This window comes from Pelagibacterium mangrovi (assembly GCF_036662815.1).
Classification (GTDB): domain Bacteria; phylum Pseudomonadota; class Alphaproteobacteria; order Rhizobiales; family Devosiaceae; genus Pelagibacterium; species Pelagibacterium mangrovi.
The window spans coordinates 57125-114795 of the sequence record NZ_JBAFXA010000010.1; the positions used below are offsets into that span (position 1 = coordinate 57125).

A 57671-nucleotide genomic window follows, 5' to 3' on the forward strand; every position below is an offset into this window, starting at 1 on the left:
CCCAAGCCGTGGAAACCTGCCAGCTCGTCGTCGGCATGACGACGCTCGCACCGGGTTCGAACTGGAACACCATGCCCGCGCACATCCATTCGCGCCGCATGGAAGCCTATCTCTATTTCGGCCTCGATCCGGCTCAGCGTATCATTCACCTGATGGGCGAGCCCACCGAAACCCGCCATCTCGTCGTCGCCAACGAGCAGGCCGTACTTTCGCCTCCCTGGTCGATCCATTCGGGCGTCGGTACCGCCAATTACACTTTCATCTGGGCCATGGCCGGCGACAATGTCGATTACACCGATGTCGAACCCGTCCAGCCCGGAGACATCCTGTGACCGACCTCTCGGCCTTTTCCCTATCAGGGAAAACCATCATGGTGACCGGTGCCAATACAGGCATCGGTCAGGGCATCGCCCTGGCGATCGTCAAGGCCGGAGGCCGTGTTCTGGCCGTCGGGCGCTCTTCCATGGACGAGACTTCGCACAAGGCTGCCAGTCTATCGCGTATAGAGGCGCCGATTACGCCCATATTTGCCGATCTCGACCCGTATATGCCGCCACATGCCATGCTCGATGCGGCGTGGGACACCCATGGTCCCATCGACGGCCTCGTCAACAATGCGGGCATAATCCGCCGTGCCGATGCGCTCGATTTCACCGAAGAGGACTGGGATTCGGTCGTCGATCTCAACCTCAAAACTGCGTTCTTCCTCGCTCAAGCGTTGGCTCGTCACGTTCTTCAAATCCCTGATATGAAAGCGAAAATCGTCAATATCGCCTCGATGCTCAGCTATCAGGGCGGCATCCGCGTCGCTTCTTATACGGCGTCGAAATCGGGTATCATGGGTTTGACCCGGCTATTGGCCTGCGAATGGGCGCAAAAAGGCATCAACGTCAATGCCATCGCTCCGGGCTATATCGAAACCAACAACACGGAGGCCCTGCGCGCCGATCCCGAGCGGAACGCCCAGATTCTGGGCAGAATCCCTGCCGGACGCTGGGGCGAACCCTCCGATATCGGCGATGCGGCGGTGTTCCTTCTGGCCCCCGCCTCCAACTACATGCACGGCGCGACCATCCCCGTCGATGGCGGCTGGCTGGCGCGGTAGGCAAAACTTATCGCCGGGGCGCAAAACGGAATTAGCGTGCCCGCTCGAAACCGAAAAGTGTCTCGGGGTTATCGACAAGGGCCAATGTCCGGCCCTTGTCATCGGGAAACCACCCGAGCACGGTATCGAGCAGCGCCGCATCGTCGGGATAGTCCTCGGCCCGTTTGGCGGCATTGTGCGGCCAGTTGGTGCCCCAGATAATCCGCTCCGGCGCATAGGCCGCGATGTCGCGGGCCACGGCTGCGATATCGGCGTAATCTGGCCCACCCACCCGGCTCGATTCATAGCAACCGGCGAATTTGAACCAGGTTTTTCCCTTATCGATCAACCGCTTGAGCGCAGCGATCTGCGAGCTATCGGGCGTCACCCCGGCAAAGAACTTGCCGTGATGATCGAGCACCCAGCGCGATTTCAGTGCCGCCAGCCTGTCGAAATGATCGACGATGTTGCTGCCGTCGAACTGGACGGCCATCATCCACCCGAACGCCGCCGCCCGATCATCGACTTCTTCAAGCCGATCCAGCCCCATCGCACCGCTCGATATATCCATGATCCGCGCGCCCACCACGCCCACGGCGGCAAGCGATTCCATTTCGGCGTCCGAGGTTTCTCCGGTCACCACCGCCACCCCTTTCGCCTTGTTTCCAAAGGCTTTCAGGCACGCGAGAAGACAGGAATTGTCGAATTGATGCGCATTGCCCTGGGTCGCGACAACCCGATCAATGCCCAGCCATTTCATGGTTTCGAGGTAATCATCGGGCGTCGGCAACGGCTCGGGCGGCAGGCCGGGACCGCCGGGAAGCGCCGGAAAACTGGGCAGATAGGCGTGCATCTGCGTATCGATGGCGCCCTTGGGCAACTTGGTTTGCGGTGCCTTGCCGCTGTAAATTCTATCCACGATTACCGGACCTTGGGCGCAAATTCAGTCAGCGCGTTACGGTCGATCTCGATGCCCAACCCAGGCCCATCGGGAATGGCCACAAGGCCCCCGACATGCTCGATCGGCGACGTCACGACAGCCTGACGGAAGGGGTTGTCCGTCCTGTCGAATTCCAGGATCGGATCGAGTGGATTGGTCCGCATCGGGTCGGGCACCATCGCTGCCATGAACTGCAGCGCCGCCGCGATCTGTATCGCCGTTCCCCAGACGTGAGGCACCACCCGCACCCCATGCAGGGACGCAAGATCGGCGATGCGTTTCATCTCGGAAAACCCGCCACATCCGCAGATATCGGGCTGGATAATATCGACGCAGCGCGTCTCAAGCGGCTCACGCATGCCCCAGCGGGTATGCCATGTCTCCCCGCCCGCCACCGGGATCGGCTGACGCGCCCTCACCTCGCGATAGGTGGCAAGTTGTTCAGGAACAACGGGTTCTTCGAACCAGTCGATGCCATATTCGGCGGCCTTTTGCCCGACCCTGATAGCCTCATAGGCTTCATAGCCATGATTGCCATCGATCATCACCCGCATATCCGGCCCCGCCGCCTCGCGAACGGCGGCAATCACGCGCAAATCCTCGTCCGGGTTGAACCCGATCTTGATCTTGGTGGCATGGAACCCCTCGCTGCGGTAGCGCGCAACATCGGCGGCATTGTCCTCGACCCGATCGACCCCATCGCGCTTGAACCCGCCGGTGGCATAGGCCCTGACGCTCTCGCAGAACCGCCCGCCCAGCAGGGTCGAGATAGGAACGCCGAAATGCTTGCCCTTGATGTCCCAGAGCGCAATGTCGATCCCCGACAACGCAGTGATCGACAATCCCCGCTGCCCCTGATCGCGCAGGGCGTTGTAAAGCACCGCCCAGTGCTTTTCGGTTTCCAGTGGGTCCTTACCGATGAGCCATTGCGCATAGGCCTTGACCACGGCCGCATTGGGCAACGCCGGGCCGAGGCATTCGCCCCACCCGGTCGTCCCATCGTCGCAGACGATCTCCACCAGAACATGCACCCGCTTGTCAAAGCGCATCGAGGCGCTTTCGAACGCGGTATCGAGCTGATGTTCAAGAAGGTGGGTGTTGACCGCCGCTATCTTCATCTTTTATGCGCGCCGATCAACGCTTCGAGCATGGCTTCTTCTTCCTTCGTGAGGTCGACAAGCGGCGCGCGCACCGGGCCTGCATCGAACCCCTGCAACCGCACTCCGGCCTTGACGGCGGCGACCGCATAGCCCTTGCGCCTGCTGCGAATTTTCATGAAGGGGTAGAAGAAATCCTTGAGGATCGCTTCGCAGCGCGCCCGATTACCACCACGCAGCGCCTTGTAGAACTCCACCGCCAGTTCCGGCACGAAGTTGAACACAGCGGACGAATAGGTCGTAAACCCCGCCGCGAGATAGGCTTCGGCGAAAAGCTCGGCCGTGGGCATGCCCCCAAGATAGGTCAGCCGGTCACCCAGCGTCGCTGTGATCTGGCGCACCAGCCCAATATCCCCCGAGCCGTCCTTGAAACCGATAAGGTTCGGGCATGCCTCGCACAGCCGCGCAAGGGTATCGGCCTCGATGATGGAATTGTCGCGGTTATAGACCATGACCCCGATGCCAACCGACTGGCAAACCCTCTTTACATGCTCGTAAAGCCCGTCCTGGGGCGCATCGATCAGATAGTGCGGCAAAAGCAGGATCCCGTCAGCGCCGGCCTTTTCGACGGATCTGGCGATGGAAACCGCCATTTCGGTGCCGTAACCGCAACCCGAAACGATAGCAGCCTTGCCGCCGGCCGCTTCCTTGGCAGCGGCCACGACAGAGGGAATTTCCTCCGGAGTGAGCGAAAAGAATTCCCCGGTGCCGCCTGCCGCGAATAATGTGGTGGCCTCGAAGCCGGCGAGCCACGCCACATGATCCTGATAGGATTTGGCATTGAACCGACCCTCGGCATCGAAATGGGTCACGGGGAAGGAAAGCAGACCCGCGCCGAGCGCGCGTTTGACGTCCTGGGGGTTCATGTAGCTGGTCCTCGGTAAAAATACATCGATGCCTTACCGCTATCCACTTGCATGACCTATGTCAACAACTTGTATGATATCTAAGTTCGCAACAGCGCGCGATAGCGCCGCTGGCTGCCCTGCAGATGGGCACGCATTGCCTCGCGCGCGGCTTCCTGGTCACCATTGGAAATGGCGCTGACGATTCGTCCGTGCTCTTCGTGCAATTGGCTCAAATAGGCTTCCGATACCTCGCCACCGGGTTCGGCCAGGGCGGCGCGGGGAATGGCGTTCTGGCCCATAAGATCCATGAACTCGACAAAGCGGGGATTGTTGGTAGCCTCGGCAATAGCCTGGTGCAAAGCAAAATCGGCGGCGCTCGTGGGCTTGCCCTGCGCGATACAGTCCCCCACGGCCCGGTGCCGCTCGATAATGGCCTCCTCTTGCGCCGGCGAGCGGCGGGTAGCGGCGAGCGCAGCGGCTTCGACCTCCACCGATCCGCGCAATTCGAGCAGTTCGATGATCGAAGAAATCCGATCGTGGTCGATATTCTGGAAGGGAAGCCCCGCCGGGGCAATCGGTTCGAGCACGAAAACCCCGGCCCCCCGGCGCGGTTCGACGAGGCCGTCCGAGCGCAGGGCGGCGATCGCCTCGCGCACCACGGTTCGGCTCACGCCGTGTACCTCGGTCAGCCGTGCCTCGCTGGGCAGTTTGTCCCCAACCTTGTACTGGCCGGATAAAATCGCATTGCGCAGCGCGCTCGCTACCTGAACGACAAGTGTTCCTCCCGCCTGCCCCACAATTTCGCTTTGCGTTTTCATGCGCGACAAACCTCAAACTTTCCGGAATCGTAGCTTTTCCAGCTAGAAAGACACTGCCCGTTCGCCCCTGTCAAGCAAGTGCACGCCTCTCTCATCAGACAGATTGACGCCGCCTGTCTTATCTTTAATGGTGGCGCGTCAAGAAACGGGAGCAAACGGGATATGAGGCGATTGCTGATCACTGGGGCAGCGGGAAGCCTGGGCAGGGTAGCGCGCCACAAGCTCAAACACCTCGCAACCACGATCCGGGTGTCCGACCTTGCGGACCTGGGGCAGGCCGGACCCGATGAGGAACTGGTCCAATGCGACCTTGCCGACGCCGCGGCGGTTTCCGCGCTAGTCGAAGGATGTGACGGGATCGTCCATCTGGGCGGCGTTGCAACCGAGCAGAGTTTTTCCACGATTTTGGCGGCCAATATCGTGGGCCTGCGCAATCTCTACGAAGCCGCGCGCGCCCATGGGCACCCGCGCATCTTCTTTGCAGGCTCCAATCACGTCATGGGCTTTTACGATCAGCACGAGCCGGTCGATCACGCCTCACCCCATCGCCCCGATGGCATGTATGGAGTCTCCAAGAGCTTCGGCGAGGCGCTCGCCCGCTTCTATTTCGACAAGTTCGGCCAGGAAACGGCGATCGTGAGGCTTGGCTCATGCTTTGAAAAACCCACCGATTATCGCATGCTGGCCACCTGGCTCAGCTATGATGATTTTGCCGGCCTCGTGGAAAGGGTATTCGAGGTCCCGCGCCTGGGTTGCCCGACCATATGGGGCGTTTCCAACAACAGCCGCGCCTGGTGGTCCAACGCGCATGTGGGCTATCTGGGCTGGACCCCCAAGGACAGCGCCGACCCTTTCGCTCCCCAAATCGATCCGCCCGCGCCCGATAGCCCACTGGCAATTTTCCAGGGCGGGAATAACACGCAGGACCCGCTGCTCTAGCAATCGGGCCTGGCCGATCGCCCCGCCCACTGCACTTTCGCAAATTGTCATCCCAGCGTTACCGAGCAGGTCTAAAGGCCCCGGATCGGCGCCGCGCGATTTTGCTCGTGCGCGCCCATTGTTGGAGACAGACATGCGCGTCATCATCACCGCCGGCTTGCTGCTGGCCACCATTTCCCCCAGCCTCGCCCAGGAAGGCCGCCTGGTTCTCTATACCAGCCAGCCGCAGACCGATGCGCAGCAGACCGCTGACGCCTTCATGGCCGAATATCCCGACATCACTGTCGATTGGGTGCGCGACGGCACCCCGCAGATCATGGCGCGGTTCCGCTCCGAACTGGAAGCGGGCGCACCGCAGGCCGACATTCTGCTGATCGCCGACGTCGTGACCATGGAAGGCCTCAAGGCCGAAGGCCTGCTGCTCAACTATTCCGATGCCGACGTCAGCGCCTACCCCGAAGGGCTGCACGACGAAGACGGCGCCTATTTCTCGACCAAGCTGATCACGACCGGCATCGTTTATAACACCGCCGCGACCATGATCCCCACGAGCTGGCAAGATCTGATCGGCCCCGACGCCCAGAACCAGGTGGCGATGCCGAGCCCGCTCACCTCCGGCGCGGCGCTGATCCACACCGTGACACTGACCGAGAACCTGCCGGAAGGCTGGGATTTCTACTCCGCTCTGGCCGAAAACGGCGCGCAGGCATCGGGCGGCAATGGCGGCATTCTCACGGCGGTTTCCGGCGGCGAAAAGCTCTATGGCATGATTGTCGACTACATGCCGATCCGCGAAGCCGCCAATGGCGCACCCGTACAATTCGTGTTCCCCACCGAGGGCGTTTCGGCCGTGACCGAGCCCGCCGCGATCCTTCAATCGTCGCAGAACCAGGAAAACGCCAAGCTGTTCATCGACTTCCTGCTGTCCGAAGAGGGCCAGGAACTCGCCGTCAGCCAGGGTTATATTCCGGCGCGCGACGGCATCGCGCTTCCCGAGGGCTATCCGGATCGTTCGGAAATCAACGTGCTGGGCTATGATGCCGCTGACGCCCTGGCCAATGAACAGGCCAATCGCGATCGCTTCGGCGAGATTTTCGGTCAGTAAACAAGCTTGAATTTCCAGAGCGCAAATCTTATCGCCCGGCCCGTCGCGGCCGGGCGCTTTCCAAGCGCAGCGGGCCGGTTCGTGCCCGCTGCCCTCGCCATTTTTGCCATCGGCCTTCTGGCGGCGCTGCCTTTGACGCGACTGACGCTGACCGCGCTCGTGGGAGATGGGGGACTTGACCTCCAGCCTCTCATCGAAAGACTGATGCGCGGCGCCACGCAACGCGCCATGTTCAATACCCTCGATACCGCCGTCATGGGCGCCGTTCTTGCGCTGGTGATCGGTGCGCCGTTTGCGTTTCTCGTGGCGCTCACCGACATGCCGCTGCGGCGGCTGCAAGGCTTCATGCTGCTTTTGCCGGTGATGATTGCACCGCAGGTCACCGCGCTGGCCTATATCCAGCTTCTGGGACCGTCGAGCGCACTCTTGGGCACGCTTGGGCTGGCGCCCGCAACCGGAACGCCGAACCCGCTTATGGGACGCGACGGTATCATAGTGCTCTATGGCATCCAGCACGCCCCCATCGTTTTCATTACCTTGCGCGCCGGGCTGACGGGTTTGCCGCGCGACTATTTCGAGGCGGCGCGGGCCGCCGGCGCCAGGCCGTGGCGGGTGCTGTTCACGGTGATCCTGCCGCTGATGCGCCCCTATTTCGTCGCCGCGCTGGCGCTTGCCTTCGTTTCGGGCGTGGGTAATTTCGGCATCCCGGCACTGCTTGGCCTTCCAGTCAACTATCTGACCCTTGCGACGCTGATCTATCAGCAATTGGCGAGCAGCGGGCCTACCGTGCTGACGCAGGTCGCCATGCTGTCGCTGTTGATCGCCGCCATCGCCATTGCGGGCATCGCCATTCAGGGGCTGGCGCAAAGGCGCGAGAGCTTTGCGGTGGCGCGGGGCCTTCGGGCGCGGATCACTTTAGGCCCTTGGCGCTGGCCGGTCGCCGCACTCGGCATTGTCCTGATCGGAGCAATGCTGGTGCTGCCCATGCTGGCGCTGGTCACCACCTCGCTCGTCCCCTCCTATGGGGTACGGCTGAGCCTCGACACCGTAACGCTGGACAATTATGTCGAGGTGCTGGTGCGGCAGGCATCGACGGTGAGGGCCTTTTTCAATTCCTTCTATCTCGCCGGCCTGGCGGCGCTGATCCTGGCGCTTCTGGCCGTTCCGGTCGCGTTCGGGCTGAGGACCATGCCGACACGCGCGCGGCAGGCCCTGCATGGCCTGCTCGATTTGCCCTATGCGCTGCCGGGGATCGTTCTGGCCATTGCCTGCATCTTGCTGTTCCTGCGGCCATTGCCGCTTATCGGCAGCCTCTACAACACGCCCTGGATCATTCTTGTGGCCTATCTCATGCGATTTGCGACCCTGGCCGTGCGCCCGGTGGATGCGGCGCTGGGGCAAATTCCGCCGCAATTGACCGAGGCCGCGGCGGCAGCCGGTGCGGGACCTCTGAGAAGGCTTTCGACCATCATCCTGCCCCTGGCAGCGCCCGCCGCCACGGCGGGGGCCCTGCTGGTGTTCATGAGCGCCTTCAACGAATTGACGGTATCGGCGCTGCTCTGGTCGAGCCGGAACGAGACGCTGGGGGTCATCCTCTTTTCGCTCGACGAGGCGGGGCTGTCGGCGCAGGCCTCGGCGATAGCCGTTGTCACCATTGGCGTGGTTGTAGCGCTGCTGCTGGTGATGGACCGGCTCGCACCCCGTCTGCCGGCGGGTGTCCTGCCTTGGCGTTAGGCCGGGACGATCCAGGCGTCGCCGATGGCGGCATGGACCACTGCTCCGGTATCGAGACGCTCGGGAAGGTCGGCGACGACGGCATCGCCTGACGCAAGGACGAGCGTGGTCTCGTAATTGGCGCCGGTAAACCGGGCGCGGCGCACGGTCGCGGCAAGACCTGTATCGGCCAGTTGCACCGCTTGCGGGCGCACCAGAAGCTTGACCGGCCCTTCGCCTTTTCCACGAGCGGCGATCGCCCAATCCCCGATCCGCGCCACGCCACCGTGAACCATCGCATCAAGAAGTTCGCCACGCCCAACGAAACCCGCGACCATCGCATTGGCGGGACGGGCGTAGATATCCTGCGGCGAGCCGATCTGCTGCACCCGACCGTTGTCGAGAACCACGATCCTGTCGGCCAATGCCAGCGCTTCGGACTGGTCGTGCGTGACGAAAACCACGGTGGCGCCGGTGCGCTGGTGAATATCGGCAAAGACATCGAGCATGGCGGCGCGCAAATGGACGTCGAGATTGGCCAGAGGCTCATCGAGCAGGATAATGCGCGTGCCGGTGACGAGGCACCGGGCCAGTGCAACCCGTTGGCGCTGGCCGCCCGAGAGCGCATCCACGCTGCGGTCGGCGTAGCCGGCGAGCGAAACGACCGACAGGGCTTCTGCGACGCGCCGCGCGATTTCGTCGCGCGCCACGCCCCGCCCCTTGAGCGGATAGGCCACATTGGCGGCCACATCCATATGCGGCCAGAGCGCATAGGATTGAAAGACGATGCCCAGATTGCGCTTTTCGGGCGGCACGAGGGTTTTGGCATCGGCCATGAGCGTTCCGTCGAACCCGACGCTGCCTGCGGTCGGCTGTTCGAGACCGGCGATCAGGCGCAGCAGGGTGGTTTTGCCGCAGCCCGAAGGGCCAAGCAGCGCGGTGAACGAGCCGGCGGGCAAATCGAAGCTGACGTTCTGAACGGCTGCGGCGTCACCGAATGACTTGCCGAGGCCTTGAAGGGAGATGGTGGTCATAGCCCCCAATAGAAGCCGGATATGACAATCGCGAGACAGCCGTTTTCCCCGGGATGGCGCGGCCGAGACAGCGGAAACCTGGCGCATCACACCTTGCCGAACCCTTTCCTGACGAGGCTTGACTCGTCGACGGTTAACCGTTTACCGTCACCCAAAATGGAGGAGCAGGGCGTGAGCTTGAGCCCCACAGTCATCGTTCGAGAATCTCTCGGGCCGCGCGTTGCCGCAGGTCTGCGACAAGCCATCGTCATCGGAGATCTTCCGGCGGGCGAGCGGTTGATCGAAGCCGATCTGGCCGAGCGCTACGGCGTCAGCCGTGGGCCGGTTCGCGATGCCTTCCGGATTCTCCAGGCCGAAGGACTGGTCGAAAGCCGGCGTCAGGGCGTTGTCGTCACCGGAATCGGGTCGGACGATATCAACGAGCTCTATTCGCTGCGCGGCACCCTCGAAGCCCTTGCCGTCCGCCTGGTCATGAAGGGCGGGGAAACCATTTCCCTCAGCCGTCTCGAAAGCACCGTGCGCGACATGGAACGGGCGGCGGACGCCAAGGACCCCGAGGAATTCGGGCTCGCCGACATCGACTTCCACAACGAGATCTGCGCCCTTTCCGGTCATCGCAGGCTGACTGATGTGTGGCAGCAATACAAAGAGATCATGATGACGCTGCTGCGTCTCACCGTTTTCCTTCATCAGAACCTGGAGGCCAACGCGGTCAAGCACCGCGAGCTCTTCGACCTGATCAAGGCTGGCGACCCCATCGCGGCGGAGGCCGAACTGGCCAATCACCTCGAGGGGTCTCGCCTGCGTATGGTCACGGTCTGGGAGCAGGCTCTGGAAAGACGAAGGATCAAGAGCTGAAAATCAACTTTCAGAAACAAGACCAAAACCTAAATTCCTCATGGGAGAGAGAATTATGAAGACCCTTGGCTTTTTGGGCACGTTTTCCGGCGCTGCCCTGATTTCGATGGCCCTGTCGGCCACCGCTTTCGCGCAGGATACCTTCCCGGCCGGCGACATCACCTTTGTCGTGCAGGCCGCTGCGGGTGGCGCTTCCGACCGTTCCTCGCGTGCACTGGTTGCCGAGATGGAAAAGGAACTGGGCGTCAGCTTCATCGTTGAAAACCGTCCCGGCGCTACCGGCACCGTGGCCTTCGCCCACGTCGCCGAGCAGGAACCCGATGGATACACTATCGGCTTTGCGCCGGTGGAATTCGCGATCCTCGAAAACATCGGCTATGATTTCGATCGCGCCGACTACACCTATCTTGGCCAGATCATGAACAGCCCGGTCGTTCTGGCCGTGGCCGCCGACAGCCCCTACAACACGCTCGAAGAATTCATCGCAGGTGCTCAGGAGCAGGGTCTTTCGGTCTCCAACTCCGGTTCGGCCTCCTCGTTCGCCGCAGCGACCGTGACGCTCGCCAACATGACCGGCGCCCAGCTCAACCCCGTGCCGTTCGATGGCGGTGCCCCTGCCGTGGCCGCCGCGCTGGGCGGACACGTCGATGCCGTCGCCGCCGGCGCCGGTGAAACCGCTGCCGCCTACAATGACGGAACGCTCAAGATTCTCGCCATTTTCGACACCGAGCGTCACCCGGCCATGGAAGACGTGCCCACTGCCGCCGAAGAAGGCTTCGATCTGACCTTCGGTGCCTGGGGCGGCGTCTATGGCCCGGCCGGTATCCCTGAAGACGTGGTTGCCGTTCTCCAGGCCGCCGTCGAAAAGGCCGCCCAGTCGGATGCTTTCCGCGACACCGTGAGCCCGGCCGGCATCCTGCCCGTCTTCCGCACTGGCGCAGAGTTCGAAGAATTTATCGCCAGCGAAGCTGCGCGTTACGCAGAGGTTCTGAACTAACAAAATGACCGATCGGAGCAAGCTCCGGGATACGTCCGGCGGTGCGAAAGCGCCGCCGGACAATGCCATCCTGGATTACGACGAATACGGCGCGATCCCCTCCCGGCGCATGGAAATCACCATCTCGCTAGTGGCGCTCGCCCTGTCCATCCTGGCCATAGTGCTTTCGCGCAGTATCGATTTGCGCATGGGCGGCGGCGGCATCGACGCCAAATGGTGGCCGACCGTGCTCGCTTCGGGAGCTGCCGTGCTCTCGGGCTTCATGCTGATCAGCGCGCTGGCCCTGCCGCTTGCCGATCGCGAAGATCTCGAGGGAGCTCAGAAGGACGGCTGGGGACGGATGTTCATCGCTCTGGCCCTGAGCGCGCTCTATGTCTTTGCCTGGTGGCGGTTCGGCTACATCGTGCCGACGCTCGTCTATCTCGTCGCCCTGCTCTTTACGTTCGGCGTTCGGAGCTGGCTGGCGCTCATCCTCTATCCAGTGCTGACGACTGCCTTCATCTACGGGCTGTTCCACTTTCTGCTGCGGGTGCCGCTATGACCCCCTTTATCGACGGCCTGATGGCCGTAATGGAGCCCACCGTGCTCATGTGCATGGCCGCGGGCATGCTGGTGGGCATGCTCGTGGGCATGTTTCCCGGCGTCACGGCCACCATGGCGGTGGCGCTGGCGAGCACGTTCACAATGACGCTCGAACCGGTGGCCGGACTTGCCGTGCTGCTGACGATCTACGTTGCCGCCAATTTCGGTGACCGGATTCCCTCCATTCTCATCAATACGCCCGGAACGCCGGCCTCGATCGCCACGACGTTCGACGGCTATCCGATGGCCAAGGATGGCCGCGCGGGCCTCGCGCTGATCATCTCGGCGCTCGTCTCCGCCGTCGGCATCCTGGCCAGCATGGTGCTTTTCTCGTTCGCGGCAGTGCCGCTGGCCCAGCTCGCCCTGCGCTTCGGTCCGAGCGAAATGTTCGCCGTCGTGATCCTGGCCATGACCATAATGATTTCGATCTCGTCGAAATCGCTAACCAAGGGCCTGATCGCCGGCGCGCTGGGCCTGTTCATCGCCACGATCGGTCGCGATCCGATCACCGGCGACGCGCGCTTTACGTTCGGCGTCCGCGACCTCAATGGCGGGCTCGACTTTATCGCCGTCATCATCGGTCTGTTCGGTATCGCCGAATTGCTCGATCAGTTGCTCACCCATCGCAAGAACAGCGTCAAACCGATTTCCGCGCTTGGCCGCTGGTGGCCGACGCGGGAAGAATACAAGCAGATCGCCAAGCCCACGGGCGTCGGCGGTCTGGTGGGCCTCATCGTGGGCATCATTCCGGGTGCGGGCGGCGATATCGCCGGCCTTCTGGGCTGGGACCGCGCCCGCTCGGTCTCCAAGAACCGTGCCGAGTTCGGCAAGGGTTCGGTCGAAGGGATCGCGGCCTCTGATGTCGCTTCGAGCGCCACGCTGGGCGGTTCGCTCACCACCACCATGGCATTGGGCATCCCCGGCGACTCGGTAATGGCGGTGATGATTGGTTCAATGATCGTCTGGGGTATCCAGCCCGGTCCGAGCCTTTTCGTCAACGAGCCGAGCCTTGTGGTCACCATTGCCACGATCATGGTGTTCGCGACGCTTCTGACGCTCGCGATCAACCTCGTGCGCATGCCGGCCATGGTGAAACTCCTCGACCTGCCGCTGCCCTATATCTGGACCACGGTGCTGGTGTTCTGTCTCATCGGCACCTATGCCACGACCAACAACATTTTCACGGTCGTCGTGATGCTGATCTTCGGCGTCATCGGTCTGGTCCTCAAGCGGTGCAGCATTCCAGCCGGCCCCATCGTTCTGGGCCTGATTCTGGGCCCGCTCGCCGAATCCAACCTGCGGCGATCGCTGCTGATCGACGGCCCGACCGGGCTGATCGACAAGCCGATTTCGGCGACCCTGCTCATCCTCGCGGCCATCGCCGTGGTGGGTGGTCTTGCCGCTCCTATCCTCAAGCGCCGCCGCGAGCGTCGCCTTTTCACCAGCATTTCCGAGTAAGGACCATCCTTTAAATGACTTCTCCCAAACCCATCATCCTGACGGCGATCCCGGTTGCCTTTGCTGACGATGGCTCTCTTTCGATCGAAGGCAACACGGCGATTTTGCAAAAATGCGCCGCCTCGGGCGTCGATGGCGCGTTCGTTCTGGGAACGACGGGCGAATTTCCCTCGCTCAGCGACGAGGAACGCCGGACGCTGACCCGGCTCAGCCTCGATATCCTGGCAGACAAGCGCGTCGTCGTGCATGTGGGCGCACCGAGCCTGCATCAGGTGAAAAAGCTGATCGCCCAAACCCGCGAGGAAGGGGCAAGGGAAGTGGCGGTCATCACGCCCTATTTTCTTCCCGCCACCGATGCGGCGCTTCTCGATTTCTATAGGGAAGTCTCAGCCATCTCCGACGGGCTCGGTGTCTTCGTCTATATCTTCAAGGACCGCACCGGCATCACAGTCTCGCCGGAATTGATGGCCGAGATCGCCAAACTCCCCAACATCATCGGCGTCAAGATCAGCGGCGAGAGCCTCGAGACGGTCGGCAAGTTCCGGGACGTGCTGCCCGACGACTTCCTGGTCTTTACCGGCTCGGACCGCGAGATCGGCCGGCTTGTCGATGTCGGCGCCCAGGGCGTCATTTCCGGGATCGCCTCGGTCTACCCCGAGCCGTTCGTGGCCATGGCCGAGGCGGTTGCCGCCGGCGACATGGCGGAGCGCGAGCGTCTGCAGCATGACGTCAACGCCGTCGTCGATGGCCTGCTCGGCGATATCGAGCGGCTTAAAGCCGGCCTGCGCCGGCAGGGCATCGCCGCCGGGCGGGCTCGCATGTCCGTGGGCGCGCCCGACGCGGCCGCGGACGCACACCTCGATCACCTTCACCAGAAATACGGGACGACACTCTAATGACCCTCAAGCAACGTTTGGCCGACGGCAATGTTCTTCACGGAAGCTGGTGCGGCCTCGATCATCCTTCGGTCGTCCAGATTCTGGGCCAGGCTGGCTTCGACTTCATCTCGCTCGACATGCAGCACAGCTTCAACACGTTCGGCTCGCTGACCACCATGATCGACGCGCTCGACAAGACCGGGGTGGCGAGCATGGTCCGCGTGCCGTGGAACACGCCCGACTATGTGATGCGCGCCCTCGATCTGGGCGCCGAAGCGGTCATCGTGCCGATGGTCAACAACGCCGAGGAAGCCAGGCGCGCGGCCGATGCCTGCCGCTATGCTCCCGCCGGCACGCGGAGCTGGGGCCCGATCTGGAGCGTCTCGCGCGGACGCCTGGTCGAGCATGACGAAGGTGACGCGCGCTCGATCTGCGTCGTGATGATCGAAACCGCCACCGGTCTCGAAAACCTCGACGAAATCCTCGCCGTCGAGGGTGTCGGCGCCGTCTATATCGGCCCCAACGATCTGTCCCTCAGCCTCGGCCTGGGCCGCAAGCACTATACCGAGTCCGACAAGCTGCGCGAAACGATCATCTCCATCGTCAAGCGCTGCAATGCGGCCGGTGTGATCGTGGGCATCGACTGCTCGGGCGCCGAGCAGGCCCATTACTGGCGCGACCAAGGCTGCAATTTCACCATCTCGGCGAGCGATGCGGGGCTGCTTTATAAAGCCGCTTCCGATGCGGCGCGCGCCTTGCGGGGGGAAACGGCCACCGACGGCGCGCAGGAAGCCGACATCGCCGCGATCTGACGCCCAGATGTCCAAACCCGTTCATATCGTTTTTGCCGGGGCCGCAACCGTCGACATGATCTTCAAGGTCGACGCGTTGTCTCCCGGCCCCGGCAAGATTTTGCCCAAGGCGCTGGTGCAAGTGGCTCACGGCATGGCCACCAGCGCCGCGACGGCGGCTGCCCGCCTGGGCGGCCGATGCGCTCTGATCACGCGCATCGGGGACGATATGACGGGGACCCGCTTTCTCGAGGACGTCCAGGCCGAGGGCGTCGATTGCACCATGGTGCGCCGTTTCGCAGGCGTCGCCACGCCGCTCAGCGCGGTGATCGTCGATGACGACGGTGAGCGGCTGATCGTGCCCTATTACGATCCGGCCCTGGGCAGCGATCCCGATTGGATCGATGCGCAGACCATTGCCGGTGCAGATGCAGTGCAGGTCGATATCCGCTGGCCGCAAGGGGCGGCACGGGTTCTCGATCTTGCCCGCGAGGCCGGAAAGATCGCATTGCTCGACGCCGATGTGGGGCCGACCGAGATCATAGTGGATTTGGCGCAGCGGGCGACCCATACCGTTTTTTCCGAGCCCGCCGCGCTCGCGGTTTCCCGAGGCACTTCGATCCCTGAGGCGGTTGAGGTTCTGGCGCGGCGGTTCGAGGGCTTCGTTGCAGTGACCGCCGGGGCGCAGGGATGCTTCTGGCACGAGGACGGCAAGATGTTTCACCGGCCTGCTCCGAAGGTCGAGGCGGTCGATACGCTGGCGGCAGGCGATGTTTTCCACGGCGCCTTCACGCTCGCGTTGGCGGAAGGACAGCCGATCGCGGAGGCCGTGGCCTTTGCCAACACCGCCGCCGCCATAAGCTGCACGGTGTTCGGCGGACGGCTGGGCGCTCCCGACCGGGCAGCGGTCGAAGCGCTGATGGCGGTGACCGACGCGCCGGTCGGCATTGCACAGTACTGAAATTTCTTGCGCCATCAGGGCGCCAGCATGGAGTGGATCTTGGATTATTTCATTGGCATTGACGTTGGGACGGGCAGCGCGCGGGCCGGTGTTTTCAATCGGCAGGGAGAGCTTCTGGGATCGTCGGCCTGCGCCATAGAAACCTTCCGCCCTGCTCCCGATTTCGCCCAGCAGCGCTCGGCCGAAATCTGGGGAGCGGTGACGCGGTCGGTTCGCGAGGCGATTGCGGCGGCCGGAGTGCCTCCCGAAGCGGTGGGCGGCATCGGGTTCGACGCCACGTGCTCGCTGGTCGTCGCCGGTGAAAACGATCAACCGGTTTCGGTAAGCCCGGACGGGGCCGCCGATCAGGACGTGATCTTGTGGATGGACCACCGGGCGATTGCCGATGCCGAAGCGATCACCGCGACGGGTGCGGGCGTTCTCGACCATATCGGCGGCGTCATGTCCCCGGAAATGGAATTGCCCAAGCTGGTCTGGCTCAAGCGCGAGCTGCCGGAAAGCTGGACCAAGGCGACCAAGCTCTGGGACCTTCCCGACTGGCTGGTTTACCGCTCTACCGGAGCGACGCTGCGCTCGCTCTGTTCGCCGGTCTGCAAATGGACCTATCTCGGCCATCGCGGGCTGCATGGCGAAGGCTGGGATGCGGAGTTCCTTGCCTCGATCGGGCTCGAAGACCTCGCCGATGACGGGTTCGACGCCATCGGCACCGCCTTCGGCGCGGCGGGCGTACGCGCCGGCGGGCTGACGGCGGAGGCCGCCGCCGAACTGGGGCTGGTGCCCGGCATCGCCGTTTCGACCGGATTGATCGACGCCTATTCGGGCGCGCTGGGAACGCTGGGCGTGGCCGATAGCGATGGCAATGGCGCGATTGAGGGCCGGCTGGCGGTGATCGCGGGCACCTCGACCTGCCATATCTCGCTGACCCGCGAACCCAAATTCGTGCCCGGCGTCTGGGGGCCGTATTATTCCGTGCTGCTCGATGGCTATTGGGCCAATGAGGGCGGGCAATCGGCGGCCGGCGCCCTGCTCGATGCGGTGATCGCCCGCCACGCGGTCGCGGCAAAGCTGGCCGAAAAGGCCGGCGGCAAGCGGCTGGCCGAAGCACTCGACACCCATCTCGAAGCCGTGGCTGAGGAAAGCGCGTTCCTGACGCGTCACCGCCATGTCCAGCCCGATTTCCATGGTAACCGCTCGCCGCTCGCCGAGCCCTGGCGCAAGGGTGCGATTTCCGGGCTGACGCTCGATAGCGGCATCGACGATCTGGCGCTCGACTATCTCGCGACCCAACAGGCGCTCGCCTATGGCACGCGCCACATCATCGAGGCATTGCGGGCCAATGGGGTGGTCGTCGACACGCTGGTGGTCAGCGGCGGGCTGGCGCGCAACCGGCTCTATCTGCGCGAACATGCCGACGCCACCGGCTGCACCGTCATCGTTCCCGACCAGAGCGAACCGGTACTGCTCGGCTCTGCGATGATCGCGGCGGCTGCAGCCGGAGCTTACCCCGACGTCTCGGCAGCCATGGCCGCCATGAGCGGTTCGGCGACCACCATCGCGCCGCGTGGCGGCGAAATCGCCGCCTATCACGACGCCAAATACAAAGTGTTTCGCCGGATGCAGGACGATCACGCGGCCTATCGCGACATCATGAACGCGCCGGAAACCGAATAACCCAAGGAGATCGGGATCATGACCAAGATCCAACTCGTCGCCAGCGGCGATCTGCGCGAGAGCGCCAACACCAATTGCTGGCCGGCCCAGAAGGCTATGGAAGACCGCGTTATCGATGCGGTCAAATCCATGGGCTTTGAGATCGAGCGTGCCCATCCCATCAAGCCCGAGGGCCATGGCTTCATCTCGTCCCAGCGCGAGGGCATGGATATCTTCGCCAGGATGGACCCCAATGCGCCGGTGATCGTCGCCGAGGCGGTCTGGCAGTATTCCCATCACGTTTTGGCCGGTCTCGTCAGCCACAAGGGCCCGATCCTGACCGTCGCCAACTGGGCCGGCCAATGGCCGGGCCTTGTGGGGCTTTTGAACCTCAACGGTTCGCTCACCAAGGCCGGCGTCGACTATTCTTCGCTCTGGAGCGAGAATTTCGACGATAAGTTCTTCCTCTCCGGTCTCAAGGCCTGGCTCGAAACCGGTAAGGTCACCCATGAGATCAGCCATGTCCGCCCCTTCGATCCGGCGTCCGTGGGCGCAAAGGAGCGCGAGCTGGCTGCGTCGATCGCCGCCGATATCCGCGACAACAAGGTGATCCTCGGCGTCTTCGACGAGGGCTGCATGGGCATGTACAATGCCATCATCCCCGATGAACTCCTGATGCCCATGGGCATCTACAAGGAGCGCCTGTCCCAGTCCGCGCTTTACTATGCGACCACGCAGGTGCCCGAAGACGAAGGCCGGGCCGCCTATCAATGGATGGTCGACAAGGGCATGACGTTTCATCTGGGCACCGACCCGAAGACAGAATTGACCGAAGCGCAGGTCATCGACCAGTGCCGCATGTATATCGCCGCCGTGCGCATGGGGGATAATTTTGGATGCGAGGCCATCGGCATTCAGTATCAGCAGGGCCTCAAGGACCTGCTGCCGGCTTCCGATCTGGTCGAAGGCATGCTCAACAATGACGACCGCCCCGATGTCACCCGCGCCGATGGCAGCGTGATCCGGCAGGGCGAGGCGATCGTCCATTTCAACGAAGTGGACGAATGCGCCGCCATCGACGGCATCTTCACCAATCGCATCCACCGGGCGCTCGGCCAGCCGGTGGAAAATACGCTGCACGATTTGCGCTGGGGCGATATCGACCGCTCGGGTTCGCGCGACGATTTCGTCTGGGTGTTCGAGATTTCCGGCGCTGCGCCCCCGGCCCACCATGGCGGCTGGGACAAGTCGGAAAGCTATCGCCAGCCGGCCATGTTCTTCCCGGCCGGCGGCGGCACGTTGCGCGGCGTCGCGAAAGCCGGCGAGTTGGTCTGGAGCCGCATCTATGTGATGGACAATTCGCTCCACATGGATATCGGGCGTGGACAGGCGGTCGACCTCCCCGAGGAGGAAACCCGCCGCCGGTCCGAAGCCACCGATCGCGTCTGGCCGATCATGCACGCAGTGCTGACCGGCGTCGATCGCGACGCCATGATGGCGCGGCACAAGGCCAACCATATCCAGGTCGCCTATGCCAATTCGGCCGCCGAAGCCGATCAGGCCCTCGCCGCCAAGGCCGCCCTTGCCGCCGAGCTCGGCATCAAGGTCAATCTCTGCGGCATCTGACGATATCGAGCGGCGGCAACGCGCCGCCGCTCTTTTTCATTCAGCCGATCCGGGCGGTGACCGAACCGAAACCGCCGGCCCGCGCTTCGACGGCTGGGCCGGTGACGGCGATGGGGCCAAGACGCGCGCCGGTGATCACCACGGTGCCGGCGGTCAGCGGCAGGCCGCGCAAGCGGGCGTGGTTTGCGAGCCATGCAATGGCCTCGAACATCGCATCGGTCGAGGCGTTGCCCGCCGTGCTCTGCACCTCGACGCCATTATCGAACAAAACGATATCCTGCTTGTCCAATTGCGGCAGCTCGCCGGATTGATGCGCGGGGCCGACGACGACGGCGATGTTGTTCTGCAGATCGGCCGTGGTGGCGAGAACGGGCATGGCGGCGGGATCGGCAAAGCGCGAGCCGATGAATTCGAAAATGAGATGCAAGCCCGAGACGGCGGCGGCGATGTCCTTCGCCTCGTAAACGCGCTCTTCGGTCAGGTCCGTGCCGATGACCACAGCGATTTCGACCTCGACGCGCAACGCGTCGGTCCTCTCGATATTCGCGCCATCCTCCAGCAGCGCGGCAGCCGGCAGGGGCGAACAGGAGGGCGCATCATCGGCGGGCTTAGGAACGACCTTCCAGGCGCCGACGCCTCCCAGCGCCTCGACTGTTTGCGCCTGAACCTTATAGGCGTCCGCAAGCGTGGTCGGCAGAGCGGTGTCCTCGACCGTTGCGAGGGGGCTGTTGTCGCGGCGGCTTGCGACAAGCAGGCCGGTGAGAGGATGGGAGGAGAGCGTCATGAAATTCACCTTTGGAAACGGTGGAGGGAAGGCATGTCTAGCCGCTGGCGCGTCAAAGACAAAGGGGTAGTGGGCGGGACCTTCTAGCCGGCAAGGATCGCTGGCTGGGAGAGGGTTTCGAGAAAGCCTTCAAGCCGTTTCCGCACCGCACCGGGCGCGGGAAACGCGGGCGGGACGTCGCCGGCGAAGGTGTGCTTGAAGCCTGATGCCGTGACGATGCATAGGGTACCCTCGTCCCTGGGCGCCGATGCACGGCGCAGCCAGGCGATGCCGGCGCAGGCGGAAAGTTCGGCATCGATGCCGTCATGGGCAAAGAGGGCCGCACGGGCCGCGTGCAATTCGGCGTCGGTGACCGCCTCGGCGCTGCCGCCGCTCGACCGCACGGCATCGAGCACGCGCGTGCCGTCCTGGGGATAGCCCGACAGGCGATCGGCTATGGCTGCGGCGGCGGTTTCGACCGGCCCCTCCCAAGGGGTCACGGTTTTAGCGCCGCTGGCAAAGGCGGCGGCGATGGGTGCACAGCCGGCGGCCTGGACGGCAACCAGCGGAGGAATGGGAAGGCCGGCTTCGCGCAGCCCATTGGCCGTGCCCACCAGAACCGGGCCGGCGCTGACGGGGGCGACGATGCGGGTGATCGGCCCCTCGGCTTGCGCCGCGATCTCGCGGCCCAGCGAACGGCAGCCCCATTCGGCCCAGGGCGAGGCGAAGGTCGAATAAAGACGGAAAAAGCCTATAGCTTCGGCGAGGCGGTCGGCCAGGGCATAGGACTGGCTCGGCCCCTCTCCCGAGCGGACCACAAGCCCGCCCCGCGCCAGCACGGGCAGGACCCGCTCCTCGGGAGTGGCATCGGGGACGATGGCGATCATCGGCAGCCCGGCGCGGGCGCAAAGTGCAGCCGCCGAGACAGCGGCATTGCCGCTGGAGGGAACGACGACGCCGGGACAATCGGGCTCGCGCGCCAGGAGTTCTCCGATCGTTGCCGCCATGATGCGGTCCTTGAACGACCCGCTCAGATGGCTGCCCTCGTATTTGACGCGCACGCCCTCCAGCCCCGGTATGCGGGACGGCAGGAGCGGCGACCACGCGTTGGCGGGATGGTCCCAATACCGAGGCGGCAGAGGATCGACGATTTCGGCAATCCTATCGTTATCGAGATAACCGAAGCGGGCCATATGCCGCGAAACATTTTTGATATTCAAACTCCCTCCCCTTCATTGCGATTGTTGTTGCCTGGCATAATTATCGGCGCAAAATGGGTGCCGTGGATAGTTTTTCCGCAAGGCCGTGTCGGATCGGGGACCGGCCAATCGTCCTATCGGAAGGTCATTTGGAGGGGCCTTGCGATGAACAGATTTCACTATGGCTGGGTGATCGTTGCCGCCGGCGCGGTGATCACATGCGTTGCGATGGGCGCGATGTTCGCCCTGCCGGTCTATCTCGCCCCCATCGCCGAGGAAACCGGCTGGACGCGGGCGGGGATTTCCATGGCGATGACCGTGGGGTTCGTGGTGATGGGCGTGGCCGGTTTTCTCTGGGGCACGCTCACCGACCGGATCGGGGCGAAACCGGTGGTCTTTATCGCCGCGATCATCCTGGGCGTCGGGCTGTTTATTGCGAGCACGGCGACCGATCTTCTGGTTTTCCAGCTTGCCTATGGCGGACTGGTGGGCGCGGCAGGCGGCGCGTTCTTTGCCCCGATCATGGCGACGACGGTGGGCTGGTTCGACAAGCATCGCAGCCTGGCCGTATCGCTGGTGTCGCTCGGGGCGGGCGTGGCGCCGATGGTGATCACCCCGTTCGCGAGCCTGTTGATCGAGATTTATGGCTGGCGCAACGCGATGATGATGACGGCGATCGCCGCGACAGTGCTGCTGGTGCCCTTGAGCTTTTTGATCCGCAAGGCGCCGCAGGCGGTGGCGGAGCCGCCATCGGGGAGCGATGTCGCGCCGCATGAGCCGCAGCCGACCAGGGCGGTTTCGGCGCTCAGGACACCGCAATTCATCGTGCTCGCCGCGACCTTCTTTTTCTGCTGCGCGGCCCATTCGGGGCCGATCTTCCACACGGTGAGCTATGCGATGCTGTGCGGTGTGGCGCCGCTGGCGGCAGCGTCGATCTATAGCGTCGAGGGCGTGGCCGGGCTGTTCGGGCGGCTGATTTTCGGCATCGCGGCAGATCGACTGGGGGTCAAGAAGGTGCTGATCGCCGGGCTGGCTCTGCAGGCGGTGGGCATCTACTCCTATATCTATGTGACGCAATTGACCGATTTCTACATGCTGGCCGTGGTGCTGGGCATGGCCTATGGCGGGGTGATGCCGCTCTATGCGGTGCTGGCGCGCGACTATTTCGGGCCGCATGTTATGGGCACCGTGCTGGGGGCGGCGACCATGACCTCCTCGATCGGCATGGCGTTCGGGCCGGTGGGCGGAGGGTGGCTGTTCGACACCTTCGGGAGCTATCACTGGCTTTATATCGCCTCCGCAGTCGTCGGGGTTGCCGCCGTGGCCATGGCGCTGGCCTTTCCGCCGGCTAAGCGCGCCGATGGAGAGCGACCGGGCGCGGCGCAGCCGGCTTAGTGCTTTTGCGCAGCCGCTTTTGCCCTCCGGTCATGGCCGGAGGGTTTCGCGGTATTTATAGACGGCATGGGGCGATGAACGCCTCGTGCTGTATTTGTTAGTATGAAGCGGTCATCGCCCCATGCATCCGGGATTTTGGGCCTGGTCGTTCTCTCATGCTGGGGCCAATCCCCGCTGGCTTTCGCCAGTACACCCTCGACCGTGCCGTGGGTCGGCGCTGGGAACGTTTCTGCCTCCGCTGACGCGACCGCCAACGGACCCGAACCGATCCCGCCCAAACGTTCGTTGCGCTTGCGTCCATAAGCGCGGGGTCGTGAGGGGGAGTATGGCGCGGGTTTAGGGAGCGGGGATAAGTTTTTGAAGAGGGCGTTTGGCGCAGGCTCAGCGCACCCCTCATCCGACCCGGCTTCGCCGGCCCACCTTCTCCCTCAAGGGGAGAAGGGGAGCTGGGGCAAGTGCTGTGGGATGGTCTCGACGGTGGAGCGAATGGCGAGGCTGAAGCTGGATTCCGGGAATGAATCCCGGAATGACAGGGTGGAGAGGAGGCGGCGCGCTGCCTCAAACACCCACTTGTCACCCTGGGTTTATCCCGGGGTGACAGCGGTGGAGGTGGGGGAAGGGTAAGAGGATAAACTGGGGTGCTGGATTTGGATTTAGTGCGCCGCTTCCCAGTTTTCCGCCGCCTTGGCGTCGACCTTGATCGGTACGCTGAGGCGTAGTGCGGGTTCGGAGGCGCCTTCCATGACGCGTTTGATCACCGGGATGGCCGCCTCGGCCTTGTCGGCCGGGGCCTCGAAGACGAGTTCGTCGTGGACCTGGAGGAGCATGTCGGCTGCGATGTTTTCCTCGCGCAGAACCTTTTCCATGCGGATCATGGCGCGGCGGATGATGTCGGCGGCCGAGCCCTGGATGGGGGCGTTGATCGAGGCGCGTTCGATGAAAGCGCGCTCGGAAGGGTTCTTGGTCCCCACGTTTTCGAACGGGATCTTGCGGCCGAAAATGGTCGAGACGAACCCCTGCGCCTTAACGATGCGGCGCTGTTCGTTCATGTAGTCCTGGATGCCGGGGAAGCGGGCGAAATAGGTCTTGATGTATTCACCGGCCTCGGACCGGGCGATGCCCAATTGGTTGGCGAGGCCGAAGGCCGAGATGCCGTAGATGATGCCGAAATTGATGGCTTTGGCGCGGCGTCGGACCATGGGGTCCATGCCCTCGATGGGCACGCCGAACATTTCGGACGCCGTCATGGCATGAATGTCCAGTCCCTCCTCGAACGCATCCTTCAGGGCATCGATATCGGCGATGTGGGCGAGGACGCGCAGCTCGATCTGGGAATAGTCGGCCGAAATCAGGAGGTTGCCGGGGGCGGCGATGAAGGCGGCGCGGATTTTTCGTCCATCCTCGGTGCGGATGGGGATGTTTTGCAGGTTCGGATCGGTGGACGACAGGCGACCCGTGGCGACCGAAGCCTGGTTGTAGGAGGTGTGCACGCGGCCGGTGCGCGGGTTCATGAAACCGGGAAGCGCGTCGGTATAGGTGGATTTCAGTTTGGAGACGCCGCGCCAGTCGAGGATGGTCTGGGCGAGCGGCACCCCTTGCGCGGCCAGGTCGTCGAGCACCGAGGCGCCGGTGGCCCAGGCACCGGTCTTGGTCTTGGTGCCACCTTCGAGGCCCATGCGGCCGAAGAGGATATCGCCCAATTGCTTGGGGGAGCCCAGATTGAAGCGCTCGCCGGCCAATTCGTGGGCCTGCTCTTCGAGGGCTGCGGCGCGTTGGGCGAAATCGCCCGAAAGGCGCGAGAGAATTTGCCGATCGACCGAAACGCCGCGCGCTTCCATGCGGGCGAGAACCGGGGTCAGCGGACGATCGAGGGTTTCGTAAACCGTGGTGACGCCCTGGGCGACGAGGCGAGGTTTCAGGACATGCCAGAGGCGCAGGGTGATATCGGCGTCCTCGGCGGCGTATTTGGCGGCGGCGGCGATTTCGAGCTTGTCGAAGGTGAGCTGGTTCTTGCCGGTGCCCGCGAGGTCGGTGAACTTGATGCAGGTGTGGGAGAGATATTTGTCGGCCAGCGCGTCCATGCCGTTGTTGCGCGCGCCATCGAGGGCGTAGCTCATCAAAAGAGTATCGTCGATGGGCGCCATGGCGATGCCATAGCGGGCGAAAATGCCCAGATCGTATTTGACGTTCTGGCCGATTTTCAGGATCGCGGGGTCTTCGAGGACGGGCCGCAGCATATCGAGCGCCAGGCGGAAATCCATCTGCCCCTCGGCTCGGCCGCCGCCGAACATGTCGCCCTCGCCGGTCACGTGACCGAGCGGGATATAGCAGGCCCGGCCCGGCTCGGTTGACAGGCAGATGCCGACCAGATCGGCCTGCTGGTTGTCGAGCCCGGTGGTTTCGGTATCGACGGCGACATAGCCCATATCGACGATGCGGGTGACCCAGGCGGCGAGCGCATCGGCGTCGCGCACGATCTCGTAATCCTCATGCTTGCAAGGGATGGCCCTGATGGCTTCGAGGATTTTTTCGGCGTGGGCGGCAGGGCCATCGCCGGTGGCGGGGGGCTCGGAGACGTCGACGGCGCCGGGAATCGAGGCGCCCTTCACCGCCAGTTCGGGATCGGCCTCGAAATCGTCGGGGTCGATTTCGAGCACATTGGCGAGGCGCCTTGTGATGGAGGTGAACTCCATGGCCTTGAGGAACGGGATCAGCGTTTTGGCTTCGAGCGGCTGGCGGATGAGATCGTCGAGGGGCACCGGAACCGGCGTGTTGCAATCGAGCTCGACCAGCTTGCGCGAGATGCGGGCCAGTTCGGCGTGTTCGATGATCGATTCGCGGCGCTTTTGCTGCTTGATCTCGCCGGCGCGAGCCAGAAGGGTTTCCAGATCGCCATATTCGTTGATGAGCAGCGCCGCGGTTTTCACCCCGATGCCGGGGATGCCGGGGACGTTGTCCACGGGATCGCCGCAGAGCGCCTGCACGTCGACGACCTTGTCGGGGGTGACGCCGAACTTTTTCATCACCTCTTCGGGGCCCATCCAGCGCAGGGGCGGCTGGCCGGGACGGGCGATGGTATCGAGCATCTGCACGTGATCGTCGTCGATCAGCTGCATCAGATCCTTGTCGGAGGAAACGATGGTGACCTTGCCGCCCCGATCGCGCATCTGGCAGGCATAGGTCGCGATGATGTCGTCGGCCTCATAGTTCTCCTGCTCGATCGAGGGCAGGCAGAAGGCGCGGGTGGCGGCGCGGGTGAGGGGAAATTGCGGGATCAAATCCTCGGGTGCTTCGGGGCGGTGGGCCTTGTACTGGTCGTAGAGATCGTTGCGGAAGCTCTTGCCGGAATGATCGAAGATCACCGCGAAATGGGTGGGCTCCTTGTCGCCCTTCAAATCCTCCGAGAGCTTGAACAGCATGTTGCAAAAGCCCGAGACGGCGCCGACCGGCAGGCCATCGGACTTGCGCGTCAGGGGCGGCAGCGCGTGATAGGCGCGGAAGATGAAGGACGAGCCGTCGACGAGGACGAGATGCATGGCAATTTCCTGGGGCGCCGGAGAGCACACGATTCTGGTTTGGCGGCACTCTGGCGCGATTGAGCGCGAGGGGCAAGGTCTCGGGTTCGATCTGGTGCACGACGGCGCAAGCTGCTAGGGCTCCCTCCCTGCAGGCCACTTTGAAGAGAAAACCATCGTGTCGATGCCGATCTACTATATCAACCTCGCCAGCCGCACCGACCGGCGCGATTTCATGGAAGAACAGTTCGCGCGGCTGGGGCTCGAGGCGACGCGGATCGAAGCAGTGACGCCGGCCGATATTTCGGCGGAGGATATTGCCGCCTATTGCGACAGCACCAAGCCGAACTATTTGCGACCCAATCAGCTCGCCTGCTCGATGAGCCACGAAAAGGCCTGGCGCACCATGCTCAACGCGGGAGAGACACGGGCCGTGGTACTGGAGGACGATGCGCTGCTTTCGGCATCATTGCCTGAATTTCTGGCCGATCTCGATGATTTGGAATTCGATCTTGTGCGCTTCGAGCGGTCGAGCCGGAAGATTCGCGTGCTGCCGGCAGTGCAGAAGGTGGGACCGGGGATAGAGTTGCGGCCGTTCCGGTCCACGCTGTCAGGCGCCTCGGGTTACATCATCGGCGCGCATGCGGCGCGCAAAATGCTCGGGCATCCAGCAATGCGGGTGCTGGCCAACGATATCGTGCTCTATAATTGCATGGAGGAGCCCGCCAACGGATTGGTGCGCTATCACACCGATCCGGCATTATGTATTCAATACCATAATGTTTCGGCGGATGGTCGCGCCGATGGCATCGGCTGGAGCGATCTTAACGCGACCAAGCACCGGCATATGTTCAGGGAAAACCATCCCGTGCGGCATTTTGCGATGCGGGCGCCAACGAGGATTTGGACCGGCGCGCGTAACGTTATCGATCACCTGATCCATCTGCCCAAGGGGATCACCAAGGAGCGGATCGCGTTTCGGCCCGACTAGCGGGCGATAAAGCCCGATGAGCTGGGCTGGATGGCACGCAGGTCGACGCCCATTTCGGTTGAGAACCGCGTAATTGCCGCTTCGCCAAGTGCAGATATCATCTGTCCATTTCCGGTAACGACAGCGTCGGAATAGACGGCTTGCTGGAGCAGGAAATTCATCATCAGGACTTCCGAGAGCTCCTGTTTTTGGGCGTCGGACAGGGCAATCCATTGAGCGTCGCTCGCAAGAGAAGCCCGCACTTGCTCCGCGATGGGCGCTGTGGGGAAGGTCTGATCGTGGGCGCTGTTGGCGATGATCCAGTTAAGTGCCCAATAGCCGGCGATGGCATCGGCGGCGTCGCCGGGCAGGAGGCCGTCGGCGGCGACGAGTTCGGCCCAGCTCTCGACAGGGGAGCGTTTGGCAAATTGCTTGCGCACGGCGTCGGCGCCCGGCGCACCGGAGGTTTCTTCGACAAAGGCGATGAACTGCTCCTGGGCGCGGGCGCTCACGTCGGGAGTCGCCGTGTAGAGCGAGAGGGTCCGATCGATCGGAGTAGCGGAGGCTGGAGCCGGGGACGCATCATCGAGCGAAGACTGAATCGTCGCGTTCAGCATCGTCGAATGAAGGGTGTTCATGGTGACGTCCGTGGCGAACCCCTGGAAGGGGTAGTCCTGGGCCTGAGCCGGAAACGCCATGGCCACAAGAGCTAGAAAAACCGAAACCGTCTTGCGCATTTTGCCCCTCGCAATGCTGTCATCGAGACGATAGCGTGCACATAAGATTATGTCGCTGCTGCGACCAATCGCCAGAGGTGTATCCATGGCTCGCTCGAAACTGTTCTCCCTGGTGCTGGGGGCCTCGCTGACCGGATCGACCGCTTATGCGCAGGATACCACGGCGTGGATCGAGGCGACCGCCGCGCTCGGTGAGGCCGGTGCGCTCGAGAGCGCAGCCGCTGCATTCGAAGCAGATCCGGTGGCGATTACCGATGCGCTCGAACGCGAGCCGGGTGGGCGCAGCGCGTGCCAGCGCTATACCACGGCGATGATCGGAGCGGGACTTGAAGCGCGACTCGCCGATCAGCTCCGGCTGGTGCTGGGCGGCGGGGACGCCGACGCGGAGATCATCGACGCACTGAGCGAGCCCCAACGTCAGGATGGATCGGTTTGGTTTCCGCTGGCCGAACAGGCTGGGTTTTTCACCGGCTGCGTCGTGGCGGCAATCGCGCAGGCGCCCGACCGAGAACCTGCGATTGCGGCGCTAACCGACAGCCTGGAAATCGAACCGCCCCTCGCCGATGATGGTGTGGATGATTGGCTGGCCCAACAAATCCGCAGCCTTGGCGGCGGGATGTCGGGGCCGGTCGTCCAGTGGTTCGATGCCGGGTTCACACAGGCCGCGCGGCTCTGATCAGGCCATATCCGGGGTGCGGATGCCCATGAGCAGGGCCCAGTAGGTGCCATAGGTGTTGTAAGCCGTCGAAGGCCCCCGTTCGATGGCGATGCCGAACTGCACATAGTCGGGATTGACCATCGTGCGGTTGTGGGAAGGCGATTTCAGCCAGCCTTGGATGGCGGTGGCAAGCGTCGGTGGCCCGCCGGCGAGGTTTTCGCCCGCCGCGCCCAGAAAGCCGGCACGACGCAGGCGGGTGTGGAGGGTCTGTTCGGGGGCGGCGGTGTGGGCGACATTGGCGTTGTCGGCCATTAGCCGGGCCTGTTCTTCGGCGACGGCCTGCAACACACCGTTGTGCGACAGAAGCGGCAGGCGGCGTTCGGCGCGCATGGCGTTGAGCTGGGCCGTCGCGTCGGCCATCGAAACCGAAGAGACCGGATCGGCCCGCTCGGTGGTCATGATGACCGAGCCCGAACAGGCGGCCAGCGCGGTTGCTGAAACGCCAAGGGCTGAAAGGGTGAGGAATCGGCGGCGGGAAATCTCGAACATGGCGGGACTTTAAACAAAGAGCGGCGCTTTGAAAGCCGATAAAATGGCGGCCTTGTGATCCAAAGGCGGGAATCGGCTTGCCAATGGGACCCGGTTTGCCTATACAGCGGCCTTCTTTGGTCGGCCCTTGCGGGCCAGCCGGATTTTTTCTATGACGCGTCGTCCATGACGACGCTCCAACCGAGCCGCCCGGCCAAAAGGCATGCCGAGGCGGTTCATGAAAGCGGGAAGTCCCCTTGGGGACGACTGCAAGAAGACCAACAAGGAAGACCGCAAAATGCCCAAGATGAAGACCAAGTCTGGCGCCAAGAAGCGCTTCAAGGTCACGGCAACCGGCAAGGTTCTGGCCGGCCCCGCCGGCAAGCGCCACCGTTTGATCAGCCACAACGCAAAGTACATCCGCAGCAATCGCGGCACTTCGGTCCTGTCGGACCAGGACGCCAAGGTTGTCAAGAAGTACATGCCGTACGACCGCTAAGTAGCCAGACTTAAGGATTAACAGATGTCCCGCGTAAAAAGAGGCGTTACCGCCCACGCTCGTCACAAGAAGGTCATCAAGGCTGCGAAGGGCTATTACGGCCGCCGCGCCACGACCTATCGTTCAGCCGTACAAGCGGTCGAAAAGGCCGGCCAGTACGCTTATCGCGACCGCAAGGCCAAGAAGCGCAATTTCCGCGCGCTCTGGATCCAGCGCATCAACGCCGCCGTGCGTTCGCATGGGCTGACCTATGGTCGATTTATCGACGGCCTCGGCAAGGCTGAGGTTGCTGTCGACCGCAAGGTCCTGGCCGATCTGGCTGTGCACGAACCGGCAGCTTTCGAAGCGCTGGTCGTCAAGGCCAAGGACGCCCTCGCCTATCTGGGCGAGATCGAAGCGACCACCGCAGAGCGCATTTCCGCTTAATTCTCAAGCGAGAGCGCACCAGCCTTATCCGAGGCCGAGAAATCAAAGCCTTGCGCTGCCCCTTTTGGGGGTGGCGCGGGGTTTTTTCGTTTGCTACCGCTTCGCCCGCCCACACCGACGCCGAGAGAAATAGATGTCCACCGACCTTGATGCCCTTTCCACCTCGATCCGCGCGGCCATTGCCGAGGCGGCCGATGAATCCGCGCTCGAAGCGGTCCGCGTTTCAGCGCTGGGCAAGAAGGGCTCGATTTCGGCCCTGCTCGCAACGCTGGGACAGATGAGCCCCGACGAGCGCAAGGAGAAGGGTCCGGCGATCAACGGACTCAAGACCGAAATCGCGGCCGAGATCGAAAGCCGCCGCGCCCAGCTCGCCGCCGAAGCGCTGGAAAAGCGCCTGGCGGGCGAAAAGCTCGACGTGACGCTACCACTCCGCCCCGCTCCCACCGCAACCGGGCGCATCCATCCGGTGAGTCAGGTGATCGACGAGATCACCGCGATCTTTTCGGATATGGGGTTCGCGATCGCCGAAGGGCCGGACGTCGAGACGGATTATTACAATTTCACCGCGCTCAATTTCCCCGAAGGCCATCCGGCGCGGGAAATGCACGACACCTTCTTTTTCCATCCCGATGCGGAAGGGAACCGCAAACTGCTGCGCACCCACACCTCTCCCGTGCAGGTGCGGGTGATGAAAGAGACCAATGAGCCCGTACCGGCCAAATGGATGAGCGGGCATCAGGAGCCGCCGATCCGCGTGGTGATGCCCGGGCGCACCTATCGCAACGACAGCGACCAGACCCACACCCCGATGTTCCATCAGGTCGAGGGGCTGGTGATCGACAAGGAAAGCCATATCGGGCAGCTCCGCTGGGTGCTCGAAGAATTCCTGAAAGCCTTCTTCGAGGTCGAAAGCGTTACGACCCGGTTCCGTCCGAGCTTTTTTCCCTTCACCGAGCCCTCCATGGAAGTGGACGTGCAATGCGATCGCTCGGGCAATGAGGTCAAGATCGGCCAGGGCAATGACTGGCTGGAGATCCTGGGCTGCGGCATGGTGCACCCCAATGTGATCCGCAATGCCGGGCTCGACCCCGATGTCTATCAGGGCTTTGCCTGGGGCATGGGGATCGACCGCATCGCCATGCTCAAATACGGCATGCCCGATTTGCGGGCGTTCTTCGACGCCGACCAGCGCTGGCTGGACCATTATGGGTTCAGGCCCTTCGACGCGCCGACGCTATTTGGTGGACTTTCGAGCTGATGGCGCTGCCTGCCCGCTATACCGATGCGCACAGCTTTGCCTTCGGGGACAGCCCCGAACTGGCGGACGAATTGCTTGCGCTGGTTTTGGCCGGCACCAAGACCGCGACCTGTGGCGCGCTGCGCGACCATGAGGCTGACGGCGAACCGCTGCCGGAAGTGGGACGGCGCGATGTGGTGCTGGACGGAGCGGGCCGGCCGGCCTGCGTGATCGAGACCATTGAGGTTACGATCGTCCCGTTCGACGCGGTGACGAAAGAATTTGCCGAGGCGGAGGGCGAAGGCCCTTATGCCGCCTGGCGCGAAGGACATCGCCTTTTTCTCCCGCAATGGCGGGTGGAGCGGCGGGATGAAATTAGTTTGTGAGCGCTTCACGCTGGTTGAAGTGCTGGATAGGGACGAAAAATGAAATTCACGCTGTCCTGGCTCAAAGAGCATCTGGAAACCACGGCCTCCACCGAGGCGATCGTCGAAAAGCTCACAATGATCGGGCTCGAGGTCGAGGAAGTGACCGATACCGGCGCCGCCCTCAAGGGGTTCGTTACCGCCCATGTCGTTTCCGCCGCCCAGCACCCCAATGCCGACAAGCTCAGGGTCTGCAAAGTGGATGCGGGCACCGGGGAATTGATCGACGTCGTGTGCGGCGCGCCCAATGCGCGGACGGGGCTGAAATCGGTGTTTGCCTTTCCGGGCACCTATATCCCGGGCAAGGATATGACGATCGGCAAGGGCAACATCCGCGGGCAAGTGTCCAACGGCATGCTGTGTTCGGCGGCCGAGCTGGAGCTGTCCAACGATCATGACGGCATCATCGAATTGCCGGAGGACGCGCCGATCGGGGTGCCCTATCCCGATTATGCGGGCATAGACGAGGTGGTGATCGATATCGGGCTCACCCCCAATCGCGGCGATTGCGCGGGCGTGCTCGGCATTGCGCGCGATCTCGCCGCGGCAGGGCTGGGGACGCTCAAGGACGAGGCGATTGCGCCGGTGCCGGCGACGGCCGGCGCTTCGCCGATCGACGTTTTCGTCGATGGCACGGTGTGCAAGATGTTTGCCGGGCGGCTGATCAGGAACGTCAGGAACGGTCCCTCGCCGCAATGGCTGCAGGATCGGCTTAGGGCCGTGGGGCTGCGCCCGATCAACGCGCTCGTCGACATCACCAATCTGGTGTCGCTCGACAGGGCGCGCCCGCTGCATGTTTTCGATGCCGACAAGCTCAAGGGCAATGTGGGCGCGCGGATGGGAAGGCCCGGCGAGAGCCTTCTGGCGCTCGACGGGAAAACCTATCCGGTGGACGAAACCATCTGCGTCATCGCCGATGATGAGCGGGTGCTCGGGCTTGCCGGCATCATGGGCGGGGAAGAAACCGGTTCGACCGAGGAAACCACCAACGTCTTTATCGAATGCGCGTGGTTCGAGCCGGGCGCGATTGCTGCCGCGGGGCGCAAGACCGGGATCAATTCCGATGCACGCTATCGCTTCGAGCGGACTGTCGATCCCACCAGCGTTCTGCCAGGGATCGAGCTGGCCACAAAGCTCGTGATGGAACTATGCGGCGGCGAGCCGGCTGAAGTCGTGGTGGCCGGGCATGTGGAGGCGCCCAATACCGTCATCGAATTTCCCTTGAGCGAGATCGAGCGGCTGACCGGGCTTGAGGTTGCGCCCGATGAGGTCGATGCGATCCTCACGCGGCTGGGCTTTGCCGTTTCACGTGCGGGCGAAACGATCAGCGTCACCGTTCCCTCATGGCGGCCCGACGTGACGATGAAGGCCGATCTGGTCGAGGAGGTGATGCGGATCGTGGGCGTGGACAATGTGCCCGTCACCCCCCTGCCCCGGCTGTCGGGCGTTGCTCCCAAGATGCTGACGCCGATCCAGAACCGGCGCCGCATCGCGCGGCGGGCTCTGGCGGCGCGCGGCATGGACGAGGCGGTGACCTGGTCGTTCATCTCCACCCCGCTGGCCGAAGCGTTCGGCGGCGGCAAGCCCGAACTTCAGCTCGCCAACGCGATTGCTTCGGACATGACCGACATGCGGCCCTCGCTGCTGCCGGGGCTGCTGTCGGGGGCGGCGCGCAATGGAAATCGCGGGCTGTCGGATGTGGCGCTGTTCGAGGTGGGACAGGTGTTCCTTTCGGACACCCCCGAGGGCCAGCACACCTATGCCACCGGCATCCGCACCGGAACCGCCGGGATCGGCGGCGGCGGGCGGCATTGGCAGAGCAAGGCCGAGAAGGTCGGCGTCTATGACGCCAAGGCCGATCTGGCGGCAGTGCTCGACGCGCTGGGCGTGGATATCGACAAGGTGCAGGTGGTGGCCGAGTCGGCGCCCTGGAGCCATCCGGGACGCGGCGGGCGTATCCAGCTCGGGCCCAAATTGATCCTGGGCTGGTTCGGCGAACTGCATCCCGCCATGACGGATCGGTTCGATCTCGATGGTCCGGTGGCCGCGTTCGAGATCGATCTCGATGCGCTGCCCGAACCCCGCCAGAAGCCGACCAAGGCCAAGCCGGCGCTGGAGCTTTCTCCCTTCCAGCCGGTCAAGCGCGATTTCGCCTTCGTCCTCGATCAGGGCGTGGAAGCGGCGGGGCTTTTGCGGGCGGCCAAGGGCGCCGACAAGGCGCTGATCGCCGATGTGACGATCTTCGACGTTTTTGCCGGCTCCCATGTGGGTGAAGGCAAGAAATCGGTAGCGATCGAGGTGACGCTGCAGCCGAAAGACAGGACGCTGACCGACGAGGAGATCGAGGCGGTGTCTGGCAAGATCGTCGCGGCGGTGGAGAAGGCGACCGGGGGAAGCCTCAGGGCCTGATCGCACCCATCGAGAATATGAAAAAGGCGGGCTCTGTGGCCCGCCTTTTTTGTTTACCGCAACCAGCCGGTGGGCCGGGGGTGAAGGTCGATCAGCGCGTCCTTGACGGCGGTGTCGATCTCCCCGATCTCGCCTTCGGCGAGGGCGAGATTGTCGAGGACGCCCAGATTGTCCTTGAGCTGGTCGAGATTGCGCACCCCGATCAGGGCGGAGGTGAGCTCCTGGCGGCGCAGCACCCAGCTCAGGGCGAGCTGGACCATGGATTGCCCGCGCTTTTCGGCGATGGGGCGCAACCGCTCGACGGCGTCGAGCACATGGGGCTGGAGATGGCTTTCGCGCATCGAGCCCTTTTGGTTTTCGGCGCGGGTGTCGGCCCTTGAGCCCGAGCTGTATTTGCCCGAAAGCACGCCCTGGGTGAGGGGCGAGAAGGCGATGATGCCGATGCCCAGCTCGCCGCAGGCCTCGATGGTCGCGTCGTTCTCGATCCAGCGATTGAGGATGGAATATGAAGGCTGGTGGATGGTGAGCGGGACGCCCAAATCCTTCAGAATGGCGTGGGCGCGTCGGGTTTCGGCCTCGGGGTAGGACGAGATGCCGACATAGAGCGCCTTGCCCTGGTGCACGGCCTGGGCCAGCGCGCCCATGGTTTCTTCCAGCGGGGTCTCGGGGTCGAAGCGGTGGGAATAGAAGATATCGACATAGTCGAGGCCCATGCGCTGCAAGGACTGGTCGAGGCTGGCGGTCAGGTATTTTTTCGAGCCGAACTCGCCATAGGGGCCGGGCCACATATTGTAGCCGGCCTTGGTGGAAACGATGATTTCGTCGCGATAGGGGCGGAAATCGCGGGCCAGCACCTGGCCGAACAGCTCTTCGGACGAGCCCGGCGGGGGACCGTAATTGTTGGCAAGGTCGAAATGGGTGATGCCCCGGTCGAAGGCGTAACCGAGAATTTCGAAAGCGGTGTCGTAGTCGCGGGTGCCGCCGAAATTCTGCCAGAGGCCGAGCGAGACGACGGGGAGCTTGAGGCCCGATCTGCCGCTGCGGCGGTATTGCATGGCTGTGTAGCGCGCGTCGGCGGCACGGTAGGTCATCGCACTTTTCCCTGGATGGCTGAAAGGATGGCGGAACCTATCGCCTCGCGCCCCGGACTGGCAAGGGCGCTGTGGGAGTGATAGAGGACGCGCCATGACCGAACCTGCCATCACCATCGTCGCCCTTTACAAATTCGTCGACCAGCCCGATTTCGCCGACCTCAAGGCGCCTCTGGCCGAGTTCTGCTGCACGCACGGCATCAGGGGAACGCTGCTTTTGGCGCCCGAGGGGATCAACGGCACGGTGGCGGGCAGCGCCGAGGCGATTGGGGCACTGGTGGCGTGGCTGGAGGACGGCAACATCTTCGGCGGACGCTTCCGGGGCGCCGAGATCAAATATTCCCACGCCGGCAGCCAGCCCTTCCACCGCATGAAGGTGCGGCTCAAAACCGAGATCGTGACGCTCAAGGCCCCCGAGGCCAATCCGGGGAAACAGGTGGGCACCTATGTGGCGCCCGAGGACTGGAACGAATTGATCGCGCGCGAGGACGTGATCGTCATCGATACGCGCAATGACTACGAAGTGGCGCTGGGGACGTTTGAAAACGCTAAAGATCCCCAGACCACGAGCTTTACAGAGTTCAAGGATTACGTCACCTCCGAGCTCGATCCCGCCCGGCACAAGACGGTCGCCATGTTCTGCACCGGGGGGATTCGGTGCGAGAAAGCCTCGTCCTACATGCTGGCGCAGGGGTTCGAGGAGGTGTTTCATTTGAAGGGCGGCATCCTCAACTATCTCGAAAAAATGCCGCAGGAGCAAAGCCGCTGGCAGGGCGAGTGCTTCGTTTTCGACGAGCGGGTTTCGGTGGGCCACGGCCTCAGGATCGGGGACGCGCAATTGTGCCGGGCCTGCCGCCAGCCGCTGACCCCGGCCGACCGGGAACGGGCCGAATTCATCGAGGGCGTGCAGTGCCATCATTGCGCCGGTGAAGAAAATGCAGCCAAACGCGCGGCGGCAGCCGAGCGGCAGCGGCAGATGGAATTGGCCGCCGAGCGGGGCGAGGCGCATCTGGGGGAAGACGCCAAGGCGATCGCCGAAAAACGGCGGCTGGCGAGTAAAGCCAAGCGTGAGGCCGACAGGGCCAAGAATACGGCCAGCTGACCCGCTCAGGATTCCGGTTCGATACGGGGCGCGAGTATGGGATCGGACGTGAGGACGGCGGCGGCCGCCTCATCCTCGGTGCCCAGCATGTCTGCGACCCGCTCAAGCGCGGCGATCAGCATGAGCTGTTCCCATTCGGCCAGTTGCGAGAACTCGGCGTGAAACTGGGCGTGGGCGCCGTCGGGTGCAATATCGAGCACCTTGCGACCCTTGCCGGTGAGGCTGAGCCAGACCTGCCGCCGGTCGGTTTGCCCCTTGCGGCGGGCGACCATCTCCAGGGCCTCGAGCTTGTGGATCAGCGCCGTGGTGGTGGCCTGGGTGATGCCCATCCGGGCGGCCACCGAGCCGGCGGTGTGCTCGGTGCCATCGTCCAAAAGCTGCATGAAGACGAGTTGCGACGGGGTGAGCCCGGTTTCGCGCATCAGGGCCTTGGAGTTGAGCTCGGTCTTGCGCAGAATTTTGCGCAACGCCGATAACGCTGTCTTGGTCGGGGCTTGCACGGCGCGGTCTGGCTCCAGCGAGAGGTCGTCCATCGTCTTACCTTCGCTTGCCCCCACTCCCAAGCCTCCTCCGGCCCACAGGCGATTAAATCACTTAGATCATACAAATGAACTTTGCCTTACGCAACCATTTCTCCTGATTTCGATTCATTTCTCAAAATTTTATTTTGCACTCGAAACGTAGAGTACGTCGGGATTTCAGCGGAATTTGGCGCTTCGCGGTCACTTTACGCCGGTTGACAATTAGTTTGATTGACCTAACTATCTCGACCAACGGAAACGGAGGCATTCAAGATGGAACTCGCCGCAGCGAGCAACACCGATCCGGATAAAGGCCCGCGCCCGGCCGTCGCGATTCGCAGCCCGAGGCGCGAAGACGGCGCCGCCGTCTGGCAATTGGTGGCCGATACGGCGACGCTCGACGACAATTCGATGTATTGTAACCTGCTCCAGTGCAGCCATTTCGCATCCACCTGTGCGATCGCCGAAATGGATGGGGAGATCGTGGGCTGGCTTTCGGGCTATATCCCGCCCGAACATTCCGACACCTATTTCGTCTGGCAGGTGTGTGTGGCCGAGAAGGCGCGCGGCAGGGGCCTTGCCAAGCGGCTGATCAATGCGGTGCTCGCCCGGCGCATCTGTGCCGATGTGCGCAGGATACAATCGACCATCACGAGCGATAACAAGCCTTCATGGGCGCTGTTCGGCTCGGTGGCCGAGACGCTGGACGCCGATCTGGCGCGTCAGCCCCATTTCAAGCGCGACGATCACTTCGCCGGCAAGCACGAGACCGAATTCCTCGTCACCATCGGCCCGTTCGAGCGCGAAGCGCTGCCGGTCCGCTCGGCGGCCTAGGGGTCGTCACCAATGACCATCCGTTCTCCCCTCATTCCCATTTCTGCCGTCCCACAAAGGAGACAGGGCACGATGACAGCCGACAAACTCGCCACTTTCGACCGCATGGAAAGCCAGGTGCGCTCCTATTCGCGCAGCTTTCCCAAGCTCTTTTCCGCCGCCAAGGGCGCGTCGATCTTCGGGGAGGACGGACGGGAATATATCGATTTTCTCGCCGGCTGCTCCTCGCTCAATTACGGCCACAACGACTCTGACATGCAGGCGGCGCTGGTTGAATACGTCACTTCGGACGGCATCGCCCACGGGCTGGACATGTTCACCGACGCCAAGGAAAAATTCCTTACCGCCTATGAGGAGATCGTCCTCAAGCCGCGCGGCATGGATTACCGGCTGATGTTCACCGGCCCGACCGGGGCCAATGCGGTGGAAGCGGCGCTCAAGCTCGCCCGCAAGGTGACGGGCCGCACCAATGTCATCGCCTTTACCAACGGGTTTCACGGCATGACGCTGGGCGCGTTGGCCGCGACGGGCAACGCTGGTAAGCGCAATGGCGGGGGCATCGATCTTAACGGCGTTTATCGCGCCCCGTTCGAGGGCTATTTCGGTCCCGATATCGACACCGCCGATATGCTCGACCAGATGCTCGACGACCCCTCGGGCGGCATCGATGCGCCCGCCGCTATCCTCGTGGAACCCGTGCAGGGCGAAGGCGGGCTCAACGCGGCCTCGCCCGAGTGGCTGAAAAAGATCGAGGCGATCGCCAGAAAGCACGGCGCGCTTTTGATCCTCGACGATATCCAGGCCGGATGTGGGCGGACTGGGACGTTCTTTTCCTTCGAGGAATTCGGGCTTTCCCCCGATATCATCACGCAAGCCAAATCGCTCTCGGGCATGGGGCTGCCCCTGGCGCTGACGCTGATCAAGCCCGAGCACGACATCTGGAAGCCGGCAGAGCACAACGGCACGTTCCGGGGCAACAACCACGCCTTCGTCACCGCCCGCGTGGCGCTGGAAAAATTCTGGCGCGACGATTCTTTCGCCAAGACCGTCAAGGCCAAGGGCGAACATCTCACCACGCGCCTGGGCGCCATTGCGGCCCGTTACGGGCTGTCGCTGCGCGGACGCGGCATGATGATGGGCATCAACACCGAAGACGGCGAAATGGCTTCGCTCATCTGCGCGCGGTGCTTTGAAAAGGGCCTCATCATCGAAACCTCGGGCGGCAATGACGAGGTGGTCAAGGTGCTCTGCCCGCTGACCATCGACATCGCCAAGCTCGACAAGGGGCTCGACATCATCGAGGACGCCTTCGAGGCGATCCTGGCCGGCGACATGCCGCGCGCCGCCGCCGAATAACGAAAGGATTTTTTGAACATGATCGTTCGTGATCTCGAAGACGCCCGCCAGGGCGACCGGCTGGTCAAGGCCGATGGCTGGGATTCCACGCGCCTGCTTCTGGCCGGCGACGATATGGGGTTTTCCTTCCACATCACCCGCATCGCGACGGGAACCAGCCATGAGTTCCACTACAAGCACCATTTCGAGAGCGTCTATTGCATCTCGGGCGATGGCGAGATCGAGGAGCTCGATACCGGCAAGGTCCACCAGATCAAGCCCGGCGTCATGTACGCGCTCGACAAGAACGACCGCCATCGTCTCACGGCGCGCGAAGAACTTGTGCTGGCCTGCTGCTTCAACCCGCCGGTGACCGGCACCGAAGTGCACCGCGAGGACGGTTCCTACGCGCCTGCCGAGGATTTCAAGCAAAGCGCCTGAGCCTGGAGCGCTTCCAGCAAAAGTGGATACCACTTTTGCGGTTCGGAAGCGCGACAAAACAAGGACTTATCACCCGAACCAAGGAGTAGAGGAAGCAATGACACTCTCTGCAGTTCACACCCGATCGGACGCCTATCCCACCCGCCTTGCCGAGGAAACCTGGCTCGAACGCAAGGACCCGGTGACCTGGGGCATGTGGAGCCCGCAAGCGCCCCTGACCCGCGCCCAGACGGAAGAATTCGACAAGAACGGATTTTTGATCCTCAAGAATGTCTTTTCGCCCGCCGAGGTCGCAAGGCTTCAGGAAGAATCGCGCCGCCTGCGGTCAGGCGAAATCGAGCTTGAAACCGACAATGTCGTGACCGAACCCGGCTCTGACGCCGTGCGGACCATTTTCCGGCTCGAGGACGAAAGCGCGCTGTTCAACCGCATGGCGCGCGACGAGCGGATCGCCGGCAAGGTAAGGTTCCTGCTCGACGATGAGCTTTACCTCCACCAGAGCCGGCTCAACTACAAGCCCGGCTTCACCGGCAAGGAATTCTACTGGCATTCCGATTTCGAAACCTGGCACGCCGAGGACGGCATGGGGCGCATGCGGGCGATTTCCGCTTCAGTGCTGCTGACCGACAATGACGCGCTCAACGGGCCGCTGATGCTGATGCCGGGCTCGCACAAGCATTATGTGTCCTGCGCCGGCGAGACGCCCGAGGACAACCACAAATCTTCGCTCAAAAAGCAGGATGTGGGCGTGCCCAGCCCCGACGCGCTGACCGAGATGGCGCGCAAGTTCGGCATCGAATACGCATCGGGCAAGGCCGGCACGGTGATCCTTTTCGAGTGCAACACCATGCATGGCTCGAACGGCAACATCACGCCCTTCCCGCGCTCGAACGCGTTCTTTGTCTACAACGCCTGGTCCAACCGGGTCGAAGCGCCGTTCGCGGCGCAAAAGCCCCGACCGGCGTTCCTGTCCAACCGCGAGCCGCAAAGCCCGATCGAGATTGTTTCGGGCCCGATCCAATAGGCGGAGACCACATTTGACCACCAAATCCCATACCGTCGAAAAGATCGGCGGGACGTCCATGTCGCGCAGCCATGAATTGCTCGACACCGTACTCATCGGCAACAAGACCGGGGACGCGCTTTATAATCGCGTCTTCGTGGTCTCGGCCTATGGCGGGATGACCGACGCGCTGCTCGAACACAAGAAATCGGGCGAGCCGGGGGTCTATGGATTGTTCGCGAGCGCCGAGAGCGGCTGGCAATGGGGCGACGCGCTCACATCCGTCGCGGCGCGGATGGTGCAAAAGAACGCCGAGATTTTCACCGATCCGGCACCCCGCGCCGAAGCCGACAAATTCATCCGCGAGCGGATAGAGGGCGTGCGCTCCTGCCTCATCGATCTTTCGCGGCTCTGTTCGTTCGGCCATTTCCAGCTCGAAGCCCATCTCCTGACGGTGCGCGAAATGCTTTCGGCACTGGGCGAGGCGCAATCGGCGTTCAACACCGCCCTGCTGCTCAACCAGCACGGCGTCAATGCGCGGTTCGTCGATCTGACCGGCTGGCGGCAGGACGGCGAATTGCCGCTCGACGCCCATATCGCGCGGCAATTCGAGGGGATCGATCTGGGCCGCGAATTGCCGATCGTCACCGGTTACGCCCAGTGCGCCGAACAGCTCATGAAGACCTATGACCGGGGCTATTCGGAGGTGACGCTGTCACGCGTCGCCGTGGTGACCGGGGCAAGCGAGGCAATCATCCACAAGGAATTCCACCTCTCCTCGGCCGATCCCAAGCTGGTGGGCGCCGACAAGGTGCAGGTGATCGGGGAAACCAATTACGACGTGGCCGACCAGCTTTCCAACATGGGGATGGAAGCGATTCACCCGCGCGCGGCCAAATCGCTGCGCCAGGCGGGGATTCCGCTGCGGGTGACCAATGCGTTCGAGCCCGATCATCCGGGCACCGTGATCATGGGCGAGCTTAAGCCCAAGACGCCGGGGGCCGAGATCGTCACGGGGCTCAAGGGCGTGTTCGCGCTCGAATTCTACGATCAGGACATGGTGGGGGTGAAAGGCTATGACGCCAAAATCCTCGAAGCGCTGACCCGGCACAAGGTGTGGATCATTTCCAAAACCTCGAACGCCAACACCATCACCCATTACCTCAAGGGGTCGATGAAGGCGATCAAGCGGGTCGAGACCGATCTGGCCGAAGCGTTTCCGACCGCGACCACGACGCTGCGCAAGCTCGCCATGGTCTCGGCCATCGGACGCGATCTGCGGGGCGCCAAAATCCTGCCCCGCGCCATCGCCGCGCTCGATGCAGCGGGGATCGAGCCCCTTGGCATGACCGACATGGTGCGCAAAGTCGATCTGCAGGTGCTGGTCGCCGAAGACGATTTCGACAAGGCGGTGATCGCGCTCCATCGGGGATTGGTGGAAAGCGAATCGGTCCAAGCCGCGCCGGTCAAGCGGGCGGCGTAGTCCTCAGAACGGCGGCTCGGAGCGGAACACCACCGGTTCGCCGCCGTTCGGGTGCCGGAAGCCCAGTTCGGCGGCGTGGAGTTGGAGCCGGTCGGCGGCGCCGAGCGCTTCGCCGGTCGCGTAGAACGGATCGCCCAGAATCGGGTGGCCGATTTCCTTCAAATGCACGCGCAATTGGTGGGTGCGTCCGGTGATGGGGGTGAGCGCCACGCGCGTCACCCCGTTTTCGCGGGCGATCACCCGCCAGCGGCTCTGGGCGGGCCGGCCGCGCTCGTGATTGACCTCCTGACGGGGCTTGTTCTCCCAATCGGTGGCCAGCGGCAGGTCGATCAGCCCCTCGTCCTCGGCCATCTCGCCCCAGACGCGGGCGATATAGAGCTTGGTGGTCTGCCGGTATTCGAACTGCTTGCCGATATGGCCATGGGCGGGCTTGTGCCGGGCCATGACGATGATGCCGGAGGTGTCTTTGTCGAGCCGGTGGATGGTGCCCGCGCCCGGAAAGCGTTCCAGCGCCCGGCTCTGGAGGCTGTCGAACAGCGCCGGGTCCTTGCCCGGAACGCTCAGAAGGCCGGAGGGCTTGTTGAAGACGACGATATCCTCATCCTCGTGGATGATGTCCAGCCAGGGGTCGCGCGGCGGGTGGTAGTCGAAGGTCTTGGGCATCGGATCGAGCATGGGCGTGCTCTATCAGCATTGGGGCGAACAGGAAAGTTTCGCCTTCGCCACGCTCTGGCCCCGATTTCGCCACAAGCGCTCCCATTATTGTGATCGGTGTGCTAAGGGCACAGGTCAGGGTCAACATTTCTTTCGGGTCTCATGCTTGCAAAACGGCTGATCGCGCTGTTTGCCGCACTCGTCATCGGGTGCTCGTTCACGCCTGCCAATGCGCAGAGCCACAGCCGTGGCGAGATCGAAGTTCTTGCCCAATATTATGCCCAGTATTACGGCGTGCCGCTCGAACTCGTGCGGCGGGTGATCAACCGCGAGAGCACGTTCAACCCCTCCGCCCGCAACGGGCCCTATTACGGGCTGATGCAGATCCTGCCGGCCACCGCCCGCACCATGGGGTTCAGGGGCCAGCCCACCGATCTGCTCAACGCGGAAACCAATCTCATATTCGCCGTCAAATATCTGCGTGGCGCCTGGCTTTTGGCCAATGGCAGCCATGACCGGGCGGTGCAGCTTTACGCCAAGGGGTATTATTACGAGGCCAAGGCTGCGGGCCTGCTCGAAGAGACCGGGTTGCGCCCCGGCCCCGCGACCCCTGCCGCGCCCACCCCGCCCCAGTTCGGAGCGCCCGTCGTGGCAGCGGTTACGCCGGCGCCGGCAGAGGCCGCTCCCGCCGTTGATCCCATCCAGGTCGCCGCCATCGAAGAGACCGCCGCCATCGCGCCGCTCGGCTTTTTGCCCCCTGCCCGCCCGATGGGGCTGGAAGGCGAGCCTGAAGTGACGTCAGAACCCAATGAAGCGCTTGTCGCCATTGCCGCCGCCCAGGCTCCATCGACGGTTCCTGCGCGGCCCCAGCCCGCGGCCCCCTTGCAGGAGGACGAGGCAGAAGTAGCGCTTGCGCTGGCAGAGACCCCGACCGACGAGCCCGAAGTGACGCTGGCGCTGGCGGAAGCCTCGAGCGAAATGGCGGAAGAGGTGGTGGGCGAATTGCGTCCATCCATCGATCTGGTGGCCAGCACCTTCGCGCTGCTGGATGCGCAGGCGACGACCCGCTGAGCGCGGCCTCACCTGCGGCAATCGGGCCACAATCGCACCGCAAACGCGTCCGCGAGGGTTTTCATTAGGCATCGGTGTGCTAGGCTTTGGTTCAAATTGGAGCCCTAGAGCTCCGGCCCGACGGAATGGATAGTGTGGACTGCGTACCAACCGTGAAAGCCGACAAACGCCATAGGTTTCTTGCCCTCCTCTTCGCCGGCACCATGCTGGCCTTCCCCGCTTCGGGGTTCGAGCTGTTCGGCGTCCAGTTCTTCGGATCGGACGCCGAAGATGCCGAAGCGGTGATCGCCGATCCGCGCACCTATACGCTGACATTTGAAACCGGAACCGAGGGCGAGCTCGATGGCGCCCTGCGCGGGGCATCCAACCTCTGGGGCGACCGCGAACAGTCCGCCTCGGGCGTGGCGGGGCTGTTGGCCAAGGCTCGCGGCGACTATGCCCGCCTGACCGGCGCGCTCTACAATCTGGGCTATTACGGCGGGGCGATCTCGATCCTGGTGGGTGGACGCGAAGCCGCCTCGATCCCGCCCGACGCGGCCCTGCCCGAACCTGTCGATATCGTGGTCACCATCGATCCCGGCCCGCAATTTACCTTCGGAGCCTTGCGTATCGCCAACCGCGCACCCGGCCCGGTGCTCGACGAAGACGAAGTCGAACCGCCCGAGGATATCGGGTTCGTGACCGGGGAAGTGGCGCGGGCGACCATCGTCGCGCAGACCGAGCAACGGCTCGTCGAAGCCTGGCGGCAATTGGGGTATCCCAAGGCGTCCATCGCCTCGCGCGACGTGGTGGCCGATCACCCCAGCCGCACGCTCGAAGTTTCGATCACCGTCGATCCGGGCGCCTACGCAGCGGTCGGCCCGATCGGGGTGCAGGGCACCGAGCGCATGGACCCCGATTTCATCGTGCGCCAGACGGGCCTGGTGCAGGGCGCCGAAACCGATCCGGACGATCTGGACCTGGCGCGCGAGCGTCTCAACCGGCTGGGGGTCTTCCGTTCGCTGCGCATCGAAGCGGCAGAACAGGTGCCCTCCAACGGGCTGCTGCCCTATCAGATCATCGTTCAGGAGCAGGCGCTGCGCCGGTTCGGGGTGGGCGCGAGTTTCGGCACGCTCGACGGGCTGGGCGTCGAGGGCTATTGGCTGCACCGCAACCTTTTCGGGCAGGCTGAACGGCTACGGCTCGACGCCCGCGTCGCCGGCATCAGCTGGCCGATCGAAACCGAGGAATTCGACTACGCCTTCGGGGGCACCTTCACCAAGCCGGGGATCCTGACGCCCGATACCGATCTCGTCGCCTCGATCAGCGCCGAGCGCTCGGTGCTGCCGCTCTATACCGAAAATTCGATCCAAGGGCGGGTGGGGCTCGAACAGCTCTTCACCGACACCATTTCGGGCGGCGTGGGCGTACAGTTCCAGCATTCCTATTTCGAGGATGACGAAACCTTCGGCAACCGCACCTTCACGACCGCCGGGCTCTACGGGCGCGGGGTGTTCGACAGCCGCGATTCCGACCTCGACCCCACCGAGGGATTCTATGTCGAGGGCACGCTCGACCCCCTTTACGAGTTCGAATACCAGAACACCATAGTGCGCGCGACGCTCGAAGGCCGGACTTATTTCGGCTTCGGGGAAGACGACAATTTCGTGCTCGCCGCCCGGGTGCGGGCCGGCGCGCTGGCCGGGCCCTCGCTTTCGGAAATTCCGCCTGACCTTCTGTTCTTTGCCGGCGGCGGCGGATCGGTGCGCGGATATGCCTATCGCTCGATCGGGGTCGATGACGGCTTGGGCAATACCACCGGCGGCCGTTACCTGCTCGAAGGCTCGCTCGAAGCGCGGATGAGGTTCAACGACCAGTTCGGCGGCGTCGCCTTCGTCGATGGCGGCTATGTGGCTGCCGACACCTTCCCCGATATCGGGGAACTCAAGCTCGGCGCGGGGGTTGGCATCCGCTATTACACGGCGCTCGGGCCGCTGCGGCTCGATCTGGCGCTTCCTTTGAACAAGGGCGACGATGATCCCGATTACGCGCTCTATGTGGGGATAGGACAATCGTTTTGAGGCGCCTTGCTTCCATCGCTATCGCTGTTTTCGCGCTCGCCTGGCCGCAATTGGCCATAGCGCAGGAGCCGGCCGAGGGCGACAGCCTGATGGATATCCTGGCGCGCGCCACCCAGCTCAACGAAACAGAGCAACGCTCGTTTCTGGTGCAACTGGTCGAAGATCAGATTTCCTCTCCCGACCGGCAGATCCGTCTCAACGGCATCAATGGCGCGCTCTCGTCGAACGCCTCGATCGACCAGATCACCATTTCGGACACCGAGGGCATCTGGCTGATCATCGAGAACGCCGCGCTCAACTGGAACCAGGGCGCCCTGCTGTTCGGGCGACTGGAAATCCAGTCGCTTTCCGCCGATTCGATCGCCTATATCCGCAATCCCGTCTCCACCGAGCAGCCTGACGTACCCTCGCCCGAAGCAGGCGGGTTCAGCGTTCCCGAATTTCCCGTTGCGGTCATCCTCGAAAGCCTCTCGATCCCTTCGGTGCGGTTCGGGGAAGACGTGTTCGGGCTGGGATCGGAAATCTCGCTCGCCGGCGCGATGACCCTCGAAGGGGGCGCTATCGATGCGCAATTGGACATCGAACGGCTCGACGGCCCCGGCGGCGGGATGGACCTTGCGCTGCAATATGCCAACCAGACGCGGGAGATCGATCTCGACCTCAATCTCGTCGAACCCGAGAACGGCATCATCGCCAATCTGCTCAATATCGAGGGCCGTCCGGAAATCGAGCTGGGACTGGCCGGGGCTGGGCAGATCGAAGACCTCGGGGTCGAATTGACGTTCGATGCCGGCGGCAGCCGTATCCTTTCGGGCACCGGCACGCTCAACCAGGGCGCCGAGGGCCTTGCCATCGCCGCCGATCTCCAGGGTCCGCTGGCCGAAATCCTGCCGGCCGTCTATGGGGATTTTTTCGGCGCCAACACCGCGCTCTCGCTCAATGCGCTGATGCGCGACGCCGGCGGGTTCGAAATTTCCGATCTGTCGCTGACCGGCGGATCGCTGTCGCTTTTCGCCAATGCGGCGACCACCCCCGACGGCTTTTTGAACAGGCTCGACGTCACCGGCGAGATCGACAATGCCGAGGACGCCAAGGTGGTGCTGCCCGTGCCCGGCGCCTCGACGCTGCTCGACAGCGCCCGCTTCGTCGTCGATTACGGCACGGACGGGGGCGAGGACTGGAGCGGGCAGTTGGAAATCCTCGGGTTCGAGACGCCCGATTTCGGCGCCGATAGCCTGGTTCTCAACGCATCGGGCGTCGCGGCCGATCTCGACGATCCAGACAATCGGCGTGTCACCTTCAATGGCGACGGCACGCTCGATGGCGTTGTTTCTTCGTCCGAAGAGGTTTCCCAGGCGCTCGGCACCTCGATCGGGCTCGGCGTTGCCGGGCTGTGGGAAGCGGGCCAGCCGATCACGCTGGCGCAATTGCTTTTGGCCGCCGAAGCGCTCGAGCTCGAACTGGCCGGCCAGATCGCCGACGCGGTCTTTACCGGCGACATCAACCTTTCGACCCAATCGATCGCGCCCTTCTCCGGTCTTGCCGGACGCGACCTTTCGGGCGCGGTGACGCTGGCGGCCAGTGGCACGCTGTCGCCGCTGATCGGCGGGTTCGACCTGACGCTCGATGGCACGGGCACCGATCTGGGTGTGGGCGAAGAGGCGGCCGACAATCTTCTGGCCGGCACCGTCGATCTTTCCGGCCGCGTCGCGCGCACGGAAACCGGGCTTGAGGCCACCGATTTCCGCATCGCCAACGAACAGGTCGAGCTTGTTGCCGACGGCACCTATGCGACCGGCACCGCCGATTTCGCTTTCGACGCCTCGCTCGCCGATCTCGCGCTGATCAACGAGGAGGCCAGCGGGCGGCTGGTCGTCACCGGCACCGCCCAGGGCAGCGAGGGCACGATCACGCTGGTCGCCGATGCCGATATCGCCGAGGGCACGCTGGCGGGGCGCTCGCTGCGCAACGCCAATATCGGTTTCGACGGCACATCCAACGCCGATGGGTTGGTGGGAACGCTGGCCGGTTCGGCCTCGCTCGACGGTTTCCGCATCACGCTGGCCAGCGGCATCGACAATTCGGCCGAACGGCTGATCCTCTCCGACATCGCCTTCGAGGCGCCCGGCACAACGCTGGCCGGCAACCTCACCCGCTATGCCGACGGATTGCTGGAGGGGCGGCTGACGCTCGACGCCCCCAGCATCGAAACCGCTGCCGCTCTGGCCCTGGTCGAGGCGAGCGGGGCAGCCAATGCCGACATCATCCTCACCCGCTCGGGCGAGACCCAGAGCGCCGAGGTTACGGCAGCGCTCGATGGCGTGGTGTTTGGCGATATCACCGTGGGTAATGCCGAAGCGCAGGCGACTGTCGCCGGTCTGTTCGGAGTGCCGGTGATCGACGGATCGGTGACCGGAAGTCAAATCGTAGCAGCCGGGACGACGATCGAAACCCTCGACCTCACCGCCTCGGCCAGCGAACAGATTACGCGCTTTTCCGGCAATGCGGCGCTCAATGGCGGCACCGGCATTAATGTCGCAGGGTTGCTCGAACCCATCGACGACGGCTATCGCGTGGCGCTCGACAGCTTCCGGCTGGCGCAGGGCCAGCTTTCGGCCTCCCTCGCCCGGCCGGCCGAATTGACCGTCGCGAGCGACGCCGTCTCGTTTTCGGGGATCGAACTTGCCGTGGGCTCGGGTCGGATTTCGGCAACGGGCAGCGCCGGCGAAAATCTCGACATCGATCTGGTCATCACCGCCCTGCCGCTCAATATCGCCAACACCATCGTCCCCGATCTGGGGCTGGCGGGCACGGTTTCGGGCAATGCGCAGATTTCAGGTGCGGCGAGCGATCCCAATGCGCGCTTCACTGTCGAGGCGAGCGGCATCAATGCCGCCGCGATCTCCGAATTCGGGATCGCCCCGCTTTCCCTTTCCGCCCAGGGCAGCTTCGCCGAAGGCACGGTGACACTCGCCCAGGCGCGGGCCGCCGGTTCGGGCGGTCTCAATGCCACGGCGCAGGGTACGATTCCGCTTTCGGGCTCGGGGCTCAACCTCGCCATCGACGGTTCGGCGCCGCTCTCGCTCGCCAATCGTTTCGTCGCGGACCGGGGTGGGCAGGTTTCGGGCAACGCGACCTTCAACGCCCGGATCACCGGCCGGCTGGACAATCCGCAATTCGGCGGCACGGTTTCGGTGGCCAATGGCGAATATATCGATCCCGCGCTCGCGTTGCGGCTGGTGGGGATCACCGGCAGCGCGACGCTTTCGGCCGAGCGTGCGACGATCAATTCCCTGACCGCCAATCTTGCGACCGGCGGCTCGGTTTCCGCCTCGGGCTTTGTGGGGCTCGATGCAGGGCTGACGTCCGATATCGGCATCAATTTCAACCAGGCGCGCTATGCCGATGGCTATCTGGTGGTGGCGACGGTCAACGGCGCCATCCGGCTTGCCGGGCCCATCGCCAACGGCGGCAGGCTCAGCGGCAATATCGACATCGACCGCGCCGACATCACCGTCCCCGACGGTTTTGGGGGTGCGTCGGGCATCATCGACGTCGACCATGTGCGCCCACCCTCTCCGGTGGCGGCGACACTGGCCCGGGCGCGGATCGATGAACGCGCCTCGAGCACGACGACACCGAGCCGCCCACTTGCCCTCGACCTCACCATATCGGCGCCCAACCAGGTGTTCATCCGTGGGCGCGGGCTCGATGCGGAGGTGGGCGGCACCGTGCAATTGGGCGGCACCATCGCTGATATCCAGCCGGTGGGCGGTTTGGAGCTGATCCGTGGCCGGCTCTCGATCCTCGGCCAGCGCATCGATTTCGACGAAGGCTCGGTGACGCTGATCGGTGACATGGACCCCTTCATCAATCTCGTCGCGCGCACCGAAGGCAATGAGATTACGGTGATCGTCACGGTTTCGGGCCGCGCCTCGGCCCCCGAGGTGACCTTCACGTCCGATCCGATGCTGCCCCAGGACGAAGTGCTCTCGCGCCTGATCTTCGATCGCAGCGTGGGCGAACTCTCGCCATTGCAGCTCGCTCAGCTTGCCGCCGCGGCGGCCGAGCTGGCCGGCGGCGGCAGCGGCTCGGGTTCGCTGCTGGGCTCGCTGCGCGAAGCGGCGGGACTGGACGATCTGGACATCGTCACCGACCAGGAAGGCAATGCGGCGGTGCGCGCCGGTGCCTATATCGATGACAACATCTACCTGGGCGTCGAGGCGGGAGCGGGCGAGAGCCGGGTCACCATCGATCTCGAAGTGACCGATTCCCTGCGGGCCCGCGCGGGCACCAGCGCCAATGGCAATTCCTCGCTCGGCGTCTTCTACGAGCAGGATTATTAACCCCCCAAGAGAGCGGCCGGCCCTCGGGGCGTTTCAGATGGGAACTTTCAGCCCCCACAGAGCCTTATTCCTGCACCTTTAGGCAAGACGCCGCCAGGCGGCAGAAGGATAGGTTCATGTTCAAGGGCTTGCTGCTCTGGATGATCGGCATTCCGTTGCCGCTCATCATCTTGTTGCTCATCTTCGTGCTTTGACGGCGCTCCGCCTCGAGCCTTTTCCAAATCCCATCTCATCGCCCGTCCCTTGGGGCAGATACGGAGTATTTCAAAATGAATTCCATCATCTATCTGGTCGGTCTCGTCGTGGTCGTCATGGCCATCCTGTCCTTCATCGGCCTCGCTTGAGCCGGACCAAACGGGAGGGCTCGCGATGAACGTCGAACCTGCAGTCCGCGCGGCGGACACTTCTTCCTATGTCGATTGGCCGGCGATCCTGGCCGGCGCGGTTGCGGCGGCGGCGATTTCGCTGGTCATGCTGACCTTCGGCTCGGCGATCGGGCTCAGCCTCACCAATCCCTTCGGGCGCGAGGGCGTCTCGCTGTTCTGGATCGCCATCACTCTGGCCATCTGGGTGGTGTGGGTGCAGGTGTCCGCCTTCATGATCGGGGGATACATCACCGGACGCATGCGGCGTCGCAATTTCGATGCGACCGAGCATGAATCCGACATCCGCGACGGCTTTCATGGCCTCTTGGTCTGGGCCACCGCCGTGGTGTTCAGCGCCTTGCTGGCGCTCGGTGGGCTGGGCGGCCTCGCCCAGGGCGCAAGCTCGGCGGCTGGCGCGGCGGCGGGCCCGGTGCTCGAACAGGCCGTGCCCGAAGACCCCTTCGCGGCCAGCGTGGACGTGCTGTTCCGTGGGGGCGATGCCGCACAGGCCGACGACGAGGCGCTGCGCGCCGAAGCCGGACGGATCATCGTTGCCGGGGTTACCGGCGAGGGCATCTCCGAGGATGACCGCGCCTATCTTGCCGAACTGGTCGCGGCCCGCACCGGCCTTGCCCCCGAGGAAGCCCAGGCGCGGATCGACGATGTGGTCGCGCGCGCCGAAGCTGTGCAGCAGGATATTGCCGAGGCGGCGGAACAGGCTTCGCGCGTGGGCATTCTGGTCGCCTTCATCACGGCGGCGGCCCTGGCCGTCGGTGCAGCGGGTGCCTGGTTCGCGGCCGCGGCCGGCGGCAATCATCGCGACAAGCAGACGGTCGTCGCCTTCTTCGTCCGGCGCGACCGGCCCCTGGCCTGACTCAAGCAAAGCCCCGCCCTTTTCGGCGGGGCTTTTTCTTACACTGCCGCTCGATAGGCCACGCCTTCCGAGGCCGGCTCGTCCTGGTGCCAGGCCATCTGGTCATCGCCCAGGGCATCCGCAGTCAGCCTGAAGCTCGCGACGATACCGTCGAGCGCGGTCACCTGACCGTCGGTCTGGGCAATGGTGGCATTGGTCTCTTCGACCAGCGCCGCGTTGTGCTGGGTCATTTCGTCGAGCTGGCGCACGGCGGCGGAGACCTCCGCAATAGCGGTCGCCTGTTCCTGGCTTGCCGCCGATATGGTGTGCATGATCTCCGAATTCTCGATCACCGCCTCGCGGATGTCGCGCAATGTTTCGGCGGCCTGGGCGACCAGTTTGGATCCGCTGTCCACTTCGCGCGCGCTTTGTTCGATCAGCGTCTTGACCTCCGATGAGGCGCCCGCCGCGCTTTGGGCGAGCCGGCGCACTTCGACCGCGACCACGGCAAAACCATTGCCCGCCTCTCCGGCCCGCGCCGCTTCCACCGAGGCGTTGAGGGCCAGAAGGTTGGTCTGGAAGGCGATGTCGTCGATCATCTTGATGATGTCGGAAACCTTGGCAGAGGACGTGGTGATCCGCTCCATGGCGGCATCGGCCTCGCCCATCACCGCCCCGCCCTTCTGGGCGAGATCGGCGGTGGCGCGGGTCTTGGCCAGCGCGTCACCGGCCTGCCGCGCATTGTCGCCGACCGTGGTTGCGAGCTGCTCCATAGACGCGGAGGTTTCCTCGATGGTCGCCGCCTGCCGCGCGGTGCGCCCGGAAAGTTCGGCGGCGCCCGAAAGGATTTCCCCGGTCGCCTGCTTGAGCGCCAGCGAGGTGTGTTTGAGCCGGCCCACGATATCGGCGAAGGTCTCGGCCATGGCGTTGGTGTCGGTCTTGAGCCGCGCAAAGGCGCCCTCGTAATCGCCTTCGACCCGCATGGAGAGATCGGCGGCGGCCATGGCCGAGAGCACAGCTCCGGTTTCTGACAGCCCGCGATCCACCGTTTCCATGACCTGATTGACGCTGCGGGCGAAGCCGGCCAGCTCGGGGTCGTCATAGCGGGCGTCGATGCGCCGCGAAAAATCGCCCGAAACGGCCGCCGAGACGACCTCGCGGACATTGGCCTGCAGATCGGCGCGCATCCGGTGTTCATGGGCCTCGCGCGCCGCGGCCTCGGCCTTTTCGGCGTCCATGGCGCGCATGGCCCGGCCATTGTCGCGGAAGACGGTCAGCGCATCGACCATCTGGCCGATTTCGTGGCGCTGGCGGTCGTCGAGGTCGAGATCGAGATCGCCATCGGCAAGCTGACGCATGCGGGCCGCGATGGCCTTTATGGTGCCCGACAACCCCCGCCCGATGATCACGGCCAGAAGCGTGCCCACCACAAGCGCGGCGAGCCCGGCCACCAGCACCACACCCAGCGTGGTCTCGGCGAGCGCGGCGCCAGTGGGGCCCAGGGCGTCCTGACGCGCCTGGACCGAGGCGAACATATCGCCAAAGGCCTGCTGCATCTGGGGGCCGAGCACGTCGAGTTCGCCAGCCATGACGGCGTTGCGCGCAAGGACGGCTTCCGCGGCCGCGTTGGCGTGGGCCATATAGGCGTCGAGGCCTTCCATCATGCGGTTGGCCGTGGCTTTCTGGGAGTTGGAAATCACCGCATCGTGCAGGGCCTGCAAATTCTGCTTGGCAAACTCCGCGTTCTCGGCGGCGAGTTCGAGCCGGGCCGGATCGGCAGTGAGGAGGAATTGCTCCACCTCGAACTGGGTGAGGATACTCGATTGCACCCCGAACCCAGCCGCCCCTGTCGCGTTGAAATTGCCGCTCACCGCCCGCAATGCCGCCGTCGCGTCCTCACGCAGTGCATCGCCGACAGCCCGCAGGTCGACGACCGTCGCATCGATCCGCGATTGCAATTGGGTCATGTGCTCAAAAGCTGTCTGGTAGGCTTGGGCGGAGGCGGCAAATTCGCCGATCGCGGCGCTGGTTTGGGGATCGGCGGTAAAGAGCGCCATGGTCTCGGCGTCCTGGGCCTGCAGGCTGGCGATCGCCCGGGCCAGGGACTGAGCCTTTTCGGCGGAGGTTTCCAGCCGATAATCGAGATCGGCCAGCCGGGCCGCCGAAAGCTGCTCGACAAAGCCGGAGATCGCCACCGTCTGGCGCGCCGCCGCACGGTAATCGGAAAAGGTCTGCGATACGGCGCTCACCCCGAAATAGGCGAACGCCACAATAGCCGCCAACAACGCGATCATCGCCCCGAACGAAGCGTAGATGCGCTGAGCGACGCTCAATTTCGACAGCATGGATGCCCCCTGGTCCCCCTCAAGACTGAGGCAGTAGGGAGCCGCAATGTTTAAGGAACACTCAATTCCAAGCGGACCAAGCCGTCATTTCTGATTATTTCGGGGCCAGTAGCATCATTTGCCCAAAATAGCGGCAGACTTTGTGACCAATCACCCCGCGCGGGCCACTACCAGGGGCATATCCGGTTCCATTTCGGGCGCAGCTTCGAGGCGGAACGAGTCCACGATGGCGTCGAGATCGCGCGCCTGGGAATCGGTCTGGGCCACGGCCGCGTTGGTTTCCTCGACCAGCGCGGCGTTCTGCTGGGTGATGACGTCGAGTTCGCGCACCGCCGCCGAAACCGCCTCGATGGCGTCGGCCTGGTCGCGACTGGCCGAGGACATGTCGGTCATGGTCGATGCGTTTTCGGTGACCATCGTCATGATAGCGGCGAGCCGGCGCGCGGCCTCACCCACGAGCTTGGAGCCATCACCGACTTCGCGGGCCGATTGCTCGATCAGCTGCTTGATTTCGGCGCTCGCCCCCGCCGCCGATTGAGCCAGCCGGCGCACTTCGACGGCGACGACGGCAAAGCCCTTGCCCGCCTCCCCGGCCCGCGCCGCTTCCACCGAGGCGTTGAGCGCCAGAAGATTGGTCTGGAAGGCGATGTCGTCGATGAGCTTGACGATCGTGGCGATCTGGTCGGACGACCGCGTGATGCGCCCCATGGCGTCGGTGGCCTTTATCATCACCGTTTCGCTTTCGCCCGCCATGGCGGCGGCGGAGGTGGCGGAGGTGGCGACCTCCTCGGCCCGGCGGGCATTGTTGCCCACGGTTGCCGCGAGCTGTTCCATGGATGCGGCCGTTTCCTCGATGGTTGCGGCCTGACGCGCGGTGCGCGCCGAAAGATCATGGGAGCCGGAAAGGATTTCGCGGGTTGCCGATTTGAGCGCGCCGGCGCTCGCCTGCATCCGCCCCACAATGGCGGCGAACCGGTCGGCCAGCGCGTTGGTATCGGTCTTGAGCCCCTCGAACGCGCCGCGATACTGGCCCTGCATGCGGGCGGAGAGATCGTCGGCCGCCAGGGCGTTGAGCACGGCGCCGGTTTCCCCGATCCCCCGATCGACGGTTTCGACCAGCGCATTGACCGAGCCGGCCAGCGCGTCGAGATCGGCCCGTCCGAAATCGCGATCGATCCGCGCCGAGAAATCCCCGTCCGAAGCGGCGGCGACGACACGCTGGATATCGGCCTGCAGGGTCTGGCGCTGGGCGTTGACCTCCGCCTCCTGGCGGCGAGCCGCTTCGGTCTGTAGGTCCATGTCGCGCATGGCGCGGCCATTGTCGCGGAAGACGACAAGCGCTGCGGTCATCTGCCGGAATTCGGTGGCCTGGCTGGCGTTTTCGATCTCACTGTCGAGATCGCCCCCGGCAATGGTTTCCATGGTCTGGGCGGTGCGACGCACCGAGCGGGAAATCCAGCGCGCCATGGCGATGGCCAGCCCCGCCGAGAGGAAGACGATGCCGCCTCCCAGGACGACGGCCAGCCATTGGGTGCCCGCCGCCTGCGATTGCGCGTCGGCTCCCGCCGCCGTTTGAAGCGCTGCGGCGTCGGTGACGATGGCCGAATAGTCCCCGGCCAGCGCCACGTCGATCCGCTCGTGTTCGGCGCGGTCCATCATGCGCTGGGAAAGAGCCTCGTGGACGATATCGAGCTGGCCGAGATAGGCCTGAGTCGCCGCTATCGTCTCATCGACCCGGGCGACGTCCTCGGTGCGAAAGAATGTGGAGCGCAGGTCGGCAAGCGTCGCCAGCGCTGCCTGGGCGGCTTCGGACGCGGCGGCGAACCCGGTGTCGGCCTGGGCTTCATCGAGACCGGTCGCCGCAAGGCGGGCCGTGAGGATGTGCTGCATGGCCAGCCCCGAAATGGCGGCGGCGCGCGCGTTGAGATTGGCCGATTGCGAGGTCTGGGCGATCAGATCGCCCAGCGTGGCGGTTGCCGCATCGCCCAGCCGTTCCATTTCGGCCTGCGCTGCGCTGGTCGCCGCATCGCTGTCGAGGATCGTTGCCGTCTGCTCGGCGTATTGGCGGAAAAGATCGACGCCCTCACCGGTCTCCTCGGTCCGCAGCCCGCCAAGCGCTTGTTCGACGGCAGCGGCATCCTCGGGCGCGCGGGTTCGGTCGTAAAGGGCAAAGGCCAGCCGCGCCGTCGCCAGACGGTCGAGAACTTCGCTGGCCACCGTCGCGCGGCCCGTCGCCTGGCCATAGCTCTCGAGGCTGGATCGGGTCGATTGCATGCCGGTGACGGCAACAAGCAGCAAACAGACCATGAGCCCGATGATCGCGCCGAACGCGGCATAGACCCGATTGGCGACCGAACTGCGCATACCCAGCATCAACGAGCCCCTTCTGGTGGCCAAAAGCACAATGTTGCCGGTCGTTTAGCGGGCACGGGTTAACGCAAACCCAATAGCGATGTCATCGCGACGTCATAAAATTTCGAAGGCAGGCTATCTGCGGGGTGCGCGGCACCATTGCGAACAATTTGCAAAAAAGGCGGCCGGATTTTGTGACAAAACAAAAGGTGGCCTTGCGACCACCTTTGAAGCTTTCTGCCATTTGTGCCTGGGCTCAGCGCGGGGCGAGCACCATCACCATCTGACGCCCTTCGGAGCGCGGGTTGGATTCGACCTTGGCGATCTCGTCGAACTGGTCCTTGACCTTGTTGAGCAGTTCGAGCCCGATTTCCTGGTGCGCCATTTCACGCCCCCGGAAACGCATGGTGACCTTTACCTTGTCGCCTTCGCCGATGAACTTTTCCACCGAGCGCATCTTCACGTCATAGTCATGGGTGTCGATATTGGGCCGGAGCTTGATCTCCTTGACCTCGATCACCTTCTGCTTCTTGCGCGCGTCGGCGGCCTTCTTCTGGGCGGCGTATTTGTACTTGCCCAGATCGAGAATCTTGCACACCGGCGGCGTGGAATTGGGGGCGATTTCGACAAGGTCCATACCGGCATCAAGAGCCATGGCGATGGCTTCGCTGGTGCGCACGACGCCGACATTCTCCCCTTCGGCATTGATCAGCTGGACTTCGGGAACGTTGATATCTTGGTTGGAGCGCGGCCCATCCTTCTGGGGCTGCACGGGTCTCATCGGACGACGAATGGTAATATTTCCTTTCAGTGATTTCCCATAGCTGCGCCTCGCCCCCGCTAACGAGAGCGTGCGCCTGCCTAAAATCTTGGCAATCGGGGTCAAAGTCAACAGGCAAACCGGTGCGCGGACGCGGCTGGTTTGCTCCGGTGACAAACCGGTCACAGGCTCGGTGCCGCTTGCGGCGGCCCGGCCCAGCGGTTACATGCTCAATATGGTTGGCCGAGGCGAAATTTCAATGATCGAAACTACCCAATCGATGACCGTGGGCGCTGGTGGCGATGCCCGCGAGATCGCCATGCTGCGCCGTGCGGGGAATCGCCCGGGCCTTTTCTGGCTCGGCGGTTTCAGATCCGACATGATGGGGTCCAAGGCCCAGGCGCTCGATGCACTTGGCGCCGAACGGGAACTGGCGGTCACCCGGTTCGACTATTCGGGCCACGGGGTTTCGGGGGGGCAATTTCTCGAAGGCACGATCAGCCGCTGGCTCGAGGAAGCGCTTGCCGTGTTCGAGACGACCGAAGGCGAGCAGATCGTTATCGGGTCCTCCATGGGCGGCTGGCTGGCGCTGCTGCTCAATCGCGCGTTGCGCCAGCGTGGAAACACCAACGTCAAGGCCATGGTGCTGATAGCGCCGGCCACCGACATGACGCGCGACCTGATGCGCGAGACCTTCACGGACGCCGAACTGCTCGACCTTTGGGAAAAGGGCCGGGTGGAGCAGGCTTCCGATTATTCGGACGAGCCCTATGTGCTGACGCGCGGGCTGATCGAGGATGACGACAATCATCTGCTGTTCGGCGCTCCGATCCGCACCCATTGTCCCGTGGCGGT

The 57671-nt window shown here is 63.8% G+C and carries 48 protein-coding genes and 1 pseudogene (2 of these 49 running past the window's edge); 33 read left to right on the top strand and 16 right to left on the bottom strand.

Annotated elements, in window-relative coordinates:
* Together kduI and kduD are read left to right on the top strand one after the other, a co-directional pair.
* Nucleotides 1–332: the end of a 5-dehydro-4-deoxy-D-glucuronate isomerase gene (gene kduI, locus V4T21_RS16970; RefSeq protein ID WP_332719056.1), read on the top strand. Its footprint begins 505 nt before the window's first position; 332 of the gene's 837 nt are visible here — the last part of the coding sequence; the start codon falls outside the window, past its left edge; the stop codon is at nt 330–332.
* A 38-nt stretch (nt 333–370) separates the two neighbouring features.
* A complete protein-coding gene (gene kduD, locus V4T21_RS16975) occupies nt 371–1105 on the top strand; it encodes a 2-dehydro-3-deoxy-D-gluconate 5-dehydrogenase KduD (RefSeq protein WP_440589670.1) in 735 nt (244 codons plus the stop codon).
* A 31-nt stretch (nt 1106–1136) separates the two neighbouring features.
* Here kduD and V4T21_RS16980 read toward each other — a convergent pair whose 3' ends face one another.
* From V4T21_RS16980 to V4T21_RS16995, 4 genes are all read right to left on the bottom strand, one after another.
* Nucleotides 1137–2006 (bottom strand): amidohydrolase family protein, encoded by an 870-nt coding sequence (locus V4T21_RS16980; protein WP_332719286.1) that lies wholly within the window; start codon nt 2004–2006, stop codon nt 1137–1139.
* Nucleotides 2006–3142 (bottom strand): mandelate racemase/muconate lactonizing enzyme family protein, encoded by a 1137-nt coding sequence (locus V4T21_RS16985; protein WP_332719060.1) that lies wholly within the window; start codon nt 3140–3142, stop codon nt 2006–2008. Before V4T21_RS16985 ends, V4T21_RS16980 begins: the two co-directional genes overlap by 1 nt.
* Nucleotides 3139–4047, bottom strand: coding sequence for a 5-dehydro-4-deoxyglucarate dehydratase (kdgD, locus tag V4T21_RS16990; RefSeq protein ID WP_332719062.1), 909 nt, complete (start codon nt 4045–4047; stop codon nt 3139–3141). The genes V4T21_RS16985 and kdgD overlap by 4 nt, the downstream gene beginning before the upstream one ends.
* Before the next feature lie 80 nt (nt 4048–4127).
* On the bottom strand, nt 4128–4847 hold the full coding sequence (locus V4T21_RS16995; RefSeq protein WP_332719064.1) for a FadR/GntR family transcriptional regulator: 720 nt from the start codon (nt 4845–4847) through the stop codon (nt 4128–4130).
* A 162-nt stretch (nt 4848–5009) separates the two neighbouring features.
* Here V4T21_RS16995 and V4T21_RS17000 point away from each other — a divergent pair, with 162 nt between their 5' ends.
* The 3 genes from V4T21_RS17000 (at nt 5010) to V4T21_RS17010 (ending at nt 8625) form a co-directional block, all read left to right on the top strand.
* The gene (locus tag V4T21_RS17000; protein WP_332719066.1) at nt 5010–5786 is read left to right on the top strand and encodes an NAD-dependent epimerase/dehydratase family protein; all 777 of its coding nucleotides are present in this window, start codon (nt 5010–5012) and stop codon (nt 5784–5786) included.
* Between the two features lie 133 nt (nt 5787–5919).
* Nucleotides 5920–6891, top strand: a complete 972-nt coding sequence (locus V4T21_RS17005) for an ABC transporter substrate-binding protein (RefSeq protein WP_332719068.1) — start codon at nt 5920–5922, stop codon at nt 6889–6891.
* 81 nt (nt 6892–6972) lie between these two features.
* Complete coding sequence (locus V4T21_RS17010; protein WP_332719070.1) at nt 6973–8625, top strand: ABC transporter permease; 1653 nt, start codon at nt 6973–6975, stop codon at nt 8623–8625.
* Here V4T21_RS17010 and V4T21_RS17015 read toward each other — a convergent pair.
* On the bottom strand, nt 8622–9638 hold the full coding sequence (locus V4T21_RS17015; RefSeq protein WP_332719071.1) for an ABC transporter ATP-binding protein: 1017 nt from the start codon (nt 9636–9638) through the stop codon (nt 8622–8624). The genes V4T21_RS17010 and V4T21_RS17015 overlap by 4 nt on opposite strands.
* 171 nt (nt 9639–9809) lie before the next feature.
* Here V4T21_RS17015 and V4T21_RS17020 point away from each other — a divergent pair, with 171 nt between their 5' ends.
* The 9 genes from V4T21_RS17020 to V4T21_RS17060 are packed head-to-tail and all read left to right on the top strand — an operon-like array spanning nt 9810 to nt 19439.
* Complete coding sequence (locus V4T21_RS17020; RefSeq protein WP_332719073.1) at nt 9810–10496, top strand: GntR family transcriptional regulator; 687 nt, start codon at nt 9810–9812, stop codon at nt 10494–10496.
* 55 nt (nt 10497–10551) lie between these two features.
* Nucleotides 10552–11493, top strand: coding sequence for a Bug family tripartite tricarboxylate transporter substrate binding protein (locus tag V4T21_RS17025; protein WP_332719075.1), 942 nt, complete (start codon nt 10552–10554; stop codon nt 11491–11493).
* A gap of 4 nt (nt 11494–11497) precedes the next feature.
* Nucleotides 11498–12034 carry a tripartite tricarboxylate transporter TctB family protein gene (locus V4T21_RS17030; protein ID WP_332719077.1) on the top strand — a complete coding sequence of 179 codons (537 nt, stop codon included), beginning with the start codon at nt 11498–11500 and terminating at the stop codon, nt 12032–12034.
* Complete coding sequence (locus V4T21_RS17035) at nt 12031–13533, top strand: tripartite tricarboxylate transporter permease (RefSeq protein WP_332719079.1); 1503 nt, start codon at nt 12031–12033, stop codon at nt 13531–13533. Before V4T21_RS17030 ends, V4T21_RS17035 begins: the two co-directional genes overlap by 4 nt.
* Nucleotides 13534–13547: 14 nt before the next feature.
* A complete protein-coding gene (locus tag V4T21_RS17040) occupies nt 13548–14429 on the top strand; it encodes a dihydrodipicolinate synthase family protein (protein WP_332719081.1) in 882 nt (293 codons plus the stop codon).
* Nucleotides 14429–15223 carry an HpcH/HpaI aldolase family protein gene (locus V4T21_RS17045; protein ID WP_332719083.1) on the top strand — a complete coding sequence of 265 codons (795 nt, stop codon included), beginning with the start codon at nt 14429–14431 and terminating at the stop codon, nt 15221–15223. Before V4T21_RS17040 ends, V4T21_RS17045 begins: the two co-directional genes overlap by 1 nt.
* A 7-nt stretch (nt 15224–15230) precedes the next feature.
* Nucleotides 15231–16163: a PfkB family carbohydrate kinase gene (locus tag V4T21_RS17050; RefSeq protein WP_332719085.1), complete on the top strand. Its 933-nt coding sequence runs from the start codon at nt 15231–15233 to the stop codon at nt 16161–16163.
* 39 nt (nt 16164–16202) lie between these two features.
* Complete coding sequence (locus V4T21_RS17055) at nt 16203–17834, top strand: FGGY-family carbohydrate kinase (RefSeq protein WP_332719088.1); 1632 nt, start codon at nt 16203–16205, stop codon at nt 17832–17834.
* 18 nt (nt 17835–17852) lie between these two features.
* Nucleotides 17853–19439 carry a fucose isomerase gene (locus V4T21_RS17060; RefSeq protein ID WP_332719090.1) on the top strand — a complete coding sequence of 529 codons (1587 nt, stop codon included), beginning with the start codon at nt 17853–17855 and terminating at the stop codon, nt 19437–19439.
* A 40-nt stretch (nt 19440–19479) separates the two neighbouring features.
* On the opposite strand, the gene V4T21_RS17065 is transcribed toward V4T21_RS17060, so the two are convergent.
* Together V4T21_RS17065 and V4T21_RS17070 are read right to left on the bottom strand one after the other, a co-directional pair.
* Nucleotides 19480–20223: a fumarylacetoacetate hydrolase family protein gene (locus V4T21_RS17065; protein WP_332719092.1), complete on the bottom strand. Its 744-nt coding sequence runs from the start codon at nt 20221–20223 to the stop codon at nt 19480–19482.
* Nucleotides 20224–20306: 83 nt separating this feature from the next.
* Complete coding sequence (locus tag V4T21_RS17070; protein WP_332719095.1) at nt 20307–21422, bottom strand: PLP-dependent lyase/thiolase; 1116 nt, start codon at nt 21420–21422, stop codon at nt 20307–20309.
* Nucleotides 21423–21566: 144 nt separating this feature from the next.
* On the opposite strand from V4T21_RS17070, the gene V4T21_RS17075 reads away from it, so the two are divergent.
* Nucleotides 21567–22796, top strand: a complete 1230-nt coding sequence (locus V4T21_RS17075) for an MFS transporter (RefSeq protein WP_332719097.1) — start codon at nt 21567–21569, stop codon at nt 22794–22796.
* Between the two features lie 653 nt (nt 22797–23449).
* Here V4T21_RS17075 and polA read toward each other — a convergent pair.
* Nucleotides 23450–26332 carry a DNA polymerase I gene (gene polA, locus V4T21_RS17080; protein ID WP_332719099.1) on the bottom strand — a complete coding sequence of 961 codons (2883 nt, stop codon included), beginning with the start codon at nt 26330–26332 and terminating at the stop codon, nt 23450–23452.
* Nucleotides 26333–26495: 163 nt separating this feature from the next.
* Here polA and V4T21_RS17085 point away from each other — a divergent pair, with 163 nt between their 5' ends.
* Nucleotides 26496–27302 carry a glycosyltransferase family 25 protein gene (locus V4T21_RS17085; RefSeq protein ID WP_332719288.1) on the top strand — a complete coding sequence of 269 codons (807 nt, stop codon included), beginning with the start codon at nt 26496–26498 and terminating at the stop codon, nt 27300–27302.
* Here the strand turns inward: V4T21_RS17085 and V4T21_RS17090 are convergent.
* On the bottom strand, nt 27299–28018 hold the full coding sequence (locus tag V4T21_RS17090; RefSeq protein WP_332719101.1) for a DUF6683 family protein: 720 nt from the start codon (nt 28016–28018) through the stop codon (nt 27299–27301). The genes V4T21_RS17085 and V4T21_RS17090 overlap by 4 nt on opposite strands.
* Nucleotides 28019–28103: 85 nt before the next feature.
* Here V4T21_RS17090 and V4T21_RS17095 point away from each other — a divergent pair, with 85 nt between their 5' ends.
* Nucleotides 28104–28694, top strand: a complete 591-nt coding sequence (locus V4T21_RS17095; protein ID WP_332719103.1) for a hypothetical protein — start codon at nt 28104–28106, stop codon at nt 28692–28694.
* On the opposite strand, the gene V4T21_RS17100 is transcribed toward V4T21_RS17095, so the two are convergent.
* Nucleotides 28695–29225, bottom strand: coding sequence for a CAP domain-containing protein (locus V4T21_RS17100; protein WP_332719105.1), 531 nt, complete (start codon nt 29223–29225; stop codon nt 28695–28697).
* Between the two features lie 277 nt (nt 29226–29502).
* Here V4T21_RS17100 and rpmI point away from each other — a divergent pair, with 277 nt between their 5' ends.
* From rpmI to pheT, 5 genes and pseudogenes are all read left to right on the top strand, one after another.
* The gene (gene rpmI, locus V4T21_RS17105; protein ID WP_332719108.1) at nt 29503–29703 is read left to right on the top strand and encodes a 50S ribosomal protein L35; all 201 of its coding nucleotides are present in this window, start codon (nt 29503–29505) and stop codon (nt 29701–29703) included.
* 24 nt (nt 29704–29727) lie between these two features.
* Nucleotides 29728–30129, top strand: a complete 402-nt coding sequence (rplT, locus tag V4T21_RS17110; protein ID WP_332719110.1) for a 50S ribosomal protein L20 — start codon at nt 29728–29730, stop codon at nt 30127–30129.
* Between the two features lie 133 nt (nt 30130–30262).
* The gene (gene pheS / locus V4T21_RS17115) at nt 30263–31387 is read left to right on the top strand and encodes a phenylalanine--tRNA ligase subunit alpha (RefSeq protein ID WP_332719111.1); all 1125 of its coding nucleotides are present in this window, start codon (nt 30263–30265) and stop codon (nt 31385–31387) included.
* Nucleotides 31387–31795: pseudogene (locus tag V4T21_RS17120) on the top strand (ASCH domain-containing protein). Before pheS ends, V4T21_RS17120 begins: the two are co-directional and overlap by 1 nt.
* A complete protein-coding gene (gene pheT / locus V4T21_RS17125) occupies nt 31792–34200 on the top strand; it encodes a phenylalanine--tRNA ligase subunit beta (protein WP_332719114.1) in 2409 nt (802 codons plus the stop codon). The pseudogene V4T21_RS17120 and the gene pheT overlap by 4 nt, the downstream one beginning before the upstream one ends.
* A 53-nt stretch (nt 34201–34253) precedes the next feature.
* Here the strand turns inward: pheT and V4T21_RS17130 are convergent, their stop codons facing one another.
* Nucleotides 34254–35291 (bottom strand): aldo/keto reductase, encoded by a 1038-nt coding sequence (locus tag V4T21_RS17130; RefSeq protein WP_332719116.1) that lies wholly within the window; start codon nt 35289–35291, stop codon nt 34254–34256.
* A 94-nt stretch (nt 35292–35385) separates the two neighbouring features.
* On the opposite strand from V4T21_RS17130, the gene trhO reads away from it, so the two are divergent.
* Entirely contained in the window at nt 35386–36393 is a 1008-nt protein-coding gene (trhO, locus tag V4T21_RS17135) for an oxygen-dependent tRNA uridine(34) hydroxylase TrhO (RefSeq protein WP_332719117.1), read from the top strand.
* 5 nt (nt 36394–36398) lie between these two features.
* Here the strand turns inward: trhO and V4T21_RS17140 are convergent, their stop codons facing one another.
* On the bottom strand, nt 36399–36950 hold the full coding sequence (locus V4T21_RS17140) for a MarR family winged helix-turn-helix transcriptional regulator (RefSeq protein WP_332719119.1): 552 nt from the start codon (nt 36948–36950) through the stop codon (nt 36399–36401).
* A gap of 237 nt (nt 36951–37187) precedes the next feature.
* On the opposite strand from V4T21_RS17140, the gene ectA reads away from it, so the two are divergent.
* From ectA to V4T21_RS17165, 5 genes are all read left to right on the top strand, one after another.
* Nucleotides 37188–37748: a diaminobutyrate acetyltransferase gene (ectA, locus tag V4T21_RS17145; protein ID WP_332719120.1), complete on the top strand. Its 561-nt coding sequence runs from the start codon at nt 37188–37190 to the stop codon at nt 37746–37748.
* 72 nt (nt 37749–37820) lie between these two features.
* On the top strand, nt 37821–39104 hold the full coding sequence (gene ectB, locus V4T21_RS17150) for a diaminobutyrate--2-oxoglutarate transaminase (protein ID WP_332719122.1): 1284 nt from the start codon (nt 37821–37823) through the stop codon (nt 39102–39104).
* A gap of 18 nt (nt 39105–39122) precedes the next feature.
* The gene (locus V4T21_RS17155) at nt 39123–39524 is read left to right on the top strand and encodes an ectoine synthase (RefSeq protein ID WP_332719124.1); all 402 of its coding nucleotides are present in this window, start codon (nt 39123–39125) and stop codon (nt 39522–39524) included.
* 97 nt (nt 39525–39621) lie between these two features.
* The gene (thpD, locus tag V4T21_RS17160; protein WP_332719126.1) at nt 39622–40548 is read left to right on the top strand and encodes an ectoine hydroxylase; all 927 of its coding nucleotides are present in this window, start codon (nt 39622–39624) and stop codon (nt 40546–40548) included.
* Between the two features lie 13 nt (nt 40549–40561).
* Nucleotides 40562–42010 carry an aspartate kinase gene (locus tag V4T21_RS17165; RefSeq protein ID WP_332719128.1) on the top strand — a complete coding sequence of 483 codons (1449 nt, stop codon included), beginning with the start codon at nt 40562–40564 and terminating at the stop codon, nt 42008–42010.
* A gap of 3 nt (nt 42011–42013) precedes the next feature.
* Here the strand turns inward: V4T21_RS17165 and V4T21_RS17170 are convergent, their stop codons facing one another.
* Nucleotides 42014–42685: an RluA family pseudouridine synthase gene (locus tag V4T21_RS17170; RefSeq protein WP_332719130.1), complete on the bottom strand. Its 672-nt coding sequence runs from the start codon at nt 42683–42685 to the stop codon at nt 42014–42016.
* Nucleotides 42686–42826: 141 nt separating this feature from the next.
* On the opposite strand from V4T21_RS17170, the gene V4T21_RS17175 reads away from it, so the two are divergent.
* From V4T21_RS17175 to V4T21_RS17190, 4 genes are all read left to right on the top strand, one after another.
* A complete protein-coding gene (locus V4T21_RS17175; protein WP_332719133.1) occupies nt 42827–43735 on the top strand; it encodes a transglycosylase SLT domain-containing protein in 909 nt (302 codons plus the stop codon).
* A 152-nt stretch (nt 43736–43887) separates the two neighbouring features.
* A complete protein-coding gene (locus tag V4T21_RS17180) occupies nt 43888–45795 on the top strand; it encodes an autotransporter assembly complex protein TamA (protein WP_332719135.1) in 1908 nt (635 codons plus the stop codon).
* Nucleotides 45792–50141, top strand: coding sequence for a translocation/assembly module TamB domain-containing protein (locus V4T21_RS17185; RefSeq protein ID WP_332719138.1), 4350 nt, complete (start codon nt 45792–45794; stop codon nt 50139–50141). The genes V4T21_RS17180 and V4T21_RS17185 overlap by 4 nt, the downstream gene beginning before the upstream one ends.
* Nucleotides 50142–50510: 369 nt before the next feature.
* On the top strand, nt 50511–51380 hold the full coding sequence (locus V4T21_RS17190) for a hypothetical protein (RefSeq protein ID WP_332719140.1): 870 nt from the start codon (nt 50511–50513) through the stop codon (nt 51378–51380).
* 38 nt (nt 51381–51418) lie between these two features.
* Here the strand turns inward: V4T21_RS17190 and V4T21_RS17195 are convergent, their stop codons facing one another.
* The 3 genes from V4T21_RS17195 to infC all read right to left on the bottom strand — a co-directional run bounded on the left by V4T21_RS17195 (nt 51419) and on the right by infC (nt 56849).
* Nucleotides 51419–53704, bottom strand: coding sequence for a methyl-accepting chemotaxis protein (locus tag V4T21_RS17195; protein WP_332719142.1), 2286 nt, complete (start codon nt 53702–53704; stop codon nt 51419–51421).
* 150 nt (nt 53705–53854) lie between these two features.
* Nucleotides 53855–56077, bottom strand: coding sequence for a methyl-accepting chemotaxis protein (locus V4T21_RS17200; RefSeq protein ID WP_332719144.1), 2223 nt, complete (start codon nt 56075–56077; stop codon nt 53855–53857).
* Between the two features lie 235 nt (nt 56078–56312).
* On the bottom strand, nt 56313–56849 hold the full coding sequence (infC, locus tag V4T21_RS17205) for a translation initiation factor IF-3 (protein WP_332719290.1): 537 nt from the start codon (nt 56847–56849) through the stop codon (nt 56313–56315).
* Nucleotides 56850–57075: 226 nt separating this feature from the next.
* On the opposite strand from infC, the gene V4T21_RS17210 reads away from it, so the two are divergent.
* Nucleotides 57076–57671, top strand: the 5' portion of a protein-coding gene (locus V4T21_RS17210; protein WP_332719146.1) for an alpha/beta hydrolase. It continues 169 nt past the right edge of the window; 596 of the gene's 765 nt are visible here — the first part of the coding sequence; its start codon is at nt 57076–57078; the stop codon falls past the right edge of the window.

What these genes read in the sequence shown, in the direction of transcription:
- V4T21_RS17075 (WP_332719097.1), top strand. Translation starts at nt 21,567, where the DNA reads ATGAACAGATTTCACTATGGCTGGGTGATCGTTGCCGCCGGCGCGGTG.
- V4T21_RS17065 (WP_332719092.1), bottom strand. Translation starts at nt 20,223, where the DNA reads ATGACGCTCTCCTCCCATCCTCTCACCGGCCTGCTTGTCGCAAGCCGC.
- ectB (WP_332719122.1), top strand. Translation starts at nt 37,821, where the DNA reads ATGACAGCCGACAAACTCGCCACTTTCGACCGCATGGAAAGCCAGGTG.
- V4T21_RS17155 (WP_332719124.1), top strand. Translation starts at nt 39,123, where the DNA reads ATGATCGTTCGTGATCTCGAAGACGCCCGCCAGGGCGACCGGCTGGTC.
- pheS (WP_332719111.1), top strand. Translation starts at nt 30,263, where the DNA reads ATGTCCACCGACCTTGATGCCCTTTCCACCTCGATCCGCGCGGCCATT.
- V4T21_RS17085 (WP_332719288.1), top strand. Translation starts at nt 26,496, where the DNA reads ATGCCGATCTACTATATCAACCTCGCCAGCCGCACCGACCGGCGCGAT.
- V4T21_RS16995 (WP_332719064.1), bottom strand. Translation starts at nt 4,847, where the DNA reads ATGAAAACGCAAAGCGAAATTGTGGGGCAGGCGGGAGGAACACTTGTC.
- V4T21_RS17040 (WP_332719081.1), top strand. Translation starts at nt 13,548, where the DNA reads ATGACTTCTCCCAAACCCATCATCCTGACGGCGATCCCGGTTGCCTTT.
- trhO (WP_332719117.1), top strand. Translation starts at nt 35,386, where the DNA reads ATGACCGAACCTGCCATCACCATCGTCGCCCTTTACAAATTCGTCGAC.
- thpD (WP_332719126.1), top strand. Translation starts at nt 39,622, where the DNA reads ATGACACTCTCTGCAGTTCACACCCGATCGGACGCCTATCCCACCCGC.
- V4T21_RS17100 (WP_332719105.1), bottom strand. Translation starts at nt 29,225, where the DNA reads ATGTTCGAGATTTCCCGCCGCCGATTCCTCACCCTTTCAGCCCTTGGC.
- V4T21_RS17060 (WP_332719090.1), top strand. Translation starts at nt 17,853, where the DNA reads ATGACCAAGATCCAACTCGTCGCCAGCGGCGATCTGCGCGAGAGCGCC.
- rpmI (WP_332719108.1), top strand. Translation starts at nt 29,503, where the DNA reads ATGCCCAAGATGAAGACCAAGTCTGGCGCCAAGAAGCGCTTCAAGGTC.
- V4T21_RS17035 (WP_332719079.1), top strand. Translation starts at nt 12,031, where the DNA reads ATGACCCCCTTTATCGACGGCCTGATGGCCGTAATGGAGCCCACCGTG.
- pheT (WP_332719114.1), top strand. Translation starts at nt 31,792, where the DNA reads ATGAAATTCACGCTGTCCTGGCTCAAAGAGCATCTGGAAACCACGGCC.
- V4T21_RS17000 (WP_332719066.1), top strand. Translation starts at nt 5,010, where the DNA reads ATGAGGCGATTGCTGATCACTGGGGCAGCGGGAAGCCTGGGCAGGGTA.
- polA (WP_332719099.1), bottom strand. Translation starts at nt 26,332, where the DNA reads ATGCATCTCGTCCTCGTCGACGGCTCGTCCTTCATCTTCCGCGCCTAT.
- kduD (WP_440589670.1), top strand. Translation starts at nt 371, where the DNA reads ATGGTGACCGGTGCCAATACAGGCATCGGTCAGGGCATCGCCCTGGCG.
- V4T21_RS17090 (WP_332719101.1), bottom strand. Translation starts at nt 28,018, where the DNA reads ATGCGCAAGACGGTTTCGGTTTTTCTAGCTCTTGTGGCCATGGCGTTT.
- V4T21_RS17175 (WP_332719133.1), top strand. Translation starts at nt 42,827, where the DNA reads ATGCTTGCAAAACGGCTGATCGCGCTGTTTGCCGCACTCGTCATCGGG.
- V4T21_RS17195 (WP_332719142.1), bottom strand. Translation starts at nt 53,704, where the DNA reads ATGCTGTCGAAATTGAGCGTCGCTCAGCGCATCTACGCTTCGTTCGGG.
- V4T21_RS16985 (WP_332719060.1), bottom strand. Translation starts at nt 3,142, where the DNA reads ATGAAGATAGCGGCGGTCAACACCCACCTTCTTGAACATCAGCTCGAT.
- V4T21_RS17170 (WP_332719130.1), bottom strand. Translation starts at nt 42,685, where the DNA reads ATGCTCGATCCGATGCCCAAGACCTTCGACTACCACCCGCCGCGCGAC.
- rplT (WP_332719110.1), top strand. Translation starts at nt 29,728, where the DNA reads ATGTCCCGCGTAAAAAGAGGCGTTACCGCCCACGCTCGTCACAAGAAG.
- V4T21_RS17200 (WP_332719144.1), bottom strand. Translation starts at nt 56,077, where the DNA reads ATGCTGGGTATGCGCAGTTCGGTCGCCAATCGGGTCTATGCCGCGTTC.
- V4T21_RS17130 (WP_332719116.1), bottom strand. Translation starts at nt 35,291, where the DNA reads ATGACCTACCGTGCCGCCGACGCGCGCTACACAGCCATGCAATACCGC.
- V4T21_RS17025 (WP_332719075.1), top strand. Translation starts at nt 10,552, where the DNA reads ATGAAGACCCTTGGCTTTTTGGGCACGTTTTCCGGCGCTGCCCTGATT.
- V4T21_RS17045 (WP_332719083.1), top strand. Translation starts at nt 14,429, where the DNA reads ATGACCCTCAAGCAACGTTTGGCCGACGGCAATGTTCTTCACGGAAGC.
- V4T21_RS17005 (WP_332719068.1), top strand. Translation starts at nt 5,920, where the DNA reads ATGCGCGTCATCATCACCGCCGGCTTGCTGCTGGCCACCATTTCCCCC.
- V4T21_RS17050 (WP_332719085.1), top strand. Translation starts at nt 15,231, where the DNA reads ATGTCCAAACCCGTTCATATCGTTTTTGCCGGGGCCGCAACCGTCGAC.
- kdgD (WP_332719062.1), bottom strand. Translation starts at nt 4,047, where the DNA reads ATGAACCCCCAGGACGTCAAACGCGCGCTCGGCGCGGGTCTGCTTTCC.
- V4T21_RS17190 (WP_332719140.1), top strand. Translation starts at nt 50,511, where the DNA reads ATGAACGTCGAACCTGCAGTCCGCGCGGCGGACACTTCTTCCTATGTC.
- V4T21_RS17015 (WP_332719071.1), bottom strand. Translation starts at nt 9,638, where the DNA reads ATGACCACCATCTCCCTTCAAGGCCTCGGCAAGTCATTCGGTGACGCC.
- V4T21_RS17030 (WP_332719077.1), top strand. Translation starts at nt 11,498, where the DNA reads ATGACCGATCGGAGCAAGCTCCGGGATACGTCCGGCGGTGCGAAAGCG.
- V4T21_RS17095 (WP_332719103.1), top strand. Translation starts at nt 28,104, where the DNA reads ATGGCTCGCTCGAAACTGTTCTCCCTGGTGCTGGGGGCCTCGCTGACC.
- ectA (WP_332719120.1), top strand. Translation starts at nt 37,188, where the DNA reads ATGGAACTCGCCGCAGCGAGCAACACCGATCCGGATAAAGGCCCGCGC.